This window comes from Dethiothermospora halolimnae, from assembly GCF_037577855.1.
GTDB lineage: Bacteria > Bacillota > Clostridia > Tissierellales > VENL01 > Dethiothermospora > Dethiothermospora halolimnae.
The window spans coordinates 1-57017 of sequence record NZ_JBAKFX010000021.1 but is presented as its reverse complement, the minus strand read 5'-3'; the positions used below and the strand labels follow the sequence as shown (position 1 = coordinate 57017).

The window sequence follows — 57017 nt, the reverse complement described above, 5'->3', positions numbered from 1 at the left end:
AACGGTCTGAGGGATGTCAAGCCCTGGTAAGGTTCTTCGCGTTGCGTCGAATTAAACCACATGCTCCGCTGCTTGTGCGGGCCCCCGTCAATTCCTTTGAGTTTCAGTCTTGCGACCGTACTCCCCAGGCGGAGTGCTTAATGTGTTAACTCCGGCACCGAAGCCTGTCGACCCCGACACCTAGCACTCATCGTTTACGGTGTGGACTACCAGGGTATCTAATCCTGTTCGCTCCCCACACTTTCGTGCCTCAGCGTCAGTAGCAGTCCAGAGAGCCGCCTTCGCCACTGGTGTTCTTCCTAATATCTACGCATTTCACCGCTACACTAGGAATTCCGCTCTCCTCTCCTGCACTCAAGTCTTGTAGTTTCAAAAGCTTACCTCGGTTGAGCCGAGGGCTTTAACTTCTGACTTACAAGACCGCCTACGCACCCTTTACGCCCAGTAAATCCGGACAACGCTCGCCCCCTACGTATTACCGCGGCTGCTGGCACGTAGTTAGCCGGGGCTTCCTCCTAAGGTACCGTCAAATTTCTTCCCTTAGGACAGAGCTTTACGACCCGAAGGCCTTCATCGCTCACGCGGCGTCGCTGCATCAGGGTTTCCCCCATTGTGCAATATTCCCCACTGCTGCCTCCCGTAGGAGTCTGGACCGTGTCTCAGTTCCAGTGTGGCCGATCGCCCTCTCAGGCCGGCTACCCATCGTCGCCTTGGTAGGCTTTTACCCTACCAACTAGCTAATGGGACGCGGGACCATCCTATACCACTAACGTTTTGACCCATGTATCATGGGATACTAGGGTTTTATGGGGTATTAATCCCGGTTTCCCGAGGCTATCCCCCTGTATAGGGCAGGTTTCCCACGCGTTACTCACCCGTCCGCCGCTTTCCACTATTTAAATCACCCGAAGGTTCAATAAATAGCTTCACGCTCGACTTGCATGTGTTAGGCACGCCGCCAGCGTTCGTCCTGAGCCAGGATCAAACTCTCAAATTAAAAGTTTTGTTACCTGTCACTCAATGTGACGCTGGTGTTAAATGTTTTTCATCTCAAATTAATATCTGGGATGTGCTTGACTTGCACTGTTTAATTTTCAAAGACCAAACTTGTTTGTTACGACTCTTAATACTATAACAGATTTTTTATAATCTGTCAAGAATCTTTTTGAATCTTTTTTCAAGATAACCTCCAAATCAATTTGGAGCTACCCCTGTATCGACTTGTCGTTTTTGTTGACGACTCTTAACACTATATCAAATCTTTAATCTTATGTCAAGGAATTTTAGAAATTACTTTTATTTCCTAAATCATATCTTTTCCCAAGACAACGAATATTATTCTAACACCTTTATTTAAAGAATAGATAATAGAGAATAAAGAATAGATATGGTTATTTTACTCCCCATGGTCGTAAAATTTCATCATAATAAAAAAAAAACACAAAGTGGCCTTTGGCCACTTTGCACCTTATCTATTCTTTATTCTCTATTATTTATTTTCCAACGGTTTCATAGTAGGGAATAGTATAACGTCTCTAATTGATGACTGATTTGTAAATAACATAACCATTCTATCTATACCTATACCAAGGCCACCTGTAGGAGGCATTCCTACTTCCAGTGCATTTACAAAGTCATAGTCCATCATATGGGCCTCATCATCTCCAGCTTCCCTCTTCTTAGTTTGAGCTAAAAATCTTTCTTTTTGATCTATTGGGTCATTTAACTCAGAGAATGCATTACCTGCTTCACTTCCACAAATAAAAGGTTCAAACCTGTGGGTATACTTAGGATCTTCCGGTGATTTTTTAGCTAATGGTGATATATCAACTGGATGATGGGTAATGAATACTGGTTGAATTAATTTATCCTCAACATATTCATCGAATACTTCACTTATAATCTCACCAATAGTTTCATTGCCTTTTAACTCTACCCTAAGTTTTTTAGCCTCTTCCCTTGCTTTTTCCACATCATCTATACTATCAAAGTCGACTCCAGTATGCTCTTTAACTGCATCAACCATTCTTACCCTTGGCCATGGGGGAGTTAAATCTATTTCTTGTTCTTGATAAGTAATCTTAGTTGCCCCTGTGACTTCTTCTGCCACATGGGCATATAAACTTTCAACTAACTCCATCATGCCTTCATAATCTGTATATGATTGATATAACTCAAGTAATGTAAATTCAGGGTTATGACTTGCATCCATCCCCTCATTTCTAAATACTCTACTCATCTCGTATACCCTATCAAATCCACCTACTATAAGCCTTTTAAGGGGAAGTTCAAGGGATATTCTTAAGTACATTTCTATATCTAACGCATTATGGTGTGTTATAAATGGTCTTGCCGATGCCCCTCCAGCTAATGTTGATAAAACAGGAGTTTCAACTTCTAAGAAATCCTTGTTATCAAGATATTCCCTTATAGCCTTCATTATCTTTGATCTTTTTATGAATGTTTCCTTTACTTCTGGATTAACTATCAAATCAACATACCTTTGTCTATATCTTAAATCTGGATCCTTAAGTCCATGCCATTTTTCAGGTAATATTTGAAGGGACTTAGATAATAGTACTACTTCTTTTCCCCTTACTGATATTTCACCTTTTTTAGTTTTAAATATTTCTCCCTTTACTCCTATAATATCTCCTATATCGTAGGTTTTTAATAACTCATAGTCTTCTTCTCCTATAAGATTCACTTTAGCAAATAGTTGTATCCTACCTTCACTATCTTGTATATCATAGAAACCTACCTTACCTTGACCTCTTCTTGACATGATTCTTCCAGCTATACTTACTTCTTTTCCTTCCATTTCATCAAAATTATCTTTTATATATTGACTTTTATGACTTACATCATACTTCTCTATCTTAAAAGGGTCTCTTCCCATTTCAATTAATTTATTTAACTTTTCCCTTCTTAAAAGAAGCATTTCATTTAAGTTACTTTCATCATTCATCATAACGTTTACCTCCTAATTACCTATTAATCTCAATTACCTCATATTTAATTACACCGTCTGGTATTTGTACCTCAACTACTTCTCCAACTTTACTACCTATAAGAGCTTCTCCTACCGGAGACTCGTTGGATATTTTACCTTCATAAGGATCTGATTCAGCTGAACCAACTATGGTATACTCTATCTCTTCATCGTATTCTAGGTCCTTAACTTTAACTTTATTCCCTACATTAACTTTATCTAAAGATATCTCATCTTCTTTTATTACCCTAGCATTTCTTATCATATTCTCTAACTTAGCTATTCTTTCCTCTAGTTGCGCCTGCTCATTTTTTGCTTCATCATATTCCGAATTCTCACTTATATCCCCAAATGCCAAAGCTGTTTTTATTCTTTCAGCCACTTCTTTCCTCTTAACTGTTTTAGCTTCCTCTAGTTCGTTTTCTAACTTTTCTAACCCTTGAGCAGTTATAAAAATTTCTTTCCCAGCCACTTTAACTCTCTCCTTTTTCTGTATTATTATTTTTTGAATTAAAGGTATCTATAAATAAACTGTTTATATTTGTATATTGATCCTTATAGTTAAACTATTTATATCTTCATATATGTTGAATATTATAATTTAGTAACTTTACATTGTCAAGACTTTATCTATGGTTTATTTCTAACATTTTACATGGAATTTTGACATATTATTTTTATTATTTAAAAATAACTTAGACATTTCTTCAATAGTATACATCTTTTTATTTACCATTATCTTAGCAAAATGTTTCAAATCTACTTTGTCATTAAGGTTATCATATATATTTGATGTAACCTCTTTATCCATTTCAAACTCTTCTGTATCTGAATTCACGTTGCTTTTATTAACTAAGATAAAGTCTTCAATGCTTCCCACATCTTTTCTCTTATCATTTAAATTCCTAGATACTTTTCTACTATTAGATAAATCAAATATCATCGTATTTTTATTTATTCTATAGGGATTAATATCTATGTTATTATTTAAATTTATTATAACTTTATATTTTTTTAAATCTTTAACGGTTTTCACAGTTTCTATGGATAAGCCATAATTAAAAAGTATCTTTCCTTTCATTTTCATACCGAAGTTACAATCTTCACATACTAAAGATAAATAATTAACCTTATCGGCTAAACTATCAATTACTTCACTTGTATCTTCACTATCATCCCCTATTATTAATATATTTCTCTCATATAAATCAATATCATTATACTCACATATTCTCATTAGTACATTAGGTAATAATTTCACTTTAATCCATCTTCCATATGGCACCTTTAAATTAGTTTTCTTCTCAATATCAACAACTTCACTATATTTAAATTCATATATATTATCTAATAAAATAGTTTTAGTATTTTCCTTTTTCAATAGGTTGACACTATCTATTAATTTATCTATATAATTTTTTCTATCATCGACTTCATTAGTTATATTAATCCCCACTCCAACTCCTAGTATACTATCTCTGTTTTCTCTGGAGTATTTACATACTACTCTAGGCTTTATCTTGTTTTTGAATTTAATCAATAAAGATGTGGGAACCAATTTGTATTTATTATTACTTAAAAACTTTTTATATAAATTAGGTCTTACTATATATATAAATTCACCCTGACAAAATATATCCCCCCCACTACTAGACTTTTGTATATTTTATAGTCTATTATATGACTTAGTAGCTATAGGTATGCAAGCTCTATTTCACTATACTTTCAATGTAGCTATAAAGAGCTTCTTTCATTTCTTCTTTTTCTGATAATCTATTAATCTCATTTCTCATTTCTGCGGAATACTTCATACCCTTTATATACCAAGCTATATGTTTCCTCATCTCTTTCACAGCAATTACTTCTTTTTTATAATTACACATTAACTCTAAATGCTTTATTGCCATTTCAATTTTTTCTTTATCAGTAGGTTCTGGTGAGGTTTTTCCTGTTTTTAATAGCTTTTCTGTTCTTTTAAATATCCAAGGGTTCCCTCTACAGCCTCTACCTATCATTATACCGTCACAACCTGTATAGGTCATCATTTTTTTCCCATCTTCCGGTGTAAAAACATCTCCATTACCTATTACAGGTATTGATAAATTGTCCTTTACATCCTTTATAATATTCCAGTCTGCAACCCCAGAATAAAACTGCTCCCTTGTTCTACCATGGATAGTTAATATTTGGGCTCCAGATTCCTCGGCTATTTTAGCTATCTCTATGGCATTAATATTATCTTCATCCCAACCTTTTCTTATCTTAACTGTTATAGGCTTTTTTGATACCTTAACCACACTACTTACAATATCTCCAACTAATTTAGGAGTCTTCATAAGGGCACTTCCATCGCCATTTTTCACTATTTTAGGAGCTGGACAACCCATATTTATATCTATAATATCTATATCTTCTCTGTTATTTAGATTATCCTTTACTATCTTAGCCATAATATCTGGATCAGAACCAAATATTTGAACTGCCGTAGGTCTTTCTTTCTCGTTAATAAGCATTAACTTTTCCGTCTTTTTATCTTTATAATAAAGAGCCTTAGCACTAACCATCTCTGTAAATATAAGCCCTGCACCCATCTCCTTACATATACCTCTAAATACCACATCAGTAACACCGGCCATAGGAGCTAAAAATATATTGTTATCTGTTATCACATTCCCTATCTTCACCTTATCACTCCATTCTACCTCTATATCCTAGTAACTTTAAAAGAAACAAGCAGCTTTACCTAGCTACTTGTTCCTTTCATAGATTATTCTTAACCCTTCTAGTGTCAAATATTTATCTATATTATTTATGGTTTCAGATTCACTTGCTATTAATTTTGATAATCCTCCAGTGGCCACTACTGTTTTAACCTCACCCTTTAATTCTTTCTTCATTTTTCCAACAATAGCATCCACTAATCCCGCATATCCATATACAATACCAGCTTGCATACTACTTTTAGTGTTCTTACATATAACACTATTTGGCTTTGATAATTCAACCTTAGGTAGTTTAGCTGCCCTACTAAATAATGCTTCACTGGATATTCTTATGCCTGGAGTTATGGCACCTCCTAAATATTCTCCCTCTTTAGATATTGCACAAAAAGTTGTAGCGGTGCCAAAGTCAACTACTATTAGAGGTCCTCCATACTTCTCATAGGCAGATACTGCGTTAACTATTCTATCTGCTCCCACTTCCTTTGGGTTATCATACTTTATATTCATCCCAGTCTTTATACCTGGTCCAACTATTATGGGTTTTTTATCACAATACTTAATACTCATAGCCTCTAGAGAGTACATTAACGTAGGCACAACCGAGGATATAATAACAGCTTCCATGCTTTTTAAGTCTAGATTGTTATATTTAAATAATTCATTAATAAGAACCCCATACTCATCTGATGTTTTATTTTTGTCTGTTGATATTCTCCAGTCCTTTATGAGTTTACTTCCGTCATAAACTCCCAAAACAATATTTGTATTTCCTACATCAAAAACTAAAATCAAAACTTCACCTTCTTTTCTTTATTATAGCCTTAAATATATTCAATATCCATAAAGATAAACCTATCTAATACAATTTCATATTAATTCTAACAATTTTCTAAAACTTATTCAACATAAATATTTATTATATATATCCCTCTAATCCCCTAACGGATATTTCACCAGATATTATTTTTTTTATATTGCCATTAACATCTTTAACAAGTAACTCTCCATCCTCAGTAACATCTATAACTTTAACCTTTTCTTCAGTTCCCCTAGATATTAACCTAACTTCCTTATCTATAATTTTTGAACCCTTCCTACATATCTCTATGGACTTGCTGATGCTTCCACTACTTAGAAAATCATTATAAAGAACTTCAAACTTATTTAATATATCTGCCACAAGATGTTTTCTCGAAACTTTTTTGCCTAATACCGCTTTAATAGAAGTAGCTATGGGCTTAACTTCCTCTGAAAAATCTTCAGCTTCTGCATTTACGTTTATACCTATGCCTATAACAACATAATTTATTTGATTAAGTTCCCCACTCATCTCTGTTAATGTTCCACTTACTTTCTTACTATTCAATATTATATCATTGGGCCACTTTATATAAGGCTTAAGACCAATTTTACTAATCGCTTCCCAAACCGATGCAGCTCCAATTTGGGTTATTTTACTAGCATCCACAGGATTTATATCTGGTTTTAATATTATTGACATCCATATACCCTTCCCCTTAGGAGACTGCCATTGTCTTCCTAATCTTCCTTTTCCTAAGGTCTGTTCCTCTGAGATTACTATAGTTCCTTCCCCTTCTCCCTTTGATACTAACTCTTTTGCTCTTGTATTAGTAGAGTCTATTGTATCATAGTGAAATATCTTTTTCCCTATATAGTCTGTTTTTAGGAGATCTTTTATTTCCTCATATGTAAGAACATCGGGACTAGAAATAAGTTTGTACCCCTTTCTTGAAACAGATTCTATTTTATATCCTTCTTCCTTTAATCCATTTATATATTTCCATATGGAAGTACGACTAACATTTAATTTATCGCTTATTTTTTGTCCTGATATAAAATCATCAGTATTTTTAAGTAAATTAAGTATATCTTCTCTCAATTTCTCACACCCCTTTTACTGTTATCATCATCTAGAAATTATTATATCACTTGTTTTAAAATAACGCAGAGTTTAAAGATAATTAGTTGGGGGATTACGAATCCCCCAACAACTAAATAGTGCAAAGTACAAGGTACAGGGTATAAAATAAAAAACTTAGTGGCAAAGCCACTAAGTTTTTTTATTTCTACTTTCTTCTTTAATATACTATCCCACATAAAACATCTTAAGCAATAATCCTGCTGCCACTGCCGAACCAATAACTCCCGCTACGTTTGGTCCCATTGCATGCATTAATAAGAAATTGGATGGATTAGCTTTTTGTCCCTCTTGCTGGGCAACTCTAGCTGCCATAGGTACAGCAGATACCCCTGCTGCCCCTATAAGAGGGTTTATCTTACCTCCACTTAATTTATACATTATTTTACCAAATAATACTCCTGTGGCAGTCCCTATTGCAAAGGCTACAAGCCCCAAACCTAATATTCCTAATGTCTGTAATGTTAAGAACTCTGTTGCATTCGCCTTAGCTCCAACAGTAATCCCTAAGAGAATTGTTACTATATACATTAATGAATCTTGAGCAACCTCTGCTAATTTCGGTACCACACCCGATTCTTTTATTAAGTTACCAAACATAAGCATACCTAGTAAAGGAGCTGCATCAGGTAGTATTAATATAGTAATAAAAGCAACTACTACAGGGAAAATAATTTTTTCCTTTTTTGAGACCGGCCTTAATTGCTCCATCTTTACTTTTCTTTCCTCTTCTGTAGTAAATAACTTCATTATAGGCGGCTGAATAATCGGTACTAAAGCCATATAAGAATAGGCTGCAACTGCTATAGGTCCGAATAAGTGGGGAGCTAATCTACCTGTTAAGAATAGGGCTGTAGGTCCATCTGCCCCTCCTATTATAGATATAGCTGCTGCTTCTGCACCTTTAAAACCAAGTAATATTGCCCCTATAAAGGTAAAGAATATACCAAATTGGGCAGCTGCACCTAGTAATAAACTTCTAGGGTTTGCTATAAGGGGTCCAAAGTCTGTACCTGCTCCAACACATAGAAATATAAGGGCAGGGTAGACACCTTTATCAGTTCCCCAATATATATAATGTAATAATCCTTCATCTCCCATTAGATTGGCACCGGGCATATTTACAAGTAGCATTCCAAATGCAATAGGTATTAATAGATAGGGCTCCTTCTTCTTAGCAATTCCCACATATAAAAGGATAATTGCCGCAATAAACATAACAAGGCTTTTCCATTCCCCATCAAATATCCTATATATACCGGTACTTGTCCAAAATTCCTGAAGTATCTCTAACATTTAGGTTACCTCTCTTTCTAAGTTTAGTTTTATTATTCAAGAGAAATTATAGGGTCCCCTGCGTTTACAGATGCTCCCTTTTCTGCGTTTATCGCCGATACTGTACCAGCCCTTGGTGCAACTATTTCATTTTCCATTTTCATAGCTTCTAGTATAGCTAAAACCTGACCTTCGCTAACACTATCCCCTTCATTTACCTTTACATCTAAAATAGTTCCCGGCATAGGCGCTTCCACTGTTTCAGCTCCTTGTGGTACAGCCTTAGCCTTTGGAGCCTCTTTCTTCGGTGCTGGTTTAGATGGTTTTTTTGGTGCTGATTTTGGTCTACTTTCAGTTTTTGTTGATACAGTTGGTGCACTTATTGTACTATCTCCACCTACTTCTTCCACTTCAACCTCATAAGTTTTCCCATTAACAGTTATATTATATTTTTTCATTATTTTGCCTCCCTCATAACAATGTTTTTATTAGAAATTACGAGTTTGTTCCTGTATACCTGCCTTCGCCCAAGCTGATGTACTTTGGGGAACCCTTGTTATATTTTTTATCCTTATGTCTGAAACTGGTCTTGATAAACTTTGAGCTATTGCAGCTGCTATAACTGCAACTAATTCTTCATCGTCATTATCTTCTTTGACCAATTCTTCTTTAGGTTTAGTATTTTTATCTATAGCTTTTATAGGTTTCTTTTTATCTTCCTTATAAAATAAAGTTTTAAATCCTTTAAGAATTAAAGAAAGCAATACTAAAGTAGCAAAAACCACTACCATACTAACTATAGCAATTAGTACAGCCCCTAAAATTCCGTTTTGTTCTAACAATTTTTCGCCTATTTTCAACTTATCCAAAATATCACCTCTTTTTATCAGATAGCCTATACTGGCATGTTTCCATGCTTTTTAGAAGGTCTACTTTCACGCTTAGTTGAAAGCATATCAAAGGCACTTATTATCCTTTGTCTTGTTGTCATAGGTTCGATTACATCATCAATATATCCTCTAGATGCCCCGACATATGGATTAGCAACAGCTTCTCTATATTCTTCTATTTTCTCAGCTCTAGTCTCAACTGGATCATCGGCATTTTGTATATCTTTTCTAAATATAATGTTCGCTGCACCCTCAGGTCCCATTACAGCTATCTCTGCTGTTGGCCATGCCAGTACCATATCTGACTTTAAGTGTCTACTACACATAGCTATATAGGCACCGCCATATGCCTTTCTAAGAATTACCGTAACCTTAGGCACTGTTGCTTCAGAGTATGCATAAAGCATTTTAGCTCCGTGTCTTATAACTCCCCCAAACTCTTGGCCTGTTCCCGGTAAAAATCCTGGTACGTCAACAAGGTTTAATAGGGGTATATTAAATGCATTACATGTTCTAATAAATCTTGAAGATTTATCCGATGCATTTATGTCTAAACATCCTGCCAATACCTTAGGCTGATTTGCAATAACTCCCACTGAACGTCCATTAAGTCTAATAAATCCGGTTAAAATATTTTGGGCATAATATGGTTGTACTTCGAAAAATTCACCACCGTCAGCAAGCTCCGATATTATTTCTTTCATATCATAGGGTTTATTTGGACTATCGGGTATTATTTCATTTAATTTTTCACTAATTTTATTCATATCATCTTCAGTATCAAATACCGGTGCTTCCTCCATATTATTTGATGGTAAAAAGCTAAGTAATCTCTTTATATTTTCTATACATTCTTCTTCATTATTTTCAACAAAGTGAGCCACACCGCTGGTTTTATTATGGGTCATAGCTCCACCTAATTCTTCAGCCGATACCTTTTCTCCCGTTACAGTTTCAATAACTGCAGGTCCTGTTATAAACATTTTACTAGTTTTATCAACCATAAATATAAAGTCCATTAGTGCTGGAGAATAGGCTGCTCCACCGGCACAGGGCCCCATTATGGCAGAAATCTGGGGAATAACACCCGATGCAGCCGTATTGTTATAGAATATATTCCCATATCCAAATAGTGCATCTATTCCCTCCTGAATCCTTGCTCCACCGGAGTCATTGATACCTACGATAGGTGCCCCCATCTTCATTGCCATCTCTTGAATTTTACATATTTTCTTAGCATGCATCTCCCCAAGGGTTCCACCTATTACAGTAAAATCTTGAGCAAACACATATATAAGTCTTCCATCTACAGTACCATAACCGGTAACTACCCCTTCTCCAGGAGTCTTTTTCTTTTCTAGACCAAAGTTTGTAGACCTATGTTCAACAAAGGTATCAACTTCAATAAAGCTCCCTTCATCAAGCAAAAGATCAATTCTTTCTCTAGCTGTTAATTTACCCTTACTATGTTGCTTTTCGATTCTCTTTTCTCCACCGCCAAGTTTAACTTTTTCTTTGGCAGCCCTTAGTTGTTCTATTTTCTCCTTAGCCATTTTAAACCTCCTCACCAAGCTTGGTAAAATAATGAAACCTTCGAATAAATTCGAAGCTACTTATACTTAGGTTATTTGTACTAGTCTCTTTGGCAAAGCTCAATCAGTACACCATGGGTACTTTTGGGGTGTAAGAAAGCTATCTTAGCTCCTCCAGCTCCATATCTTGGCTTTTCATCTATCATTCTTATCCCTTTTTCCTTCATTTCTTCTATGGCTTTTTCTATGTCATCTACTCTATATGCTATATGTTGTATTCCTTCACCTTTTTTATCAATATATCTTGCTATAGGTCCTTCTTTATCAGTTGATTCAAGCAATTCTATTTCTGTATCTCCTATAGGAAGAAAAGCTACTTTAACTTTTTGCTCCTCCACAACTTCTGTGCCTTGTAAGTCCATACCAAGAACATCTTGATAAAATTTTAATGATTCTTCTAAATTTTTTACTGCCACACCTACATGGTCAACTTTCTTTACCATAATATAAACCTCCTAATTACAATAACATATTATAATAATTTTGCAACAAAACTGAATAATATAACTATTTTTTAATATTTTCCAATATAGTATCCCTACCAGTATAGGGATCTATATCTCTTAGTGAAACCTTTTTTGATATCTCATCTAATAAGCCATCTGTTTTATTTTTATTTCTAATCATAGATATTATCTCATCTTCTACTAATTTTATTAATTCCGTTTTAATATTATCTTGCCTTCTGTTTATTAGCATATCCGATGACTTTAAATATTCCATATGATCATCTATTTCATTTAATAATTTATCTATACCTTCTTTTTTTGTTGCTGAAACCTTGACTATTGGTGGTCTTCTATCCTTTTTATCACTTAAATCTAGCATAGCTTTAAGCTCAGTTGCAGTTCTATCTGCACCAAATAAATCACTTTTATTTACTGCAAATATATCTCCTATTTCCATGGTTCCAGCTTTAAAGGTTTGAATATCATCACCTAATCCGGGAACTGTTATCATTACAACCGTATCTGCCGTTTTCACTATATCTACTTCTGACTGTCCCACTCCAACGGTTTCAACAAAAATATAATCACATCCATAGATGTCAAGAACCTTTATGGCACCATAAGTAGCCTTAGATAAACCACCTAAGTGACCTCTAGTCCCCATACTTCTTATAAAAACCCCTTTATCAAGGGCTAAATCGTTCATTCTTATTCTATCCCCAAGTATAGAACCTCCTGTAAAGGGACTTGTGGGATCCACTGCAATTATTCCCACCTTTTTATCTTTCTCCCTTAACTTTTTAACTAGTTTGTCGGTTAAAGTACTTTTACCTCCCCCTGGAGGTCCCGTTATCCCTATTATATGGGCTTTCCCTGTGTGCTTATACAATTTTTTAATAATATCTATTGCATCTTGTTCATTGTTTTCAATCATAGAGATAAGTCGGGCACAGGCCCTCTTATCTCCATTTAATAATTTATTAGCAATATCCAAAATTAGCACCACCTAAAGATAGCTTATTTTCTCTTAATATTTTCCTTTATAAAATCTATAGTTACAGATGTTGGTGTTCCCGGTGTAAATATTTCAGAAATACCAGCTTTCTTTAAGACTGGTATATCATCATCTGGAATAACACCTCCACCTATTATTAATACATCGTCGGCTCCTTCTTCTTCCATTAGTTCTACAACCTTAGGAAATAGATGATTATGAGCTCCTGACAATATACTCATAGCAATAACATCAACATCCTCTTGAATAGCCGCAGCAGTTATTTGCTGTGGAGTTTGTCTAAGACCTGTATATATAACTTCCATACCAGCATCCCTAAGGGCTCTCGCTATTACTTTAGCTCCTCTATCATGTCCATCTAATCCTGGTTTAGCAACTAAAACTCTAATAGGTCTATCCACTTTAATTTTCCTCCTTTATATCTAAAAAATTTATAAACTGATTGACTGCTCATATTCTCCAAATACGTCCCTCATAACACCACATATTTCTCCTAATGTAGCATATTCTTTAACAGCATCTAATATATATGGCATTACATTTTCCGTTCCTTCACAAGCACCTTTAAGATTTTCTAGAGCTTTATTTACTTTATCATTATCCCTATTTTCTTTTAACTTAGCAATTCTTTCTTTTTGTCTTTCTCCCACTGCAGGATCAACCTTTAATAATTCCTTTGGTGGCTCCTCTTCAGTTTGATATTTATTCATTCCTACAACAATTCTCTCTCCATTTTCAACTTCTATTTGATGTTGGTAGGCAGCATCCATTATTTCTTTTTGGATATATCCCATATCTATAGCCCTAGGAGCCCCTCCTATATCATCAATTTTATCTATATATTTCATAGCTTCTTGTTCTATCTCATCGGTTTTGGATTCTATATAGTATGAGCCTGCTAATGGATCAACCGTATTTGTTACTCCACTCTCGTGGGCAACTATCTGTTGAGTTCTTAAAGCAACCCTTACTGAATCTTCGCTAGGTAATGCTAAGGCCTCATCCTTTGAATTAGTGTGAAGGGATTGGGTTCCGCCTAATACTGCCGCCAAGGTTTGAATAGCAACACGAACAATATTATTATCTGGTTGTTGGGCAGTTAATGTTGAACCTCCTGTTTGGGTGTGAAATTTAAGTCTCATTGATTTTGGACTTTTGGCTTTAAATCTCTCTTTCATTATTTTAGCCCACAATCTTCTTGCAGCTCTAAATTTAGCAACTTCTTCAAGTAAATCATTATGGGCATTAAAGAAAAATGATAGTCTTGGTGCAAATTTATCTACATCTAGTCCAGCTTTAATGGCAGCTTCAACATAAGCTATACCATCTGCTAGGGTAAATCCTACCTCTTGGGCAGCAGTAGATCCAGCTTCCCTTATATGATATCCTGAAATACTTATGGTATTCCATCTTGGAACATTATCTGAACAATACTCAAAAATATCAGTTATAAGTCTCATAGATGGTTCAGTGGGGAATATATATGTACCTCTAGCAATATATTCCTTCAATATGTCATTCTGTATCGTACCTCTTAATTTATCCTTAGAAACCCCTTGCTTTTCTCCAACTGCAATATACATTGCAAGTAACACAGCAGCTGGGGCATTTATAGTCATTGATGTACTAACTTTATCTAAAGGGATACCATCAAATAGTATCTCCATATCTGCTAATGAATCTATGGCAACTCCTACCTTTCCAACTTCCCCCTCTGATAATGGATGATCAGAATCATAACCTATCTGGGTTGGTAAGTCAAAGGCAACTGAAAGCCCCTTAGATCCCTGTTCTATTAAATATTTATATCTTTGGTTTGATTCTTCCGCTGTGGCAAATCCAGCATACATTCTCATTGTCCAAAGCCTTCCCCTATACATAGTGGGCTGCGCACCCCTTGTATATGGATACTCCCCTGGAAAACCTAGCTTCTCATCATATTGAAAATCTTCAATATCATTTGGTGTATATAGTCTGTTCACCTTATTTCCTGAAACTGTTTTAAATTCTTCTTTTCTTTCAGGAAATTTAGAAATGGTTTTTTCTACTGTATTCTCTTCCCATTTCTTCTTAGACTCATTAATCTGGTCTAATTTCTCTTTCTTAAACATTTTTTAGCCTCCTTATACTATTATAAAAAGCTTCCTAGATGATTTTAAGAAAATGTTTTCCTAGCTTAAATCCTAACATTTTATAATTAATTACATTTCAAATAACCATCAAGTATAGCCTATTACATTATAGGTGTTTTTGCAATAATAATTTCAATATTTTTAATTCTATGAAGTCAATATTTCAATAGTTCCACACACTCCTCTATATATGGTATAGTACTATTTAAAGGACTCATAAATCTTGACATAGAGGGTTATTAATTTTTTTTAATAATTTTGTCTAACTTTTAATAACATTAACATACATTTCCCGGGAAATTTTTTATGAACTCGACTGTATTTGTTGTAGATAATTATGGACTTAAGTAAATTATACCCTAAAATTGATGTGTTAATTTGTATATTGGAACAAAGATGCCTTTGGTCCTTCTTTGTTCTGTGCAGGGAGTTGCAATGAAGAAAGCGCTGCCTAAGCAGCGCTTTTTTTAGAATAATCCTTCTATTTTTCCGTCTTTATCAATATCCATTTTATTTGCAGCAGGTACTTTAGGAAGTCCTGGCATAGTCATAATATCTCCTGTTAATGCTACTATAAATCCAGCTCCCGCGGATATCCTTAAGTCCCTAATAGTTACTGTAAATCCTGATGGTCTACCTAAAAGACTTGGATCATCCGAGAATGAATATTGGGTTTTAGCCATACATATAGGCATCTTATCAAGGCCTAGTTCTGCTAATTTATTCATCTCTCTTCTTGCCTTTTTACTAAACTCTACCCCATCGGCACCATATATTTCTTTAGCTATGGTTTCTATTTTCTTTTCTATTGATTGATCCACATCATAGATTGGGGCATAATTTGAATCTTTATTTTCTGCAGCATCAACTACTTTTTTAGCTAATTCTATACCACCTTCGCCACCTTTTGCCCATACCTCAGATAATACAGCTTCCGCTCCCATATTGGTACATTTCTCTTCTATAAGCTTAAGCTCAGCATCGGTATCCGTTGGGAATTGGTTTATTGCAACTACAACTGGCACTCCGAATTTCTGTACATTTTCAATATGCTTTTCAAGGTTTTCAAAACCTTTTTTTAATGCGTCTATATTTTCTTCATTTAAATCATTTTTAGGTACTCCACCATGGAGTTTTAGAGCTCTTACTGTAGCTACTATTACTGTAACTGCAGGTTTAAACCCTGCAAATCTACTTACTATATTAAAGAATTTTTCTGCTCCTAGGTCTGCACCAAATCCAGCTTCGGTTACAACATAATCGGCTAATTTTAAACCGAACTTTGTTGCAACTATACTATTGGTACCATGGGCTATATTAGCAAATGGACCTCCATGTATTATAGCTGGGGTATTTTCAAGGGTTTGAACTAAGTTAGGCTTTATGGCATCTTTTAATAGTATAGTTAAGGCTCCTGTTGCATCTAAATCATCTGCCGTAACAGGCTTTTTATCATGGTCATATGCAACAATCATTCTACCTAAACGTTCTTTAAGATCTGATATATCACTTGCTAAGCATAAGATAGCCATTATCTCCGAAGCCACGGTTATATCAAATCCATCTTGTCTTGGTACTCCATCTGCCCTTCTTCCAAGACCTACTATTATATTCCTAAGGGCTCTATCATTCATATCTAAAACTCTTTTCCATACTATCCTTCTAGGATCAATATTAAGTTTATTTCCTTGATGTAAATGATTGTCTAAAAGGGCCGATAGAAGGTTGTGGGCAGTGGTTATTGCATGGATATCACCGGTGAAGTGTAGGTTTATATCCTCCATTGGTACAACCTGTGCATATCCCCCACCTGCTGCGCCACCTTTTATTCCAAAACTCGGTCCAAGGGATGGCTCCCTTAAAGTAGTCATTGTTTTTTTCCCTATTTTATTAAGCCCCATACTTAAGCCCACATTAGTTGTTGTTTTACCTTCTCCTGCTGGAGTTGGATTGATTGCAGTTACAAGTACAAGCTTACCATCTTTATTGTCCTTTATTCTATCCCATATGTCCATTGAAATTTTAGCTTTATACTCTCCGAATAATTCAAGTTCATCTTCATTAATACCTATTTCCTTAGCCACATCCTTTATATGCTTCATTGTGGACTCTTGAGCTATTTGGATATCTGTTTTCATATAACTCCTCCTTGTTATAAAATTATTTTTTACTTTAATATATGTTTTGTAGATTATCAACCGATTGATTAGTTTTTACTATATATTACTTTCTTTAGTATATCTAAAAATCCTATAAATTATAGATAGTTATTTAAAAGAAGTGTCTGCTAGAATATATATTTTTTATTATTTTACTTCATTGTATTTTTTATGTATTTTTTACACATCTCTTATTATAACACAAATAATTCTTAAGTCTAAATTTATGTTTATTTTTTAACAATTATGTTTTAACTTATTGTATATTTTTATTTTTTATAGATGATAGGTTGGGGGATTACGAATCCCCCAACAACAAAACGATTACGAATCCCCCAGCAACAAAACGATTACGAGTCCTCCAGCAACAAAACGATTACGAGTCCTCCAGCAACAAAACGATTACGAGTCCTCCAGCAACAAAATGATTACGAATATCCCAACAAAAATGAGAAAAAGACTGGGAACCCTTCAACAATAAAAGAATAATAAAACAACAAAATAATAATAAAACAACAAAATAATAAAGGAGCTGGAAAATTCCAGCTCCTTTATTATTTATTCTTCGTCATTATTATCAGTTTCATCTATATGGTTTTCTTCATCGGTTTCTTCAAGGATTTCTTCACCATTAAATGCTGCCTCAAATCCTTTAGCATCTATTGTTTCTTTTTCAATTAGAGCTTTAGCTACCTTGTGAAGTTTATCCATGTTCTCTGTTAATAACCTTTCTGCTTCGTTATATGCTTCACCTATTATTTGTCTCATCTCATTATCTATCTCTGCTGCTATTTTTTCACTATAGTTTTTACTTCTACCTAAATCTCTACCTATAAATACTTCATTTTCATCTTCTCCATAGGTCATAGGTCCAAGTTTATCACTCATACCATAATGGGTTACCATGGCCCTTGCAATTTTTGTAGCCCTTTCAATATCATTAGATGCTCCTGTACTAATATCATCTAGTACAAGTTTTTCTGCTACTCTTCCACCTAGTAACACCACTATCTGTTCTTCCATTTGAGCTTTTGACATATAGCTTCTATCTTCTTTAGGTAGATTTAACGTAAATCCACCTGCTCCATTACTTCTTGGCATAATAGTAACCATATGCACTGGATCAATGTTTGGAAGAAGTCTAGATACTACTGCATGACCAGCTTCATGATAAGCGGTAAGCTTATTTTCTTTTTCACTTCTAACTCTACTTTTCTTTTCTGAACCAGCCATTACCTTAGTTATTGCCTCTTCAATAATACCCATAGGTATCTTTTTAAGATTTTTTCTTGCTGATAAAAGGGCTGCTTCATTTAATAAGTTTTCTATATCTGCCGGTGTAAAACCTATAGTCCTTCTAGCGATAACCTTTAAATCCACTTCTTTTTCCAATGGCTTGCCCTTTGAGTGAATTTTTAAGATTTCTTCTCTTCCTTTAATATCAGGTACCCCAACTTGTACCCTTCTATCAAATCTTCCAGGTCTCAATAAAGCTGGGTCTAATATATCTGGCCTATTGGTTGCGGCAATCATTATTATACCTTCATTTTCGCCGAAACCATCCATTTCAACAAGTAACTGATTTAGTGTTTGCTCCCTTTCATCGTGGCCTCCACCTAGGCCGGCACCCCTTCTTCTACCTACAGCATCAATCTCATCTATAAAGACTATACATGGTGAATTCTTTTTAGCCTGTTCAAATAGGTCTCTAACACGGGATGCACCAACACCTACAAACATTTCAACAAAGTCGGAACCACTTATACTAAAGAAAGGTACCCCGGCTTCTCCTGCTACAGCTTTAGATAAATAAGTTTTACCTGTTCCAGGAGGGCCTACCATTAATACTCCCTTTGGTATTCTAGCTCCAAGTTCTATAAACTTTCTAGGACTCTTAAGAAAATCTACTATTTCCTTAAGTTCTTCCTTCTCTTCTTCCAATCCTGCAACATCATCAAAGGTTATCTTCTTCGAATCATCCTTATGCATTTTGGCCTTACTTTTACCAAATGACATAACTCGACTTCCTCCACCTTGAGATTGTTGCATAAAAACAAACCAAAATACTATAAATATGAGGATTACAAACACTGTTGGAAGTATTTGCAAGAACCATGGTTGCCCCGGCTCCTTTTCTCCATTAAGCTCTATATTTTTTTCCTCAACATTGTTTTTTAAATAATTCTCATAAAAAGTTCCTCGTAAATCAAAGGTTAAGTGGGAAGTGAACTCTTGACCGTTCTTTAACTGTCCCCTTACATCTCCATTATCCACAATGGTTATGTTATCAACATTTTGATTATTTAACTGGCTTATAAGCTCAGTAACGGAAATATCTATAGATTGTTTTCCATTATTACCAAAAAAGTATACTACTGCAATTATAATAATGAATATAAGCAAATAAAAACTTATACCCCTAAAAAATTTCCTCAACTACAGTCCTCCTCTCATGTCCTTTTTAGATATCAATATATTCTATCATATTACACTTAAAAAAACAACATCAGTAAAATTCATTATATATTATATCATTAACTATATGCCTCTTCTTTTAATATTGCAATATAAGGGAGATTTCTATATTTTTGTGCATAATCAATCCCATATCCAACTACAAACTCATCGGGAACTTGAAAACCTATGTAATCTATATTAACATTAACTCTTCTTCTTTCTGGTTTATCAAGTAATGAACATATTTTTATACTATTTGCTCCCCTAGACTTTAAGTTATCAACTAGATAATTTAAAGTGAGTCCAGTATCCACTATATCTTCTACTATCAATACATCTTTACCCTCAATACTAGAGTCTAAATCTTTATTTATTCTAACAACTCCAGATGATTCTGTTGAGTCACCATAACTAGATACTGCCATAAAGTCCATGGTTAAAGGAATATCTATGTTTTTTGCTAAATCCGACATAAACATAATAGAACCCTTTAAAACTCCTATAAGCATTAAATCCTTTCCCTTATAATCTTTAGATATCTTCTTACCAAGACTACTAATTTTATCTTCTAAATCCTCAGAACTAACAATTATCTCTCTTATATCCTCTTTCATATGTAATCCTCCTTAAGCTAGTTGCTATAATTTTATATACTTTAATACTAAAACCTTTTTAGTATTATTAGTTAACTTAAATTCTTCACTTATTCTATAGCCCACTATCCATATTATTTTCCCACCACTAACCACAATGGGGATTTGCCCTCTTTGTTCTTTTGATATTTTCTTATCAATGAAAAAATCTTTAACTTTTTTAGTTCCATTCATTCCCAGTGGTATAAACCTATCTCCCGGTTCTCTAGTTCTAATAATAATACCGTCTTTTATTTTATCATAATCAAAGTATTTTATAAACCTATCATTAGTATTTAAGGAAATATTATTTATATCCTTAATTTCCCCCTTTATAATGGCATCTAACTCTTCAATATAATTATTATTGTCTATATCTACCCTATAGTTAAAACTTATATCCTCTTTAATGGACTTTTTTTGTATTATTAAAAAATCATAACTTAATTTCACAATTAAATCCCCAGATATATCCAAGCTCTTTCCCGTTGTATTATTACTACTTAATGTTAAAATTGCCTCCATATGTTTTTGTTCAATGTTTTTAGTGTTTCCTTTTATTTTTGAAATAGCATATCTTATGATTCTGGACTTTATTGATTTGTGTAGTTTTAATATCTTTCTATTATATAATAATATTTTATTATGACTTTCATTATATAAAACTTCATTATAACTATTTTTAGAGTATTCATTTAAAAATTCCCCATCATCCCTCATTATATGGGACATTCTCCACAATGTATCTATAATTCCATTATTAAAATTCTCTCTGATATAAGGTATCAACTCTAGTCTAACTTTATTTCTCCCATATATAGTTTCTAGGTTAGTTTTATCTAGCCTTGTTGGTATATTATTATCTTCACAATAACTTTCAATCTCAGCCCTAGTTATATTTAGCATGGGCCTTATAATATCATCATTAATATAATCCATCCCCATTAAACCATCTACTCCACTTCCCCTTATAAAACGCATTATAACTGTTTCTGCTTGATCATTTCTATTATGGGCAACGGATATTTTCCCACCACCAATTTGTCTTAATATTTTTCTAAAAAATTTATATCTTATTATTCTACCGGCTTCTTCCGATGAAAGGCCATGTTTCTTTCCATATTCGTCCATATTAACCTTCTTTGAAAAAATGGGTATATTATATTTACTGCATATGTTTTCAACATGCCTTTGATCTTTGTCTGCAGCCCCTCCCCTAACCCCATGGTTTATGTGGGCAACATACAGATTAAAACCTATTTGTTTTTTAATATCTTTTAAAACATAAAAAAGGGCCATTGAATCAGGCCCCCCCGATACTCCCAATAATATATTGTCATTTTTCTTTATTAACCTATACTTTTTTATCGTGTTTAATATTTTACTTTTCATATATATCACCTTTCACTACTTTATATACAATATACTTTCTACACATCCATTGCTTTTCCTTCAAACAATATTATTTATGCCAATTATTATAACTAAAACAAAGATACATATACTGGATATAAAAAAAATCTCTATTCCATCTATATTTTTTTTATTATATTTATGATTAATACTTAAGATTACATCCTTAAGCCTATAATCATAGTCTTTTAGTCCACTATAGTTTAATTTTAGTCCATCTATTAATAGTTTTTTCATCCTGTAATCTAAATTAGAATATCTAATCATTTTAACTACTTCTGTAATTGACCTATTTGAGGGGCTTAACTCTTTTTTAAATATAATAGCTACCATTATCATGGTAATACTAAAAATTATATTTTCTTGGGGATTATAATTAAATCCCCAACATGTCATATTGTATGTTGGGGTATACTCCTTTATTGTATCACCTTTTTTAATAATACTACCATAATCCACAAGAATGATTTCATTACTAGTTTTATTTATAAATATATTTTCCAGCTTTATATCTGTATATATATATCCTATTTTATTTAATTCATTTAAAATATTTAATAAGATTCTAGCTAAGCCTAAAATGTTTTTTAGGCTGATATGTCCATTTTTCATAACATATTTAAGATTCTTTCCTTCGATATAATCCATTGTAAAGAAATAGTATCGAGTATTTTTATCTAAATAGTCATCTACATCATATACATTAGGAACAAACTGAATTTTTTTAAACTTTTTCATTATATTATATTCCCTAGTAATAGAAGCTATCTCCTTAGATATCTTTAAAGCCATTATATTTCCATTATCATCCCTTACTTTATAGACTGTACCTATTTCCCCTTGTCCTATTTTTTCTAATATGTAATATTTATTCCCACTCCACTTCCCAATAATCATTTTTCCTCTATTCATTAAACTACCCCTTTTATAATAGATCTTTTTATACTATATTACTTCCCAATAGATCTTGTTCTAAGTTATTTCCCTCTAATTTAGTTTTTTCTTCTCCCAGTAGCATATTTATCCCATATTCTATAGCAGGTCCAGTTGGAGTAATTCCCCCACATTTTACTTTTTGTAGCCCTTTTTCTAAATCTATTATATTATTTGTAAAGTTACATAGTACTCTATAAAACTGTTCATCGATACCAGGGTAGCCCACCACTGAAATTTCAGTTTTCCCCTTTCTTTTCTGTAGTACCCTTAAAAGATTTAATATGCTATTTTTAGCTATATTAATTTTGCTTGCCATGCTTCCACTACAGTCTATTAAAATACAGCATCTTATATGCATTTCTTCTCCAAATTTATCTATTATATCAATTATTTTTTTTCTATTATCTGGATGGGTGCCTTCTATATCTGTTCCTAGTATTTCTTTTAGTTCTTTATTTACTGCCTGCTCTATAGTTTTATATACCGATTTTTGTGTTACCATCTCCATAGTTTTAGAAAAATTTTGTATATTAGTTATTTCACATATACCTCCCCCTGCTGTGGCTATATTTTCCACCTCTTTCAGGGATTTACCTTTACTATCTATTATACCTATAGTACTTATGGTTATTCCTTTTCTACGTCCTTTTTTTGCAACCTCTATAGGATTAATTCCCGTATTAGACCTTCCATCAGTAGCTAATATTATTTGATTAAACTTAATATCCCTTTCCATAATAACACCTCTTTTATTTTAAAACTTCTTTTTATACTATATAATTATTAACATATACACACTTTCTATACATTAATAAATATGCTAGTCCACCTTATTTTAGAAGTAAAAAAGACACTGAATAAAATCAGTATCTTTTATCAATAAAGTATATTTAGACAAAGTGATAAAAAATGGGAGTTATCCCGCAGGATTTGTGAAAATATAGAATAAGGGAGAAAATTGTTTAGAATTCCACTGTCTGACCGTAGGGAGTTTGGAATTCTATTTTCGACCGTTTCTCTATATTTTCCAAATCCGAGGACAAAGGACCATTTTTTATCACTTTGTCAGCATATTAATATTAATTTTAATCAGTGCCCCTTCTCCTCTTCCATACCTTTGTAACAAGTACAGTCATATCATCTCTATTTTCTAGGTTACAATATTTCCCAGATTCATTGATTATTTTATTTGCCACACTTTGGGGATTTACACTATTTATATTATCTATAACGTCCTTCATCCATCCCTCTTTGTCTTCCACAGTATCATTTGCATCTAATACTCCATCTGACATCATTACTATTATATCTCCATCTTCTAATTGTTCCTCATAAATCTGAAAATCTACATCCTTTAATATACCTACTGGTAATGAATGGGTGTCTATTACCTTTACACCTTTTTTTGTTTTTATAAAGGTTGGAGCAGAACCAATCTTTATAAACTGTGTTTTCCCCCTATATAGATCAATCATTGACATATCTATAGTAGCAAATATTTCTTCTGTGGATTTAAGTACTAATATAGAGTTTATGGTCTTTAAAGCCAACTCCTTATCAAATCCCGCCTCTAAGAACTTTTCTAAAAGTGTTATTGTAATATCACTTTCTTGATTTGCCTTTTCTCCCATTCCCATTCCATCACTTAATACAGCATAATAGTTATTAGATTTTTCTCCAAAGGTATAACTATCCCCTGAAACATAGTTAAATGAATCGTTTATTGTGGCTACCTTTGTTATAGCTCCAAATCTATTGGCCCTAATAAGTTTAAATCTAAACCTATTATCGCTATTTGGATTATTACATGTAAAGTTATCAGTAGTTAAATCAAATCCCACCACTTTTGACGATATGGAAACTATATCTTCTATATAATCATTATCATTATAAGTAGGTTTTGTTTCTATTATTATTTCAAAATTATCCTTTTTTGATTCTATTACATTTAAATCTTTAATATCTATAGAATTATTCTTAAGCTCATTTAAAATTTCTTTTTCCACTTCCTCTTTAAATGATATGTCACCATCTATTTCACATGCTAAGTCATTGATTATTTTTGATACCCCTTCCAATTGTTCCGATACCAAACGTCTACTTTCTACTATCTTATTTTCCCATCTGTAATTAAGCTTATATATATCAAATAAATAGTTAGATTTTTCAATTATTAAATCCTTTTTAATACAATTCTTCTTTAAAGCCTTAGGTAGATTACCTTCTGTTATACTTCCCTTAGTTTCTATTCGACTCATAACATCAAACATGGATTGATATGTTTGGTAAAAATCTTCCTCCCAACAGAATCTATACATAGAACAATTTTTACAAACATCATTTGCTACACTATCTATAAAGTCAGATATATCCTTTTGTTCTGCTATTTTTTCTTTATCAGCCACCCTCTCAAAGGTAGTAGCCAACTCTTCAAACACATTAGATATTTCAGATAATCTTTTATATGTTTTTTCTTTCAATCTCTCACTATATGAATCTTTAGTTATAGAAACATCAGATACCCCTTCTAATATTCCAATGTTTATATTTTTTATAAATTTATTCAATAGAACAAATAATAATATTGCCACTAAAGATTCCCTTATGGTTACGACCCCGTCAATGTGATTATTTATATAAAAGGTCATTATACCGTTACCAACGATGAAACCTACACTTGTTCCAAGCTTCCCTAGCTCTTTAAAGAGACCTGAAAGTAGACCAGAAAAGCCATATACCGATATAATAACGGGCATATTGGGGGTGGACATGCCACATACTATACCCATGGTAACCCCAACTGCAGTACCAGCTGCAGGCCCTTTAGTGTAGGAAAATGATATTACTAAAAATCCACAAATAATATTTTTTAGTGCCAAGTTGAAAAATTTAATATCACCAATACCAGAAACCACTAAAGCAAGCATTATAGTTGCACATATTAACTCTTCATTTGTAAATGCTTTTTTATCTCCATTTATAATACTAACACTTTGGTTAAATATATAGGTAAGAGTAAACACTATAATACCTTCAAAACCTATCATAACTAAATCATATATAAAGTACTCTCCTATAATAGTGAATCCACCCCTTATTAAAATAAAGGATATAGATGAGAATATTGAAGCTTTTATTACAGATTTCTTAAATCTAGACAAAAGTAAGTTTTGAGTTAAATAAATAAACCAACCAACTGCTAAGTAACTATATGCACCATAACCTCTTGCAGTAAGAATTCCTATGGATGTCATAATAGGTATAGTAATACTACTTCCATTTCTAAATAACACAGCCGCTAAAAAAGCTATCCCAAATGGATTTAAATTATCCATAATAGATGCTCTAGATATGAAAAGTGCCACAATGTTAATTATGATAAAACTTCCCTTTATGTCGTGTAAAGATTCTGTTATTTTATTGTATGTTCTCTTTTTTCCACTCCTTGCTGGGAGTATTTCTGTTTTGTTTATCATTTGATACACCACCTATCCTTTCTCATGGTGTTATTCTAGCAAAGGATAAATAAATTTTTTGTCAAGAAGGGTTGTCCACATCAAAAAACTTTTAGACAATAAAGTATGATGTTTTAGCAAATAAATATAAAATCTATTAATAAAGACAACTGAAGTTTTTCCTTGAATCTTTAGCTTTAATGACTTTATCTATTCTAGTTCCCTTTTATATCTACATGCGACATTATATATATTTATTCTTTCATTAATAGATAAAGCACTAACTTCTTATGTAGTATTTTGTGGTTATTATTCTTAGGATAGTCTTTAACTAGTATCTAGCCCAAAGGAAAGATATAAACATGAGATTTATTATAAGTTAGAAGTCATAATAAATTTAAAAGACAGAGGGGCCTCCTCTGTCTTTTAAATAATTTTTAACTCTGAATTATAAAAAAGACTGGGAAAGATCCCAGTCTTTTATAATTTATACTTAAACATTAGATTTTGTTCGTCTAAAACCATTAGACTTCTTACTATCTCTACTTTTTAATTGTTCTTGTTTCTCGCTACTATCTTTTAAGAAGTTTGATAACTTATCTTCAAAAGACATATGTCTTTGTTTATAGTCATCTTTACTTGACCAATCAACCTCTGGGGGCTGGTTTTTAGATTTCTTAGGTTTGGCTTGTCTTATGGAAAGACTTATCTTACCATCGTCACTTATAGATATAACCTTCACCTTTACCTTTTGGCCCTTCTTTACATAATCTCCAACATTATTAACATAGTCATGAGATATTTCTGAAATGTGAACTAATCCTGTTTTTCCTTCTGGTAGTTGTACGAATGCACCAAATTTTGTTATTCCTGTAACAGTACCTTCAACTACCTTACCTACACTAACGATCATAAAACAAATGATCCTCCTTTTATTATTAATCTATATCAATTGATTTTAGTATATATTATAATTGTTAATATGTCAATCATTAAAATTTAGTTATTTATCCTTCTTAAAAAGTCATTTTTCTTTTTATTTTTATCTATATATATTATCTCGTTAGATTTAATCATACCCTTTTCCCTTGCTATCTTTTCAATATATTCTTCCGTTTTACTCTCTTTAGTTTTAGCTTCTATATTCTTAACTTCTTTTTCTAACTTTTCAACCTTAGCCTCCTTTTTCATTTTCTCATTATTTAATCTTTCTATCATTTTATGTTGGTTTATAATAATTGTTAATCCATATATAAATATTATAGCAGCAATCACATGCTTTACTTTTAATTTTCTTTTTCCTTTGCTTCTTTTCATAATATTCCCATCCTTTTATTAATTATTCATGTCACCGGCTAATTTCAACGTAAACTCACATCTCTATTAAGTATAATACTTCTATTTTTATTTTGAAAATCCTTCTAAATTCTATTTTCTAAATAAAAGCATTTTGGAATATTTTTTTATATCCGATAATACTCTAATAGGTAATTTAGATTTTCTTTTAATATTTCTATACCTTTTCTTAGCACCATTAGATAATTTCTTATAAGGATTATATAGTATATTCTTTAAAGCTTTAAAAGGAAAAAGAACAATGGACATTATAACTTTTAGCCCTTTCCATATAAACCTTAATATATTTACTATAAAAGTTATTATAGGTTTACTTAATAATTTTTGATATAAAATGGCTCCAGAAATAAAGCCTATAAATTCATAACCCCTTAATTCCCCATAATTACTAAATACAAGTATGGAAAGTGCTATTATGGCAACTATAATCCAAAATATTAAATCTTCTAAAAAAGTTGCTACTTTTTTAGGCTTTAAAAAATATCTAAATATCCTATATATATCATAGATGAATCCTATTATTACTCCTCCATATACGGTGGAAAAGAAAATATATGCCTGACTATAAATAGTAGTATCCATATGACTCCCCCCAAAAAGTAAATTAAAGTTAAGGTTTAAGATTTTTTAATATTCTTAATCCTTAGCCTTAATCTACTTTTTATTTAAACATTTTAGATAAAAAGCCAGAACCTTTAGAACCTGATGTATCTTTATCACTATATATTAAACCATCTATTCTTCCTTCTATCATAACATTACCATCATCTAAATTTAACTTGCTAATGTTTAAAGATTGCCCTTTTATAGTCATAGTACCTTTTACAGTAGCTACTACTATAGTATTTTCATTAAAGTTATCTACATGTTCCACCCCTGATACACTTAGCTTTTCCCTATCTTCAAGTATAATATTTTGTCCCCTCATCGATTGTCTATTATCAGCCATATTACACCCCTCCCTGTATTTTGTTATAATATATAATATGTGGAGAAAGGAGAGTTTATTACTTATTTAATTAGAGAATAAATAATAAAGAATAGAGAATAGATAAGGTTGTTTTACTCCTTATAGTCGTAAAACTTAATAAACTAAAAACAAAGTGGCCTCCGGCCACTTTGCACCTTATCTATTCTTTATTCTCTATTCTTTATTATTTTTATAAAACCTTATAAAGTTCTGCTGCTTTATTTTTTGGAACGTGTTCTAATAGGTCAAGTACTTCAACCTTCATATTATTTGTTCCAAAGCTTATTTCTATCTTATCTCCTATGGAGACCTCTGTGCCAGGCTTAGCTTCCTTGTCATTTACCAAAACTCTTCCCTGTTCACAGGCTTCCTTTGCAACGGTTCTTCTTTTTATTATCCTTGAGTTTTTTAAAAACTTGTCAACTCTCATATATTCACACCTACCTTCTAATTTCAAAGTATAAACCATTATATGGGAGAATAGGTTCTCCCCCTACTGAATCTATTGGCAGGTTCCATCAACATTAATATAAAAAATCAGGTCTAAGACCTGATCTTTATTTATTAACAGTTTCCTTTAATGTTTTACCTGCTTTAAATACTGGAGCTTTTGAAGCTGGTATCTTTATAACTTGCTCTGGATTTCTTGGGTTTCTACCTTCTCTTGCTTTTCTATGTCTTACTTCAAAGGTTCCAAATCCTACCAATTGAACCTTTTCTTCCTTTACTAGTGCCTCTTCAACACTTTTCATAAATCCATTTAATGCTCCTTCAGCATCCTTCTTAGTTAAACCACTTTTTTCTGCTATGCTAGCAACTAATTCTGCTTTATTCACAATAAAACCTCCTCAAAATGATATTATTTTAAAAAAACAATCTGTATATGCATATTCTATGTTTGTTGATAAAATCCTTCTTTTAAGTCATATTTTTTTATTTTTTTTGTTTTTTTGCCTGTTCCCATAGTTCATCCATCTGTTTCAAAGTCATTTCCTTTAAATCGATACCTTTTTTATTACTTTCTTCTTCGATAAATTTAAATCTACTTATAAATTTATTAATTGTTTTGTTTAATGCAACTTCAGGACTGATATCTAAAAACCTTGATACATTAACTATGGCAAAGAGCAGATCACCCAGTTCCTCTTCCTTTGTCCCCATATCATCTCCTTTATATACTTCTAGTAACTCCTGCAGTTCTTCCTTTACTTTAAGTAAAGCATCATCAACATTGTCCCAGTCAAAGCCTACATCAGCAGCCCTTTTTTGTACTTTAAAACTTTTAGTAAGGGATGGTAAGCTTTTAGCCACACTTTCTAGTCTCTCAGTATAACTTTTGATATTTTTCTCTTTATCCTTCATATCATTCCAGCTACCAATTGCTTCCTTATCGTCATTAACAATTTTATCATTAAATACGTGGGGATGTCTATATATTAATTTATTTGAAATACCAGTGGTAACGTCCATTATATTAAAATAGCCTTCTTCCTTAGCAATCTGACTATGGAACACTACCTGTAGTAATAAATCCCCCAGTTCTTCTATCAGACTGCCTATATCATCCCTGTCTATGGCATCTACAACTTCATAGGCTTCTTCTATAACATATTCCCTTAAAGACTCATGGGTCTGCTTTATATCCCATAGACAACCATCTTCACTTCTTAATATTCCCATTATATTTAATAAATTATTTATATCATACACTTTATTAGTAGTTTTATCAACTTTGGGAATATATATACTTGTTAAATGATCAATAAATTCTAATCTATCTAACTCATATACATTAACTTCTTTAACTATCTCCTCTGTTTCTATACCAGCTGATCTTATAACCGTTACTTTATAATCATCTCCATATACCTCTGATAATTTAATTTTAGTATCAGAAGCAATTTGTCTATTATAAACTTGCACTAAAAGGGTATCGCAGTTTATATCTAAGGTTTGTTCATTAAAATCCAATCCATCTATTATTTTAAATCCTGAAGTTGGGTCATGTCCTAAAGCTAGAACTATTGGATCTATAAAACTCATACCCGGTATTATTTCAAGATCTATCTCCCCCTTATTGCTAAGTTCTACAAGTATACTTACACTTTTTTCTGCCATAAGAGGATTCCCTGGAACAAAATAATTAATTATATTATACTCTTTAACCTTTTTTAATAGATCTTCAGTTATATTATCATAAACCGACTCCATGGTTTCGGCACTTTCATATATGTAATCATATGATTCATAGTCTATATTATTATCTTTAAGATATTCAACAGTTGGGTGCATCTCTGTTCTTAAATAGTTCCTATTTTCGTCCTCTATCTTTCTAATAGCACCTAATGTTAAGGACTCAATATCACCTGGACCAAGTCCTACAACTACAATCTTACCCATTTTATCACCTCTTTATCTCTATAATTAGTTGAAAAAGCTAGAATTATACTTCTAGCTTTAACTTCTTAATAATTTTATTGATTTTAATAGTCTAGCTATTTTATCCCCTTTAGGTAGTAAAGAAAAATCCCTTTCCGTTATAGTCCCTGTCAATAGAAGAGCTAATCCATAAATAATAGCTCCAATAGTTATTGATATAACAGTTGAAAGTTTACTGCCTAACATTGGGTTTATAAAGTTAAATGTAATCCAAACAACTAATGTCATAATGACTGTAGATATAAGTGGCTTTATGAAAACACTTTTTATATTAAAATAAGTTTTAGTATATTTCTTAACGGAAATAAAATTAAGAATTGTTGCTATTAAATAAGCTATTACCGTACTAAAGGCAGCACCCCTTATGCCAATACCTTCTATTCCAGTTAAAGTATAAGTTAATATTACTTTAAATAAAGCTCCTATGGCTAAATTCCTAACAGGTATAATAGGTTTTCCCATACCTTGCATTATTGCTGTTAATGATTGAACTAAGGTCAAAAATATCACACTAAATGCCAGAACTTCAAGAGTTTGACCTAAACTATCAATTGTTGCCTTACCTTGACTAGAGTATAAAAGATTCATTATGGGTCTTGCCAATATAAACATTCCAAAGGCTGCCGGAAGACCTATAAGCAATGTTACCCTTACACCAGACCTGGTCATTTTTTCAATTTTTTTATAATTTTTTAAACTAAAGGCATCAGATATAGCTGGAACTAAACTCATTACAAGAGCCATCGAAAAAACTTGAGGAAAATTAATTAATGTTTGAGCCATTCCACTCAATTGACCATATAATTTAACAGCGGCCTTCTCGTCAAATCCTATTAGCTGAAGCCTCCCTGGTATAAGCCAAGCATCTATACTATTCATAACCGGTACTATCGCACTTCCTATCATTATAGGAACTGTTATATTAATTATTCTCTTTATTATAACAGATGTACTTTCTTCTTTATAATTACCACTATTTTTTAGTTCTTTTTTAAACTCTTTTCTTTTAGACAAATACATAATAAATATGACTAAGGTCCCAGCTATAGCCCCGGCTGAGGCTCCAAAAGATGCCCCTCCGGCTGCCATTGGAAGCCCTCTATCTAGTAATGTATAGGCTAAGTAAAAACCTACTATAACTCTAAATAATTGTTCAACCAATTGGGATATCGCTGTTGGAGTCATAGTTTGAGTCCCTTGAAGGTACCCCCTAAAGGCAGACATTATTGGAACAAAAAACAATGCTGGAACTAAGGCTATTAAAGCATAATATGCATTTGTATTTTCTATAGTTTCCGATATATATTTAGCTCCAAAAAACATAAATGTAGATGTTATTATTCCACCTATCAAAAAACCTATAAAAGCTACCTTAAATATTTTATTTGCATTTCTATAATCGCCTATGGACCTCTTTTCTGAAACTAATTTAGCCAAGGATGTTGTCAATCCCGTTGTTGATATCATTATAAGTAAAGCATAAAAAGAATATCCTGCTTGGAAATACCCCATCCCTGTATCATTTATTAAATTACTAAGGGGTATTCTATATACTGCACCTATTATTTTAATAATCAAACCTGCCATTCCTAAAATAGCAGCTCCTTGAAGAAAATTTTTCTTAGTCATCTATTATCCTCCCAAATCTATTCATAAAGACTAATAATAATTATATCAGAAAGGAATTAAGTTATAAACTATTTTATATAAAAAATTAGTTGGGGGATTACGAATCCCCCAACAACTGAACAAATAAAATTACGAACCTCTAACAACTAAATAAAATTACGGATTACTAATAAATAATATTTATTGACTAATAAATATTATAACCTACCTCACGGTAGGTTATATTTAGTGCTCCATTTGCTTTGCTAAAAAGCCTGCTGCTGTTTCAGCTAGTTTGATTTCAAGTTCTCCCATTTTAGTGTTATCAGTTTTAGAAATTAGTACAACGGCTCCTATTGGATCCCCCTGACTTACTATTGGTGCTATTACTTGACTACTATATGTATCTGGTGTGAATTCCTCAGAGGCGATTCTCACAGGTTTACTCCCCCCATCAGCTACATAGGTTTCTTTACTCTCTATAAACTTCTCAAGTTCAGGGCTGATCCTTTTTTCTAAAAAGTCTTTTTTATTTCCACCTGCAATTGAAACTACAGTATCTCTATCTGCAATAACAGTCATATGTTTTACAGTTTCATATAAAGCTTCGGCATATTCATCAGCAAACTCACCTAATTCTCCTATAGGAGAGTATTTCTTTAGTATAACTTCACCTTCTCTATCTGTAAATATCTCAAGTGGATCTCCCTCCCTAATTCTGAGGGTTCGTCTAATCTCCTTTGGAATTACTACTCTACCTAAATCGTCTATCCTTCTAACAATTCCTGTTGCTTTCACATTATTCCCTCCTAAGGTATAAGTTATTATATATTTCACTGTGTCATTATTATTTTACTAACAATAATATTTTATACATGGGAGGAAATTTATTATTCTTTTGATATTACATAGAAATAAGTGAAATAAAAAAATATCACCTTAGAGGTGATATTTTTTTAGTCTAAAAACTTCTCTATTTCAGCATCTTTTGTTATTTTTTCAAGATTCTCATCATATTTTTTATTTTGATAGTCATAGGTAACTTGGTCTTTTATTTCTTCAAACTTATCTATCTTTTTATCTTGTACCTCTATTATATGGTATCCATAATCACTTTTAACCGGTTCACTTATTTCACCAATTTCTAGTGAGAAGGCTACTTGAGAAAATTGAGGAACCATATCTCCTTTATAGAAATATCCTAATTCACCACCATTTTTGCCAGATCCGGGGTCAATAGATTTTTCCTCAGCTAACTTAGCAAAATCAGCTCCATCTTTCAGTTGCTTTAATATATCCTTAGCTTCTTCTTCCTTTTCAACCAATATATGTCTTGCCCTTACTGACTTATATAACTCTTCTTTATTTTCTTCATAAAAGCTTTTTATTTCTTCATCGGAAGTACTTAAATCATTAATAAATTTTTCCCTATATTTTTGGACAAGTTTATCTTCTTTTATTACTTCCCTTATATATTCTTCAGTGATTTGGCTTTCTTCAAGGGACTTTTTAAAGTTTTCTTCTGCTTCTTTTTTTATTTCACTTTCCTTTGCTTTAATCTCTTCTTCAGTTTTTCCTTCAGTCTTAAGCTTCTGTTTTATTTTTTCCTGTTCTAGCTTCTTCATGCTATCTATTTCTTTATTTATTTCTTCTTCTTTAACTTCAACTCCAGCATTTTTAGCCGCTTGTAATACAATTTCTTGTTTTATTAAGCTATCTAATATACCTTCTTTAAGAACCTCTTCCATTGTTTTCCCTTCACCAGTATCTTGTGATAGGAAATCTTCTCCAAATTGGGCTTTATAGCTTTTTTTAACCATTTCAAATCTTTCCTCAAATTTATCCACTGGTATACCTTCACCATTTACCTTTGCTATGATATCATTACTCCCACTACATCCTATTAAAGTTATAAAAGATAGTAATAATACCCCTATTAATACAAACTTATTCTTTGTCATCAATTATATCCTCTCCCTCTGTTTTATACCTTTACATTTATATTATATATTAGTTTGTCCTCCGTGAAAACTGCTAATTTTTTCAACAACTTCTTCTGTTTCCAATAAAATTCCTTCTTGGCTAGTTTCCCTAAGTCTGTACATTATTTTAGGTTTACCTGCAACATCAAAGCTAACCCTCCTATTATAGTTGGTAGCAAGAAAGTTTATAAGTTCAGGTTTTATATCTTTATCACTTGAGAACTCAAAGGTCACAAACCTATCCTTTTGAGAGATAGAAACAATATTAGCCCTTTGGGATAAAGATTTTATATAAGATATTCTAAGAAGATTATTAACCGCCTTATTCACATCTCCAAATCTATCTATAATTTCTTCTAATACATCTCTATATTCTTCCTTTGTTTCTATTGCCGATATCTTTTTATATATTTCAACCTTTTGCTCTTCATTTGGTATATATTTATTCGGTATATATCCATCCACATTTATTTCTATTGTGGTTTCAACTGTTTCTTCTTTTTCCTGCCCTTTTAATTTTTTAATAGCAGATTCTAAGAACTTAACATATAAATCATACCCTATCGATGCCATATGTCCATGTTGCTGTTGGCCAAGTAAATTTCCTGCACCTCTAATTTCCAAATCCCTCATGGCTATTTTGAATCCAGAGCCAAATTCAGTAAATTCTTTTATAGCCTTCAACCTCTTTTCTGCCACCTCAGATAATACCTTATCCTTTTCATACATAAAGTAGGAATATGCTAATCTATTAGATCTTCCTACCCTGCCCCTTAACTGGTACAATTGGGATAGCCCCATTTTATCAGCATCAAGAATTATCATAGTATTTACATTAGGTATATCAAGTCCCGTTTCAATAATCGTAGTACAAACTAACACATCATATTCCCCATCTAAAAAATCCATCATTGTATTTTCAAGTTGTCTCTCCCCCATTTGTCCATGGCCAACTGCTACTTTTATTTCTGGAACTAGTTTTTTGATTTTAGATGCAATGGTTTGAATACCCTTTACTCTGTTATAAACTATATAAACCTGCCCATTTCTATTATATTCTTTCACGATAGCATCCCTTATAAGTTGCTCATTATACTCTACCACATAGGTTTGTACAGGGTATCTCTCCTCTGGTGGTTCTTCTATTACACTCATATCCCTTATTCCAACCATGGACATATGAAGAGTTCTGGGTATAGGGGTTGCTGTAAGGGTCAATACATCCACCGATTCTTTGATCTTTTTTAAAGATTCTTTATGCTTAACTCCAAATCTTTGTTCTTCATCTACAACTAAAAGGCCTAAATCATAAAACTTAATATCTTTAGATAGTATTCTGTGGGTTCCCACTACTATATCAAGATTTCCACCTTTTACATCATTAATTATCTTCTTTTGCCTTCCAGGGGTTCTAAATCTACTTAGCATTTCTATTTTTATAGGAAAATCAGAAAACCTTTCCACAAGGGTATTATAATGTTGTTGGGCTAGTATGGTTGTTGGAACTAGAAAAGCAACTTGTTTCCCATCCATGACGGCTTTAAAAGCAGCTCTTAGGGCAACCTCTGTTTTTCCATAGCCAACATCTCCACATAATAGTCTATCCATAGGCCTTCCTTTTTCCATATCCTCTTTTATCTCTTCTATGCACCTTAACTGATCATCAGTTTCTTCATAGGGAAAGCTATCCTCAAATTGTTTTTGCCATGGTTGATCCTTTGAAAAGGCATAACCTTTTACAGTTTCCCTCTTAGCATATAACTTTAATAATTCATCGGCCATATCCTCTATTGATTTTTTTACCTTGGTTTTAGTCTTTCTCCATTCACTACTACCTAATTTATTTACTTTAGGTTTAACAGTATCTGCCCCTATATATTTCTGTATAAGGTTCATCTGATCCACCGGCACATATAGTTTGTCTTCACCGGAATATTGTATCTTCATATAATCCTTTTTCTTATCCTGAACCTTTAACTGTTCTATCCCAACATATTTTCCTATACCGTGGCCTTCATGCACTACATAGTCCCCTACCTTTAAATCTGTAAAGGATTCTATTTTCTTTGCATCTTTTCTCTTCTTTAATGTCCTTCTCTTCTTAGATGTTCCAAATACTTCTTTATCACTTATAATAGCAAGTTTTACTTTAGGATATTCAAATCCCTTACTTATTGAGCCCTCAGTAATATATATTTCACTAGATTTTATTTCTGTATCAACATCAGATATATATTTACAGCCTATCCCCTTTTCATTAAGGTTTTCTTCAAGTCTTTTACCTTTGTCCTCAGTTCCTGATAATATAATAACCTTATATCCTCTATATCTATAATTATTTAACTCCTCTACAAGAAGTTCTAGCTTATTGTGAAAAGATTGCATGGACTTTGTCATAAAATTAATAATAGACTTTGGTTTAAATCTTGGGTTATTTTTCAAAAGTGTGGTAGCCGTTATAGAAATTTTATTATTAATTTTATTAATAATCTCATCATATGAATGATATACATCTTCATGTTTAGGTAAGACCTCTCCCATATTATATAAATCAGTATATCTTCCTACAAAATCATCTTTTAGATTATCTACTCTATCTTCTATTCTTCTAGGTTCGTCAATTACAATTAGTGACTGATCATTAAAGTAATCCAATATTGTGGATACCCCACTAACCATATAGGGTATATATAAATCAATATTATCTATGCTTAATCCACTTTTAAGCTTCTCTATTTGATATGAAAATTTATCTTCTAGCTTATCTATGATTGTATTTTCGTTACTTTTTCTCAACTTAGATATAGTTTTATTAAGATCATCTTCCATATCTTTTATTAAATTTTTCTTTATATCATCGGTTAATATTATTTCCTTCACAGGATTTACACTAATATGGTCCTTATTTTCTATGGATCTTTGGTTTTTTAAATTGAAACTCCTTATAGAATCTATCTCATCATCAAATAACTCTATTCTATATGGATCATGGGAATTTATTGGAAACAAATCTATAATTCCTCCCCTTATGGAATATTGACCTTTTCCTTCTACCATATCAACCCTGTCATACCCCATAATATTAAGGTCGCCAGCTATTTTTTTAAAATCTATTGTCTCTCCAAAGGATATATTAAAGGAGTACTCTTTAAATAATTTTTTATCTAAGGTTTTATTTAACAAAGATTCAACCGATGCCACCACAGTAATGTTTTCATTATTATTTAATCTATTTAAAACCCTAAGCCTTTGATTAGATATATCATGACTATAGGCATCAATATCATAAAAGACTATCTCCCTAGTTGGAAATAACTCCACATTATCTTGTCCCCAAAATTTTAAATCTTCAAATAATTTTTTTGCCCGTAGATCATCCTCGGTTAAAATCAAGACAGGTCTATTTATATGTTGGTTTAATCCATAGGATATGTGTCCTATGTTTTCATCCGATAGACCATGTAACGAAATAGGAGATTTTCTCTTTTCTATTTCACTTAAAACTTGATTATATGAAGGAAGATTTTTAAGTTGATCAATAAATACATTTTTAGCCACAACATCATCTCCTTAAATCAAACACCTTTAGCCCAGGTTTAAGGTCCCTGGGCTTCTAGAAGTTATTATATGCTTTTAAACTTTAAAATATTTCATTTGAATTTTATCCATTATATTTGTTCATCGATTTATTTACATCATCGGTAACTATCATTTCTGCTGCCTTTGCTGCCTTTAATATTGCATCATCTACTATTTGTCTTTCCTCTTTATTAAATCTACTTAAAACAAAACTAGCTAAATCTTGATTAGGCTCTTTTTTTCCTATACCTATCCTTATTCTAGGAAACTGATCACTTTTCAGTTGGTATATTATTGACTTCATTCCATTTTGTCCTCCGGCACTACCTTTGGGTCTAATTCTTATTGAGCCAAAGGCTATATCTGTATCATCATATATTATTATAATGTTTTCTACCGGTAATTTGTAATAATTGTAGATGTCTAATACAGAATCTCCACTATTATTCATATATGTTTGGGGTTTTACTAATAAAACCTTCTCCCCATTTATATTTGCTTCCCCATATACAGCTTTATGTTTTATTTTAGTTAACTTTACATTAAGCCTCTGGGCTAAACAATCTATGGCATTAAATCCCACATTATGCCTTGTGTGTTCATATTTTCTTCCTGGATTCCCTAATCCTATTATAGCATACAAAGTATCAACTCCTACTTAGTTCAGGTTTAGAAATATTAAAACACAGTGCAAAATATTATGCACTGTATTTTGTTTACCAATATTAATCAAATAACTTGCTTACAGATTGATTACCATGTATTCTCTTAATAGCCTCTGCAAATAGACTTGCCACTGACACCACTTCTATTTGATCTATTTTCTTCTCCTCTGGTAATGGTATTGTATCACTTACAACAAATTTTTCTATAACAGAATTTTCTATTCTTTCAATAGCTGGTCCCGATAATAATGGATGGGTACAAGCTGCATATACACTCTTGGCACCAAAGTCCTTTAATACCTTAGCCGCCTTAGTCATTGTTCCCGCTGTATCTATTATATCATCAACTATTATAACATTCTTACCTTCTATATCACCAATTACATTCATAACCTCTGATACATTAGCTTTAGGTCTTCTTTTTTCTATTATTGCTATAGGTAAATCTAATAAGCTAGCAAAATTTCTGGCCCTAGTAACTCCACCTAGGTCTGGGGAAACTACAACAGTATCTCTACTAACTTCTCCCTTAAAGTAATCTGCAAGAATAGGTACCCCTAATAAATGATCCACTGGTATATCAAAGTATCCTTGAATTTGACCTGCATGTAGATCCATACTTACCACTCTATCAGCCCCTGCCCTTGTTAGAAGGTCTGCAACTAATTTAGCTGTAATAGGATCTCTAGCTTTTGCTTTTCTGTCTTGTCTAGCATATCCATAATAAGGAATAACAGCATTTATTCTTCCTGCTGAAGCCCTTTTCATTGCATCAATAAGAATAAGAGTTTCCATCAGATTTTCATTAACATCTGGACAAGTAGGTTGGATTATGTATACATCTACTCCCCTTACTGTTTCATTAATGTTTACAGCTATTTCTCCATCACTAAACCTAGTTACACTACAATCTCCAAGGTGCACTCCAAGTTCCTTACATATTTTTTCAGCCAATTTTTTATTGGCATTACCTGAAAATACTTTTATTTTTCTTCCCTGTTCGTTCATTATATTTCCTCCTAATCCTTTGACTTTATTTTTTATTCCAGCCTTCTTTATTAACTTGTCTAGCCCTTGCAATAGAGAGACTGTTTTTTGGCACTTCATCTGTTATAGTGGACCCTGCAGCTACGAATCCATTTTTATTTACTTTTACAGGCGCAACTAAATTGGAATTGCTACCTATAAATGAATCGTCTTCTACTATGGTTTTATGTTTGTTTTCCCCATCATAATTCACAAAAACCACTCCACATCCAATATTAACATTTTTACCCACTATGGCATCACCAATATAGGCAAGATGGGAAGCCTTTGAGTTATCTCCTATTTTGGATTTTTTAACTTCAACAAAGTCCCCTATTTTTACATTTTTTCCTATTTCACTGTTGGGTCTAATATATGCATAGGGTCCTATTTTAGTATTATCATCCACTTTACTATCAATTATTGTAGATGATTGAATTTCTACATTATTTCCCAATATACTATTTTCTATCCTACTATTATGTCCTATAATACAGTCCTCTCCTATTATTACATTACCCTTTATTATTACACCCGGATATATTATAGTATCTTTTCCTATTTTAGCATCAGTAGATATATAGCTATTATTGGGATTTATTATAGAAACTCCTTCTCTCATAAGCTTTTCATTTATTCTATTTCTCATTATTTTTTCAGCTTCCGAAAGATTAACCCTAGAGTTAACTCCAAGTATTTCTTTATTATCTTTTAAGCCATATCCCCCAACTCTATTGCCTTCTTTACTAAGTATTTCAATGGCATCTGTTATATAATACTCATTTTGGGAGTTATCATTACTAAGCTTATGTAATACTCCTTTAAGAACCTCTCCGTTAAAAACAACTATGCCTGAATTGATTTCATTAATCTGTCTTTCTTTGTGATTTGCATCTTTATGTTCTACAATTTTTATTACATCGTTATTATCATCCCTAACTATTCTACCATAACCAGTGGCATCTTCAACCATAGATGTTAATACAGTGGCAAAATATTTTTTTTCTTTATGATAAGTGAACAAATCATTTATTGTATCTCCAGTTATAAGGGGTGTATCTCCACAAAGAATTATTACATCATCATCATCATCTATATAATCCATAGCTTGCATAACGGCAAATCCTGTTCCATAGGGCTGATCTTCTCCCATAGGTTGAACAGCATACTTAATATCCCCTCTATTTACAGTATCCATGATCTTTTCTTTTCCATGACCTATGATTACTATATTTTCCTCTACACCTGCTGTTTTTGCAGCATCAATGATATGGGTAAGCATAGGTTTATCACATACTTTATGTAAAGCCTTAGGTAGTTTTGATTTCATTCTGCTACCTTCACCAGCTGCTAAAATTATCGATTTTAACATACCATACACCCTCTCAGATTTTAATGTCTTTTCTATATAATTATTATGTGATTTATATACAATTTTAATTTCAATCCGTTGCTATTTTATCACATAAAAATATTATAAACAATTTTAATTCTTTCATTAACTATAATATTAAACTTTAATAAAAAACACAACTACAAAAAGTAAAAAAAGGGTCTAAATGACCCTTTTATTACTCATTCTCTACTAAAGCATTTTCATACTCAGCAAAAACTGCCTGTTGAATTTTTTCTCTAGTTTCTGAATTAATAGGATGAGCTATGTCTCTAAATTCTCCATCTGGAGTCTTTCTACTGGGCATAGCTATAAAAGCTCCGCTTTGACCTTCGATTATTTTAATATCATGAACAACAAACTCATTATCGAAGGTTACAGATACAATCGCCTTCATCTTCCCTTCAGTATTGATCTTTCTAACCCTCACATCTGTTACGTTCATATTGTTCACCACCTTCCCCCCGAAGTCTATCTAATTAAGATATATTTTAAATATTCTCTATTTTTCGAAAAAATCCTTCCTATAATTAAACTTTTTTATTTTTTTGCCCTTTTTTGTAATATTAACCATTAATACCTTTACTGGGCTCTATATATACCTTTTCTTTTTCCTCATCAACCCCTTTTAGTGTTAATAGTGAAATATAATCCTTTACTAATTTATCATTGGGGTGTTCTGTGGATATAAATACCCCTATCCCAGATACATTTACGTTAAATTCTTTCATCATATCCTTAATTCCTTTAGCAGTTCCCCCAGCTTTCATAAAATCATCAATAATTAATACATTGGAACCTTCTTTTATTGCTTTTCTTGATAAAGACATTGTATGAATTTGTTTTGTAGACCCTGTAACATAATTTATACTAACAGTGGGGCCCTCTGTCACCTTGGCATTTCTTCTTACTATAACCAGTGGAACATTTAAAACATTTGCTGTTGTTAATGCTATGGGAATTCCTTTAGTTTCAACGGTAACCACATAGTCTATATCTTTATTTACAAAGTAAGATGCGAATATCCTCCCTATGTTATTAACTATGTCTGGATAATAAAGTATATCTGTCATATATATAAAGCCCCCGGGGATTATTCTATCGGTTGATGACAAATATTCACAGGTTTCCATTAAAAACTCTTTAATCTGATTTTGAGACATTTGGGGTACAAATTTAACTCCTCCTGCTGCTCCAGATATGGTTTCTATATGTCCTAAATTTAATTTATTAACTAGCCTTTTCAGTATAACTATATCTTCACTTATTGTGGATTTTGCAGCATTAAATTTATCTGTAAAGTAGTTATATGTGAATATATGGTTAGGTCTATTGGTTAAAACATTCATTAAGGCTCCGATTCTCTCATTTCTTCTTAATTTTTCCATAACATCCTCCTAATACGAATATTATATATGTTATGTTTTATTTTATTCGTTTTTTATGTCCATTTCAATAGTTTTTTTATATGCATAATATTTTCCAACTGTATTAAAATAATAATTCCCTATATTTCTCTATTATTCTATTTACTATAATTACATAAGCATATATGATATAATTTACAGTGTCATAATTAGATTATTAAGAATAAAATAATAATATCATAAAATTTGGTAATAATATCAATAAGGATTTTCATAGGAGGTTTTCCAAATGCTTTTATCGAGTATATATAACAATAAATTCAAACACATTCATTTCATAGGAATCGGCGGAATTAGTATGAGTGGTCTTGCTGAAATTTTAATAAGTGAGGGTTATGAAGTTTCAGGTTCCGATGAAAAATATTCCCCCATAATAGAAAGACTTGAAAGTAAAGGAGCTAGGGTATATATCGGTCATAATAAAGAAAATATAACTAATGCCGACTTAATTATATATACCGATGCCATTAGTAATGATAATGAAGAGCTTTTAGAGGCTAATAAAAGGAAGATAGAAACTATAAACCGAGGAAACTTTTTAGGTCAATTAATGAAGGTTTATGATAAATCCGTTGGTATTTCAGGTACCCACGGTAAGAGTACAACCACAGGTATGTTATCTGTTATACTAAATAACTCATCTATAAACCCCACCATATTGCTTGGAGGAGTCTTAGATGACTTAGAGGGAACTGTTAAAATAGGAGACAATAGTTGTCTAGTAACAGAAGCCTGTGAATATAAAGCCAACATCTTAAAGTTTCACCCATCTATAGGTATTATATTAAATATAGAAGAGGACCATTTAGATTATTATAGAGATTTAAATCATATTATCGATACCTTTACCGACTTTACTAAGAATATACCTAAAGATGGTTTTTTAGTAATCAATAATGATGATGATAATTGTAAAAGTGTTATCAATAATTCAAATTGTGACGTTGTAACCTTTGGTATTAAAAATAATAGTGATTATTTAGCTAAGGATATAACCTTCACTAAGGAAGGATTCCCTAAATATAAACTATTGGTAAATGACCATGAGTATAGTGTTGAGCTAAAGGTTATGGGAGTTCATAATGTTTATAACTCTTTAGCTGCAATAGTTACTGCCCATAAATGTGGAGTTCCTTTAAAAGAAGCAATAGATAATTTAAAATATTATAATGGTACCCATAGAAGACTAGAATATAAGGGCTCTATAAACAATATAAAAATAATAGATGATTATGCCCACCACCCAACAGCGATAAAGTCAACATTGGAATCGATAAAAAAAATAAGTCCTAAAAAAGTATGGTGTGTTTTTCAGCCCCATACATATACTAGAACAAAATCTCTATTAGAAGAATTTAGTAATTCCTTTAGTAAAGCAGATAAAGTAATAATACCAGATATCTACCCCGCTAGAGAAAAGGATACTGGTTTAATACATTCAGTGGATTTAGTGGATAAATTAAAGAAAAAAAATGTAGATACTATTTATATAAAAGATTTTGATGAGATATCCTCTTATCTTTTAAATAACTGTAGCGATGGGGATGTTGTTATTACAATGGGTGCAGGAGATGTTTATAAAATAGGAGATCAATTAATTAAAATAAATAAGGTTAGTGCATAAATATTTTTATATTTTATGTTTAAAAAAAATATAATTGGTTATAATTATAATAGATTGTCCCCCAATCCCCCAAGAAATAAAAAAAGTGCTACCAAATATTTGGTAGCACTTTTTTTATTCTTCTTTATTTTCTTGTTCCTCTTCTTCTACACCATAGAGGTTCATAATTACCTTTTTTACTTCTTTAGGATCATGGAAAAAGTATGATGATTTCCCCGCTCCTTTATCTGTATACTTATCATAACCTGGTATAGTAATCATAGATACATCACTAGAAACATCTAAATTAGAAACATCTGAAGCATAAAGTATAGCATCTTTTAAGTTTACATCGGTTTTAACATGTTTTATTGATTTCTGAATAACTGATGGTAGTTTAAAACTCAAGGCTTTATTTATAGCCGATTTTATGAACTGCTGTTGGGCCTTTATTCTTCCTAAATCTCCATCGGGATAACCCGTACCATCATTATTTTTTCTAAATCTTAAAAACTCTATAGCTTCTTGTCCATTTAATATTTTAGGACCCTTAGAGAAATGTATATGAAGTTCTGGTTTATCCCATTCATCGTCATAATTCATATTAATAGGTATATCAACCTTTACCCCTCCAATTGCATCAACTATTTTTTCAACCCCTCTATAGTCAACTTTAACATAATAATCTATAGGTATATCCATCAAAATATCCGACACTATTTTCTTTGTAGCTTCTATGCCATGATCTGGGTATGCTGCGTTTACTTTCCTTTCCTCCGCTGGTCTATCATATCCTTTTCTCCAATAATAAGTATCCCTAGGTATAGATATCATATCTACCTTCTTGGTATCTCTATCTAAACTAGTTAAAATAATAGTATCTGTCATTCCATTTTGAATGCCAACTAATAAAAAGTTAACCCTATTACTATTTTCATAAGCTTCTTTAAGTGGATCCTTCTCTTTCTCGTCTTCCTTTTCTTCTTTTTCTACATCCTTATTGCCATCTTGATCTTCGTCTACATTTACTATATCCTCTTCTAGTTCTTTAGTTTCTTCATAGAACAACTTATCATATGCAATCCATCCTGCTGCTCCTGCTAATAGAATACAAGCCAATGCTATCGCAAATATTTTTAAAAATAATTTCATAGTGTTTCCCCTTCCTTGGTTTTATAATAATAAAATTATAATACCAGTTATTAATAAACCATACGATAAAATTATATCATATTAATTTTTGGTAGCAAGTTACAAAATTATTACAATCTTTGAAAGTAAGGTGGTTTTGCCACGACTTTACTTTTGTGCAGAGGGCAGAGTACAGGGTACAGGGATGTTGGTCTTTATACATTTAGACGAAGATAACTTTAAAAAGTTGCAAAAAAAGTTGGGGGATTACGAATCCCCCAACAACCAAAGTATGAAAATCTATTTAAAACCTTTCTCTATATTATTATACCGGGGAATGAATTCCCCTCTACAGCATCATCGTTTATTACTTATCTTTGTCATTCCCTTGACTTTTACACTCTATTTTTTTCTCTCTACAATAACCGCTGTTCCTTGGCCTCCTCCTATACATAATGTTGCAAGGCCTGTTTTTGAATCCCTTTTCAACATCTCATGGATAAGGGTAACAAATATCCTAGCTCCCGATGCTCCTATTGGATGGCCTAATGCTATGGCTCCACCATTAACATTTACCTTACCTTTATCAAGCCCTAAGTCCTTCATAACCGCTATAGACTGGGATGCAAATGCCTCATTAGCTTCAATAAGATCTATATCTTCTACCTTCATATTTGCCTTTTCTAAGGCTTTTTTAGTGGCTGGAACTGGTCCATAGCCCATTATCTCTGGGTTTAAAGCAGCTGAACCATAGGACTTTATAGTTGCAAGGGGCTTTATACCCATTTCATTAGCTTTTTTCTTAGACATTAATATAACCATTGAAGCTCCGTCATTAATTCCCGATGCATTTCCTGCTGTTACCGTACCGTCTTTTTTAAATGCGGGTCTAAGCTTAGCTAATTTTTCTGATGTAGTTCCATGCCTTGGATGTTCATCTATATCGACTTTAATAGGGTCTCCCTTTCTTTGAGGGATCTCCACTGGTACTATTTCTTCTTTAAATCTATTTTCTTTTTGGGCCTTTTCTGCCTTTTGCTGACTTAATGCTGCAAACTGATCTTGTTCTTCCCTTGTTATATTCCATCTCTCTGCTATATTTTCTGCCGTTATACCCATATGATAGTTATTAAATATATCTGTTAGTCCATCATGTACCATTGTATCTATGAGCTTTCCATCTCCCATTTTATGTCCCCATCTAGCCTTTGGAACAGTATATGGTGCATTACTCATACTTTCAGTACCTCCAGCTAGTATAACATCTGCATCTCCAAGCATTATAAATTGAGCAGCCATACTTATAGCCCTAAGTCCAGAACCACAAACTTTGTTAATGGTCATTGCAGGGATAGTTTCTGGTAATCCTGAACCTATTGCCACTTGTCTTGCAGGATTCTGTCCAAGTCCTGCCGATAATACATTTCCTATTATTACTTCATTTATTTCTTCTCCAGTAATTCCTGCATCCTTTATAACAGCCTTTGTAGCTTCTACTCCTAAATCTATTGCTGATAATTTTGATAAACTTCCCCCGAAAGTCCCTATTGGTGTCCTTTTTGCACTTACAATTACAACTTCTCTCATTCTTTATTCCTCCCATTTATTTTTTATAACAGGTTAAAATTGAGACTAAGGTTGATTTACTCAACCTTAATCTTAACCTTAACCTAAATTTTTATTTCGATTTATTATTTTATATCCCTAGACAGAGCATGCCTGTTTCTACATAATTAAATTTTACGACCCTAGGGAGTAAAATCTCCTTCTCTATTCTTTATTCTCTATTCTTTATTCTTTAATTCTTTATTCTTTATCTTCTCATGGTTAATACTTTAACAAACTCTAAACATTCAGAAAACCTACTTTAAAAGTAGGTTTTCTGAAATATTTCTATTCTATTTATTATAATCATAAAATCCTTTTTTAGTCTTTCTACCTAATAGATTACCCCTAACCATTTTTCTTAATAATGGATGAGGTCTATACTTAGTATCACCGAACTCTTCATATAATACCTCCATAATAGCTAAGCATACATCATTTCCTATAAGGTCTGCTAAGGCTAAAGGTCCTATAGGATGGTTTGCGCCTAGTTTCATTCCAGTGTCTATATCCTCTTTACTTGCAACCCCATCTGCTAATATACCTATGGCTTCATTTATCATAGGAATAAGTATTCTGTTCACCACAAAACCAGGTGCCTCTTCAACTTCAACTGGAGTTTTACCTAGTTTTTCAGATAACTCAACAACCTTCTGCTTAGTCTCTTCTGATGTGGCTATTCCCTTTATTACCTCAACAAGTTTCATAATAGGCACAGGATTAAAGAAATGCATACCTATAACCTTATCTGGTCTGTTGGTTGAAGCTGCTATTTCAGTTATTGATAGTGATGATGTATTAGTAGCAAGTATTGTTTCCTCTTTACATATATCATCTAGTTCTTTAAATATTTTCTTCTTAATTTCCATATTTTCAACTGCAGCCTCTATTACCATATCCACATCTTTAGCTAAATTTATATCAGTTGTAGTAGTTATCTTACTAAGTATTTCATCCTTCTTATCTTCTGTTATTCTTTCCTTTTTCACACTTCTATTTAAGTTTTTAGTTATACCTGAGATTCCCCTATCAACATATTCCTCTTTTATATCCCTTAAAACAACTTCATACCCTGAAGTAGCCAATACTTGAGCTATACCAGAACCCATTGTTCCTGCACCTAATATAAAAAATTTCATAAGATCTCCTCCCATTTATTTATTCTTAAAATTTGGTTTTCTTTTTTCCACAAAGGCTTCCATTCCTTCCCTCTGATCCTCGGTGGCAAAACAAAGTCCAAATACATTGTTCTCTATTTCCATAGCCGTTTCCATATCCGTCTCTATCCCTTTGTTTATGGCTATTTTCGAATATTTAACAGCTAATTGTCCATTACTAGCTATTTTCTTCGCCATATTCATGGCCGAATCCATTAGTTCATCTTTTGATACCACTTTATTAACAAGACCTATATCTATGGCTTCATTGGCATCTATCATATTGCCTGTATATATTAATTCCTTAGCTTTAGATATACCAACTATTCTAGCCATTCTTTGGGTTCCTGAAAAACCTGGAGTTATTCCAAGACCAACTTCTGGTTGACCAAATTTAGCTTTTTCAGAAGCTATTCTTATGTCACAGGATAAAGCTAATTCACACCCACCACCTAATGCAAAACCATTAACCGCTGCAATAACTGGCTTCTCTAAACTCTCGATTTTTCTAAAAACCTTTGCCCCAAACTTTCCAAATTCTCTACCCTTTTCTGAATCCATATCCTTCATTTCTGTTATATCAGCACCTGCAACAAATGCCTTTTCTGCACCTGTTATAATTACCACATATGTATTGTCATCTTCAGCTAAAAAGTCTACTACATTGTCTAAGTCCTTTAAAGTATCATAATTAAGTGCATTTAAAGCTTTAGGTCTGTTTAAGGTTATAATAGAAATATTCCCTTCCCTTTTTAATAAAAGGTTCTGAAACTCCATATAAAAGCCCCCTTAATTTGTATATAATATGTTATTCATAACTTGTTTATAATATTATAAAATTTCTAATTACTTATGTTTTACACATTCTATATTTAATATGAAAATCCTTTAATTTAACCTATTTTTTTGAATTATGTCTTTTTTTTAATATTTGAAGAACAAGAATCCTTATCATCTTCTTTATTCTCTTCAGAGTAGAAAATGCAATGTGGAGGGTTTTAATAATACAAAGTTAACTAGGGCTTCAATATATCGAAGCCCTAGTTAAGTAATTTTTTCAATTCTTCAAATGCTACCGGTTTACTAAAATAATATCCTTGGGCATAGTTACATTTTTCATCACTTAAAAACTTAAGTTCCTTTTCAGTTTCTACTCCCTCGGCTATCACTTCTAATTCTAAGTTTTTAGCTATACTTATTATAGTTGAAATTATTGCTTCATTCTTTTTATCCTTCATTAGCCCCATAACAAAGGATTTGTCTATTTTTAATGTATTTATTGCAAATTCCCTTAGATAACCTAAAGAAGAATATCCTGTTCCAAAATCATCTATTGATATCGATACTCCCATAGCTCTCAGTTCGTTTAAGATATTAATTGTATGACTAATGTCTTTTACAACAATACTTTCTGTAATTTCAAGTTTTAAAAACCTAGGTTCTAAATCCTCTTCCCTTAATATATCCTTAACCATTTTAACAAAGCCTTCTTTTTCAAACTGTATTGTAGATATATTAACTGATACTGATAGTTTTGGATATCCTTCATTATGAAGTTTTTTTACATGGGAACATGCATTTCTTAAAATGGTTTCCCCTAAGGGTAATATTAGACCATTTTCTTCAGCCAAGGGTATAAACTTTGCAGGGGATATCAAACCAATGTTTGGGTGTATCCATCTAACTAATGCCTCAACCGCAACTATCTCTCCAGTCGTAATATCTATTATAGGTTGATAATAATTATAGAACTCATTATTTTGAAGGCCATATCTCATATTTGCATCTAACGAGAGTTGTTCTACTAAATCATTCTTCATTTCCACTCTATAAAGCTGATAAGCATTTCCACCTATTTCCTTAGCCCTTCCCATGGCTATATTGGCATTTTTAATTAATGTACCATACTCTTTCCCATCCCTTGGATATATTGCCACACCTATACTGGATGTTATATATAGTTCGTGGTCTTCAATTCTATATGGTCGCTTTATATCATCTAAAATATCTTCAATGACAGATATCATTTTATTATAATTTTTAATACTATACATAACTATCCCGAAATCTTCCCTACCCAGCCGTCCTACTATTCCTTGATCATTTATCTGTTCTTTTAGTCTTTGAGACACTCTTTTTATTAACTCATCCCCTGTATTATGTCCTAGGGTATCGTTTATATTTCTAAACCTATCTAACCCCAATATAAAGACAGGTAATTTGTCATTATTGGTTTTGCAATAATTTATAGATAGCTCCAGTTGTTCTTGGAAAACCTTTCTATTGGGTAAATCGGTTAAAGTATCTGTATATGTAAGACGATTTATATTATCCATCATCTTATTGAAACTATCACTAACTTGTCCAACCTCATCATTATAAGGGTGTTCAGACCTTACTGCTAAGTCCCCCGATGATGCCTTTTTTAATAGGTTATTTAATTTTAAAATTGGTTTTGAAATAGTATTTACAAATATATATCCAAATATAAATATTATTATAAGTCCTAATCCAAGGGATACGATTATTGATTTATATATATTATTTATTGGTGTATACAAATATGATTGCGGCACCTTAGTTACTAGTTGCCAACCATCTGTATTGGGTATCTCGTTATAATAAAATAAGTTAGGTTTACCCTTATAATTAAATTTCACATAGCCATATTCATTATTTAATACTTTTGTGGCTTTTTCTATTATATCCTTACCCATATCTTCAGAGTAATTAATTAGGTCTCTACTCATTATTAATTCTTTATCTGGATAAGTAACTATTTGTCCATTTTTATCCAATATAAAGGAGTAGGAATCAGGATGTTCAAACCTAATATTTTCAATATGGTTATATAACTTTTCTAGATCTATAGCCCTTCCTATTACACCCTTTATCCTTCCAGTATCATTTTTTATGGGAGCTGCTATAACAGCTATAGGTTTATTAGTACTTTTAGAGATAACAGGGTTTGATAATACTGTTTCTCCCTTAGTCACAACTTTCTTAAAATAGGTTCTATATCTTATATTTCCTGCATGGTCTATATCTGTTGTACTATAATTTCCATATAGATCAGAAATAAATGACACAGCATATAGATCATCTTCTCTTTTTTCCTCTGATTTAAGATACTTCTTTATAACTTCCCAGTTCATGGTTTTCACTAATGGGTTTTGGGCATATATTTCCACTTCATTTATCCTCTCTTGTAGCCAGTTTCCAATCATAACAGAAGATATCTTTGTGTCTTTAGCCCCTTCTTTATTAAGGGTATCTTCCAGATTATTTTTATTTAAAGTATAGGTTATAGATATGGGTATCACAGTTATTAATATACTTATTCCTATAAATGCCATAAGAAATTTTTTCTTTATACTTACAAATTTATTTTTTCTCACCAGCTCACCCCAGTATATATATATATATCAATTTATACTTCATATTTACCCTAAATATGGACTAATAACAATAATATATAATAAATTTACACTTAATGTTATTTTGATTAATAGTTTTTTGCCATTATTTATATATTCGACATGAAACAACTTATTCCTTCATTTTCTTACTTGTATAATCAGATTTTGGAGCGAATTTTAGTATACTTTAAATAAACCCTATCTAATCAAAGATAGGGTCGAAGTATTTCATAACAATATTATTATTAATTTCTTCTCCTGTTGAATATGAAAGATTAGGAAAAGCCTCTTTTAACTCCTTTTTTGTTAACTTGTTGTTTAAAAATTTAATCCCATTATCTATCATATTTTCACTTTCATCTTTAGCTCTATTATATAGTTGATGAAAACTTGCATTATAGGATTTAGTTTCGTCACAAGGGTGTAACCATATTTTATTACTTTCATTTAAATAATCTTTATCGTTTATAAATTTTCGAGGATAGGTCAGATTACTGTATTTTATTCTTCCCCTTTTTATAAAGTCTATACTATTAAGTAATATTTTCTTAAAACCCAATGGGTCATACATTACTTTTAATACCCTTTTCATATCTTTATAGGCATCATTTGAAAAATCACCTTTAATGTCTAAATTATACACAGACTTTATTATATGTTTATAAAACTTTCTAATCGATTTAGGCAATTCTTTGCCAAGATCTATTTCTTTGTATACGGGATACTTATGACTTAATAGATCTTTTTTCTCTTTCAATAGTAATGCATCTATGATAAGCTCTAGCTTTTTATGATATTCCCTGTATTTATGGGTTTTTACATCATTTTTATTATATTTACCTGAATAATAAAATATATAGGGATGGACTACTCTATCTAGGCCAAAGTGACACATTGCTCCAGTTATATATGAGAATAACTCACCAAAACATCCTTCTCCTGATTTTTGTTTAATGTACTCTAAGCTTTTTATGAAATATTCACCTGTCTTTTCTCTATGCATTAATTTACCTAGACTAGGTCCCCTTTTCCCCTTAATCCAAGGCCAAAAATCATTATAAAAAAATATATCAGGCCCTTGGCATCCTAGTATAAAAAGCTTTTTGTTTTTATTTATAAAATCCCTATACTTAGATTTATCTAAATAATCAATCATATCGTAACCAAATAATACATGGGTCAATACATCTGGCATAAAAATCCTCCTACATTATACCTTCTACAGCTATTTCTTTATTGGGTAAATCAGAAACAACTTCTGACATTCTAACCTTTATTGTATCTTCCATTTCTATTTTATTATTTATATAAACTGTTATACCTTCAACATCAAATTTATTATATTCTTCTAAAGCACCCGGCTTCAAAGTTTTTACAAAAACTTCATCTATAGGCTGTCAACAACTACCTATTCTTTCGGTATATATGGTAAGAACACTACTTCCTCTCATTTCTAAGTATTCTTTTACTTTATCATCTATTATTATATCCATAAATTTTAACCCTCCTGTTTTATTATATATTTTATTTTTACCCAAAGTGATTAAATATATTAGCTTAGCTTAAGTGCAGGGTACAGAGAGCAGAGTACAAGGTAAAAAAACAAAGTGGAGCTCCACTTTGTTTTTTTATTAATCTTCAATTATAGTCAAAACTTCTCCTAAATCTTTTCTTTTTGGACTGCTAAGCTCTGATTCTTCCGGTACTCCAAGTGGAGTCATTGCTGCTAGATGGTATCCATCTTTTTTAAACCCTATAAAATCTTCTATTTCTTTGCTAGCATAATTAGGTCCTGTCATCCAACAACCGCCATAACCCATATTAGTAGCAGCCAATAATAGATTCTCCATAGCTGCTCCGATATTTTGGATACCTGGAGATGGTCTTAAAAAGTCGTGTATTTCCTTTGTAGTAGCTCCCGCTTCCTTTATAAGGTCATAGCCAGTACTGGGATATGGTCCAGCGAATACTAATACCACCACCGGAGCATTCTGAAATACAGTATGGTATTTAACAAATTTAGTGAAATTCTTAGCTAATTCTTTATCTTTGCTACATTTAGCTAACTCTTCATTTTTCTTTTCTACTATTTTTGCCATTTCATTAATCTTGTTTTTATTTTTTACAACAACAAAATGCCAGTTTTGAAGATTTTTCCCTGATGGTGCATATGTAGCAGCTTTAATTATTTCCTTAATATCTTCTATAGATACATCTTCATTTTTAAACTTTCTTATACTGTGCCTATTATAAATGAAATCTAAATTAGCCAAAGTTTAACCCTCCTTAGAAAGGATAAAATTTTTGTTCAAACCAATTATCCTCCATTAAATCTTTAAATTCTTTATAGAATAGTTCCCTATGCTTATGTTCCCACTTTGATAGATATTTTAATAGTTTCTTTTCATATTCACCCTCTGCCGTCTCTACAGCTTTATCATAAAAATTGGCAAAATCATTTTCTATTAAGTATGCCATCCTCATTATTGCTAAGTCCGATAAATTGGATTTATAATCTTTTGATAGTAATTCTTCTTCTTTCATCACATTTTCAAATATTTCTTCCCCTCCAGATAAGTCACTGTCCATTACTGACCAATCGCCACCTTCAGATAATATATCAAAGTGCTTCTTTAAAATATTATAATGCTCATTTTCTATTTTAGCAAGATTTTCAAATAGCTTCTTTGTCTGTTTATCTTCCACATCATCTTTATACTTAAGATAAAATTTCTCTCCCTGTTTCTCCATTTCCATTGCATATTCAAGTATTCTTAATTCCCTTGACATAAAAAGCCCCCTTTTATTTTATACATTAATTTTTTTCCTATTCTTTGTTATACCCAATTATATTCAAATTAAAATGTTTTATCATATGTAATGAATATTAGTGTGTTATATTATACAAACTATGTATTAGTAAAAGGAGGTTATCATATGGATAAAATAAGGGCACAGGAGATAGTAAACTCAAATATAGAAATAGAGGTATTCTATAATGGGGATTCCGTTTGGATCAAAAGCCTAGATAGTAATACTGCAGATGTGGAAAATATAAAAACCCACAAAAGCATGAAAGTTCCCCTAACAGACCTTAAAGAAGATATGACTATATCATAAAATGGGAGTATATACTCCCATTTTATGATTTACTATTAATCTTATTTCTTAACTTTTCAAATCCCGGTTTCCCTAATAAAGCAAACATATTCTTTTTATAACTTTCAACCCCCGGTTGATTAAAGGGATTTACCCCTAATATATATCCGCTTATTCCACAAGCCTTTTCAAAGAAGTAAATAAGTTTCCCAAAATAGTATGGATCCATATTCGGTACATTTATAATAAGGTTAGGTACATTACCATCTATATGGGCCAGTACTGTTCCTTCAAAAGCTTTATTGTTTACAAAATCCATTGTTTCCCCAGCTAAATAATTAAGTCCGTCTAGATTTTCATCATCCTTAGTTATCCCTATGTCACTGTTAGCCTCTTCAATGTTAATCGTTGTTTCAAATAATATCCTTCTTCCCTGCTGTATATATTGTCCTAATGAATGTAAATCCGTTGAGAAGTTAACACTTGAAGGGAAGATACCTCTATTATCTTTACCTTCACTTTCTCCATATAGTTGTATCCACCATTTCGATAAATACTCTAGGGAAGGCTCATAGTTTACCAATATTTCTATATCCTTTCCCCTTCTATTTAAAATATTTCTAGTGGCAGCATACTGATAGCAATAGTTTTTGTTTATATCCCTTACTTTATATTCATTCATTCCATCATATGCTCCCTTTAAAATTCCATCTATATCTATTCCAGAAACAGCCATAGGTAATAATCCCACAGCAGTAAATATAGAATACCTTCCTCCAACATCATCGGGAATAGTGAATGTTTCATACCCCTCTTTTTTAGATAATTTTTTAAGGGCTCCTTTTTCTTTATCTGTAGTGGCATATATTCTTTTACTAGCTTCTTCTTTTCCATATTTTTTTTCCATATACTCCTTTAGTACTCTAAAGGCAATTGCAGTCTCTGTTGTTGTTCCTGACTTTGATATAACATTTAAGCTTATATCCTTATCCTTTATTATATCTAATAAATCTTCCATATATTTGCCACTTATACTATTTCCCACAAAGTATATGCTAGGATACTTTCTTTTTTCTTTAGATAGTTGATTATAAAAAGAATGATTTAACGCAGATATGGCTGCTCTGGCTCCTAAATAGGAACCACCTATACCTACAACTAAAAATATATCTGACTTATCCTTTATATTTTCAGCTGCCTCTTTTATTCTATTATATTCATCCTTATTATATTTACTGGGATAATTAAGCCATCCCAAATAATCATTTCCAAGACCACTCTTATTATGTAATTTATCATGGGCAGATAAAACCTGATCCCTTATTCCTTCCATTTCACCTTCTGTTATGCCAGCCCTTGAATAATCAAAATATATATTTCCCATACCTATTCACCCCTAGTTTGTAAAATACATAAAAGCATAAATCAATTTGTTAGAAACGTATGCTTAGACAAAGTCGATACTATGATAAATCATATGATCTATGCTCTTAATATTTTTATTATACAATATTTAAGCTTATATCTAAAGCCTTTACTGAATGGGTTAGTGCTCCTACAGATATAACATCTACCCCTGTTTTGGCTACAGACTTTATTCTATCTATAGTTATATTTCCTGAAGCTTCAAGAATTGTCCTTTTGCTATTTATATTAACTGCTTTCTTCATATCTTCTATGGTCATATTATCTAACATTATTATATCTGCACCTGCTCTTATAGCTTCTTCCAACTGCCCTAAGCTTTCAACTTCTACTTCTATTTTTATAGTGTGGCCCAATTTGTCTTTTATTTTTTCAATCGCCTTTGTTATACCTCCAGATGCCTTTATATGATTATCTTTAATCATAACTGCGTCGGATAGGTTAAATCTATGGTTATGTCCTCCACCTATCTTTACTGCATATTTCTCCATTTCCCTAAGTAAAGGTGTGGTTTTTCTAGTATCCACAATCTTTACATCGTATTCATTCACTGACTCTTTGTATATTGAAGCTTTTGTAGCTATGGCCGACATTCTCTGTAAAATATTAAGGGCCGTTCTTTCCCCAGATAATATTGCTTTAGTTTTTCCTGCTACCTTTGCAATAATATCCCCTTTCTTAACTTTATCTCCATCATTAATTAATTTAATAAACTCTAAGCCATCATCTAAGAGCTTAAATGTAGTTTCTGTAAAATTAAGTCCTGCTATTACCCCTTCTTCTTTTGCTAATATTTCACCTTTTGATATATGATCATCATCTATTAAATTATCAGTTGTTATATCTCCATTATTCATATCTTCTATTAAAGCATTTTTTATTAGTTCTTGTATTTTAAAATCTATCATTTTATCACTCCTATGCCGAAGCAGACTTCGGAATTTTAAATTATAGAGTAGGAGGTAGATAATTAATTTATCTACCGGCCTCTCACACCACCGTACGTACCGTTCGGTATACGGCGGTTCACTAAGACAATCTGAATTTTTCATACTGTGAAGATAAACTTGTAAA

The 57017-nt window shown here is 32.1% G+C and carries 50 protein-coding genes and 1 rRNA gene; 2 read left to right on the top strand and 49 right to left on the bottom strand.

The genetic code is table 11. The annotated features are described in order from the left end of the window. The 38 genes from V6137_RS10335 to purR all read right to left on the bottom strand — a co-directional run. Window positions 1-997 (bottom strand): 16S ribosomal RNA (locus tag V6137_RS10335); the annotation flags it as partial. Between the two features lie 492 nt (window positions 998-1489). Continuing rightward, the gene (gene lysS, locus V6137_RS10330) at window positions 1490-2971 is read right to left on the bottom strand and encodes a lysine--tRNA ligase (RefSeq protein ID WP_425447849.1); all 1482 of its coding nucleotides are present in this window, start codon (window positions 2969-2971) and stop codon (window positions 1490-1492) included. Between the two features lie 16 nt (window positions 2972-2987). Further along, window positions 2988-3464, bottom strand: coding sequence for a transcription elongation factor GreA (gene greA / locus V6137_RS10325; RefSeq protein ID WP_425447848.1), 477 nt, complete (start codon window positions 3462-3464; stop codon window positions 2988-2990). Window positions 3465-3635: 171 nt separating this feature from the next. After that, the gene (locus V6137_RS10320) at window positions 3636-4532 is read right to left on the bottom strand and encodes a hypothetical protein (protein ID WP_425447847.1); all 897 of its coding nucleotides are present in this window, start codon (window positions 4530-4532) and stop codon (window positions 3636-3638) included. Between the two features lie 169 nt (window positions 4533-4701). Beyond that, window positions 4702-5676 (bottom strand): tRNA dihydrouridine synthase DusB, encoded by a 975-nt coding sequence (dusB, locus tag V6137_RS10315; RefSeq protein ID WP_425447846.1) that lies wholly within the window; start codon window positions 5674-5676, stop codon window positions 4702-4704. Between the two features lie 63 nt (window positions 5677-5739). After that, the gene (locus V6137_RS10310; RefSeq protein WP_425447845.1) at window positions 5740-6507 is read right to left on the bottom strand and encodes a type III pantothenate kinase; all 768 of its coding nucleotides are present in this window, start codon (window positions 6505-6507) and stop codon (window positions 5740-5742) included. Between the two features lie 124 nt (window positions 6508-6631). Then, entirely contained in the window at window positions 6632-7615 is a 984-nt protein-coding gene (locus tag V6137_RS10305; protein WP_425447844.1) for a biotin--[acetyl-CoA-carboxylase] ligase, read from the bottom strand. A gap of 207 nt (window positions 7616-7822) precedes the next feature. Then, on the bottom strand, window positions 7823-8950 hold the full coding sequence (locus V6137_RS10300; protein ID WP_425447843.1) for a sodium ion-translocating decarboxylase subunit beta: 1128 nt from the start codon (window positions 8948-8950) through the stop codon (window positions 7823-7825). A 32-nt stretch (window positions 8951-8982) separates the two neighbouring features. Then, window positions 8983-9387 carry a biotin/lipoyl-containing protein gene (locus V6137_RS10295; protein ID WP_425447842.1) on the bottom strand — a complete coding sequence of 135 codons (405 nt, stop codon included), beginning with the start codon at window positions 9385-9387 and terminating at the stop codon, window positions 8983-8985. Window positions 9388-9417: 30 nt separating this feature from the next. Further along, window positions 9418-9798, bottom strand: coding sequence for an OadG family protein (locus V6137_RS10290; protein WP_425447841.1), 381 nt, complete (start codon window positions 9796-9798; stop codon window positions 9418-9420). Window positions 9799-9824: 26 nt separating this feature from the next. Further along, complete coding sequence (locus V6137_RS10285; RefSeq protein WP_425447840.1) at window positions 9825-11372, bottom strand: acyl-CoA carboxylase subunit beta; 1548 nt, start codon at window positions 11370-11372, stop codon at window positions 9825-9827. Between the two features lie 80 nt (window positions 11373-11452). After that, window positions 11453-11854 carry a methylmalonyl-CoA epimerase gene (gene mce / locus V6137_RS10280; RefSeq protein ID WP_425447839.1) on the bottom strand — a complete coding sequence of 134 codons (402 nt, stop codon included), beginning with the start codon at window positions 11852-11854 and terminating at the stop codon, window positions 11453-11455. Between the two features lie 64 nt (window positions 11855-11918). Next, window positions 11919-12854, bottom strand: a complete 936-nt coding sequence (gene meaB, locus V6137_RS10275; RefSeq protein WP_425447838.1) for a methylmalonyl Co-A mutase-associated GTPase MeaB — start codon at window positions 12852-12854, stop codon at window positions 11919-11921. A 23-nt stretch (window positions 12855-12877) separates the two neighbouring features. After that, window positions 12878-13276, bottom strand: a complete 399-nt coding sequence (locus V6137_RS10270) for a cobalamin B12-binding domain-containing protein (protein ID WP_425447837.1) — start codon at window positions 13274-13276, stop codon at window positions 12878-12880. 30 nt (window positions 13277-13306) lie between these two features. After that, window positions 13307-14986: an acyl-CoA mutase large subunit family protein gene (locus V6137_RS10265; RefSeq protein WP_425447836.1), complete on the bottom strand. Its 1680-nt coding sequence runs from the start codon at window positions 14984-14986 to the stop codon at window positions 13307-13309. 488 nt (window positions 14987-15474) lie between these two features. Beyond that, complete coding sequence (locus V6137_RS10260; protein WP_425447835.1) at window positions 15475-17145, bottom strand: formate--tetrahydrofolate ligase; 1671 nt, start codon at window positions 17143-17145, stop codon at window positions 15475-15477. Between the two features lie 579 nt (window positions 17146-17724). Further along, the gene (gene ftsH, locus V6137_RS10255; RefSeq protein WP_425447834.1) at window positions 17725-19602 is read right to left on the bottom strand and encodes an ATP-dependent zinc metalloprotease FtsH; all 1878 of its coding nucleotides are present in this window, start codon (window positions 19600-19602) and stop codon (window positions 17725-17727) included. Window positions 19603-19700: 98 nt separating this feature from the next. Further along, window positions 19701-20237 (bottom strand): hypoxanthine phosphoribosyltransferase, encoded by a 537-nt coding sequence (gene hpt, locus V6137_RS10250; RefSeq protein ID WP_425447833.1) that lies wholly within the window; start codon window positions 20235-20237, stop codon window positions 19701-19703. A gap of 24 nt (window positions 20238-20261) precedes the next feature. After that, window positions 20262-21647 carry a tRNA lysidine(34) synthetase TilS gene (gene tilS / locus V6137_RS10245; protein WP_425447832.1) on the bottom strand — a complete coding sequence of 462 codons (1386 nt, stop codon included), beginning with the start codon at window positions 21645-21647 and terminating at the stop codon, window positions 20262-20264. 60 nt (window positions 21648-21707) lie between these two features. Next, window positions 21708-22580, bottom strand: coding sequence for a protein kinase domain-containing protein (locus V6137_RS10240; RefSeq protein ID WP_425447831.1), 873 nt, complete (start codon window positions 22578-22580; stop codon window positions 21708-21710). A 28-nt stretch (window positions 22581-22608) separates the two neighbouring features. Next, the gene (locus tag V6137_RS10235; protein WP_425447830.1) at window positions 22609-23340 is read right to left on the bottom strand and encodes a vWA domain-containing protein; all 732 of its coding nucleotides are present in this window, start codon (window positions 23338-23340) and stop codon (window positions 22609-22611) included. A 349-nt stretch (window positions 23341-23689) separates the two neighbouring features. Then, window positions 23690-26080 carry a stage II sporulation protein E gene (spoIIE, locus tag V6137_RS10230; protein ID WP_425447829.1) on the bottom strand — a complete coding sequence of 797 codons (2391 nt, stop codon included), beginning with the start codon at window positions 26078-26080 and terminating at the stop codon, window positions 23690-23692. A gap of 472 nt (window positions 26081-26552) precedes the next feature. After that, window positions 26553-26972 carry a S1 RNA-binding domain-containing protein gene (locus V6137_RS10225; protein WP_425447828.1) on the bottom strand — a complete coding sequence of 140 codons (420 nt, stop codon included), beginning with the start codon at window positions 26970-26972 and terminating at the stop codon, window positions 26553-26555. 86 nt (window positions 26973-27058) lie between these two features. Beyond that, window positions 27059-27376 carry an FtsB family cell division protein gene (locus tag V6137_RS10220; protein ID WP_425447827.1) on the bottom strand — a complete coding sequence of 106 codons (318 nt, stop codon included), beginning with the start codon at window positions 27374-27376 and terminating at the stop codon, window positions 27059-27061. Window positions 27377-27487: 111 nt separating this feature from the next. Then, window positions 27488-27997 (bottom strand): spore cortex biosynthesis protein YabQ, encoded by a 510-nt coding sequence (gene yabQ / locus V6137_RS10215; protein WP_425447826.1) that lies wholly within the window; start codon window positions 27995-27997, stop codon window positions 27488-27490. A gap of 79 nt (window positions 27998-28076) precedes the next feature. Continuing rightward, a complete protein-coding gene (gene yabP, locus V6137_RS10210) occupies window positions 28077-28364 on the bottom strand; it encodes a sporulation protein YabP (RefSeq protein ID WP_425447825.1) in 288 nt (95 codons plus the stop codon). 211 nt (window positions 28365-28575) lie between these two features. Beyond that, window positions 28576-28815, bottom strand: coding sequence for an RNA-binding S4 domain-containing protein (locus V6137_RS10205; protein ID WP_425447850.1), 240 nt, complete (start codon window positions 28813-28815; stop codon window positions 28576-28578). Between the two features lie 127 nt (window positions 28816-28942). Then, window positions 28943-29221, bottom strand: coding sequence for an HU family DNA-binding protein (locus V6137_RS10200; protein ID WP_425447824.1), 279 nt, complete (start codon window positions 29219-29221; stop codon window positions 28943-28945). A gap of 97 nt (window positions 29222-29318) precedes the next feature. Further along, the gene (gene yabN / locus V6137_RS10195; protein ID WP_425447823.1) at window positions 29319-30785 is read right to left on the bottom strand and encodes a bifunctional methyltransferase/pyrophosphohydrolase YabN; all 1467 of its coding nucleotides are present in this window, start codon (window positions 30783-30785) and stop codon (window positions 29319-29321) included. 57 nt (window positions 30786-30842) lie between these two features. Next, window positions 30843-32453: a putative polysaccharide biosynthesis protein gene (locus tag V6137_RS10190; RefSeq protein WP_425447822.1), complete on the bottom strand. Its 1611-nt coding sequence runs from the start codon at window positions 32451-32453 to the stop codon at window positions 30843-30845. Between the two features lie 225 nt (window positions 32454-32678). Next, entirely contained in the window at window positions 32679-33230 is a 552-nt protein-coding gene (spoVT, locus tag V6137_RS10185; RefSeq protein ID WP_425447821.1) for a stage V sporulation protein T, read from the bottom strand. Between the two features lie 158 nt (window positions 33231-33388). After that, window positions 33389-34393, bottom strand: coding sequence for a peptidylprolyl isomerase (locus V6137_RS10180; protein ID WP_425447820.1), 1005 nt, complete (start codon window positions 34391-34393; stop codon window positions 33389-33391). 42 nt (window positions 34394-34435) lie between these two features. Next, window positions 34436-37972 carry a transcription-repair coupling factor gene (gene mfd / locus V6137_RS10175; RefSeq protein WP_425447819.1) on the bottom strand — a complete coding sequence of 1179 codons (3537 nt, stop codon included), beginning with the start codon at window positions 37970-37972 and terminating at the stop codon, window positions 34436-34438. A gap of 103 nt (window positions 37973-38075) precedes the next feature. Beyond that, window positions 38076-38636, bottom strand: a complete 561-nt coding sequence (gene pth, locus V6137_RS10170; protein ID WP_425447818.1) for an aminoacyl-tRNA hydrolase — start codon at window positions 38634-38636, stop codon at window positions 38076-38078. An 82-nt stretch (window positions 38637-38718) separates the two neighbouring features. Continuing rightward, the gene (locus V6137_RS10165) at window positions 38719-39666 is read right to left on the bottom strand and encodes a ribose-phosphate diphosphokinase (RefSeq protein WP_425447817.1); all 948 of its coding nucleotides are present in this window, start codon (window positions 39664-39666) and stop codon (window positions 38719-38721) included. 25 nt (window positions 39667-39691) lie between these two features. Continuing rightward, window positions 39692-41056, bottom strand: a complete 1365-nt coding sequence (gene glmU / locus V6137_RS10160; RefSeq protein ID WP_425447816.1) for a bifunctional UDP-N-acetylglucosamine diphosphorylase/glucosamine-1-phosphate N-acetyltransferase GlmU — start codon at window positions 41054-41056, stop codon at window positions 39692-39694. Window positions 41057-41255: 199 nt separating this feature from the next. After that, window positions 41256-41522, bottom strand: a complete 267-nt coding sequence (gene spoVG, locus V6137_RS10155; protein WP_425447815.1) for a septation regulator SpoVG — start codon at window positions 41520-41522, stop codon at window positions 41256-41258. A 121-nt stretch (window positions 41523-41643) separates the two neighbouring features. Beyond that, window positions 41644-42465, bottom strand: a complete 822-nt coding sequence (purR, locus tag V6137_RS10150; protein WP_425447814.1) for a pur operon repressor — start codon at window positions 42463-42465, stop codon at window positions 41644-41646. Between the two features lie 268 nt (window positions 42466-42733). On the opposite strand from purR, the gene murC reads away from it, so the two are divergent. Next, window positions 42734-44128 carry a UDP-N-acetylmuramate--L-alanine ligase gene (murC, locus tag V6137_RS10145; RefSeq protein WP_425447813.1) on the top strand — a complete coding sequence of 465 codons (1395 nt, stop codon included), beginning with the start codon at window positions 42734-42736 and terminating at the stop codon, window positions 44126-44128. 114 nt (window positions 44129-44242) lie between these two features. On the opposite strand, the gene V6137_RS10140 is transcribed toward murC, so the two are convergent. From V6137_RS10140 to V6137_RS10100, 9 genes are all read right to left on the bottom strand, one after another. Beyond that, window positions 44243-45259 carry an LCP family protein gene (locus tag V6137_RS10140; RefSeq protein WP_425447812.1) on the bottom strand — a complete coding sequence of 339 codons (1017 nt, stop codon included), beginning with the start codon at window positions 45257-45259 and terminating at the stop codon, window positions 44243-44245. A gap of 381 nt (window positions 45260-45640) precedes the next feature. Then, window positions 45641-46825, bottom strand: coding sequence for an acetyl-CoA C-acetyltransferase (locus tag V6137_RS10135; RefSeq protein WP_425447811.1), 1185 nt, complete (start codon window positions 46823-46825; stop codon window positions 45641-45643). Between the two features lie 311 nt (window positions 46826-47136). Continuing rightward, a complete protein-coding gene (locus tag V6137_RS10130; RefSeq protein ID WP_425447810.1) occupies window positions 47137-47982 on the bottom strand; it encodes a 3-hydroxybutyryl-CoA dehydrogenase in 846 nt (281 codons plus the stop codon). Between the two features lie 15 nt (window positions 47983-47997). Next, window positions 47998-48777 carry a short-chain-enoyl-CoA hydratase gene (locus V6137_RS10125; protein WP_425447809.1) on the bottom strand — a complete coding sequence of 260 codons (780 nt, stop codon included), beginning with the start codon at window positions 48775-48777 and terminating at the stop codon, window positions 47998-48000. Window positions 48778-49040: 263 nt separating this feature from the next. Continuing rightward, window positions 49041-51398 carry a bifunctional diguanylate cyclase/phosphodiesterase gene (locus V6137_RS10120; RefSeq protein WP_425447808.1) on the bottom strand — a complete coding sequence of 786 codons (2358 nt, stop codon included), beginning with the start codon at window positions 51396-51398 and terminating at the stop codon, window positions 49041-49043. 223 nt (window positions 51399-51621) lie between these two features. Continuing rightward, window positions 51622-52614 carry a zinc dependent phospholipase C family protein gene (locus tag V6137_RS10115; protein WP_425447807.1) on the bottom strand — a complete coding sequence of 331 codons (993 nt, stop codon included), beginning with the start codon at window positions 52612-52614 and terminating at the stop codon, window positions 51622-51624. A gap of 10 nt (window positions 52615-52624) precedes the next feature. Then, window positions 52625-52786: a hypothetical protein gene (locus tag V6137_RS10110; protein WP_425447806.1), complete on the bottom strand. Its 162-nt coding sequence runs from the start codon at window positions 52784-52786 to the stop codon at window positions 52625-52627. A gap of 264 nt (window positions 52787-53050) precedes the next feature. Further along, complete coding sequence (locus tag V6137_RS10105; protein WP_425447805.1) at window positions 53051-53692, bottom strand: nitroreductase family protein; 642 nt, start codon at window positions 53690-53692, stop codon at window positions 53051-53053. Window positions 53693-53705: 13 nt separating this feature from the next. Further along, complete coding sequence (locus tag V6137_RS10100; RefSeq protein ID WP_425447804.1) at window positions 53706-54209, bottom strand: ferritin-like domain-containing protein; 504 nt, start codon at window positions 54207-54209, stop codon at window positions 53706-53708. Between the two features lie 147 nt (window positions 54210-54356). Between V6137_RS10100 and V6137_RS10095 the strand changes: the two genes are divergently transcribed. Next, window positions 54357-54539 carry an H-type small acid-soluble spore protein gene (locus tag V6137_RS10095; RefSeq protein WP_425447803.1) on the top strand — a complete coding sequence of 61 codons (183 nt, stop codon included), beginning with the start codon at window positions 54357-54359 and terminating at the stop codon, window positions 54537-54539. 22 nt (window positions 54540-54561) lie between these two features. Here V6137_RS10095 and V6137_RS10090 read toward each other — a convergent pair whose 3' ends face one another. Together V6137_RS10090 and nadC are read right to left on the bottom strand one after the other, a co-directional pair. After that, window positions 54562-55902, bottom strand: a complete 1341-nt coding sequence (locus tag V6137_RS10090; RefSeq protein ID WP_425447802.1) for a glucose-6-phosphate isomerase — start codon at window positions 55900-55902, stop codon at window positions 54562-54564. Between the two features lie 118 nt (window positions 55903-56020). Further along, a complete protein-coding gene (nadC, locus tag V6137_RS10085) occupies window positions 56021-56851 on the bottom strand; it encodes a carboxylating nicotinate-nucleotide diphosphorylase (RefSeq protein WP_425447801.1) in 831 nt (276 codons plus the stop codon). Window positions 56852-57017 lie beyond the last annotated feature (166 nt).

Bases quoted from the DNA above. Each gene is read 5' to 3' on its own strand.
- V6137_RS10220 (WP_425447827.1), bottom strand. From the start codon at position 27,376: ATGAAAAGAAGCAAAGGAAAAAGAAAATTAAAAGTAAAGCATGTGATT.
- V6137_RS10140 (WP_425447812.1), bottom strand. From the start codon at position 45,259: ATGAAATTATTTTTAAAAATATTTGCGATAGCATTGGCTTGTATTCTA.
- V6137_RS10125 (WP_425447809.1), bottom strand. From the start codon at position 48,777: ATGGAGTTTCAGAACCTTTTATTAAAAAGGGAAGGGAATATTTCTATT.
- murC (WP_425447813.1), top strand. From the start codon at position 42,734: ATGCTTTTATCGAGTATATATAACAATAAATTCAAACACATTCATTTC.
- V6137_RS10240 (WP_425447831.1), bottom strand. From the start codon at position 22,580: ATGAATAGAGGAAAAATGATTATTGGGAAGTGGAGTGGGAATAAATAT.
- V6137_RS10135 (WP_425447811.1), bottom strand. From the start codon at position 46,825: ATGAGAGAAGTTGTAATTGTAAGTGCAAAAAGGACACCAATAGGGACT.
- spoVG (WP_425447815.1), bottom strand. From the start codon at position 41,522: ATGAACGTAACAGATGTGAGGGTTAGAAAGATCAATACTGAAGGGAAG.
- V6137_RS10260 (WP_425447835.1), bottom strand. From the start codon at position 17,145: ATGAAAACAGATATCCAAATAGCTCAAGAGTCCACAATGAAGCATATA.
- mce (WP_425447839.1), bottom strand. From the start codon at position 11,854: ATGGTAAAGAAAGTTGACCATGTAGGTGTGGCAGTAAAAAATTTAGAA.
- V6137_RS10095 (WP_425447803.1), top strand. From the start codon at position 54,357: ATGGATAAAATAAGGGCACAGGAGATAGTAAACTCAAATATAGAAATA.
- V6137_RS10205 (WP_425447850.1), bottom strand. From the start codon at position 28,815: ATGAGAGTTGACAAGTTTTTAAAAAACTCAAGGATAATAAAAAGAAGA.
- V6137_RS10190 (WP_425447822.1), bottom strand. From the start codon at position 32,453: ATGACTAAGAAAAATTTTCTTCAAGGAGCTGCTATTTTAGGAATGGCA.
- yabQ (WP_425447826.1), bottom strand. From the start codon at position 27,997: ATGGATACTACTATTTATAGTCAGGCATATATTTTCTTTTCCACCGTA.
- V6137_RS10180 (WP_425447820.1), bottom strand. From the start codon at position 34,393: ATGACAAAGAATAAGTTTGTATTAATAGGGGTATTATTACTATCTTTT.
- lysS (WP_425447849.1), bottom strand. From the start codon at position 2,971: ATGATGAATGATGAAAGTAACTTAAATGAAATGCTTCTTTTAAGAAGG.
- yabN (WP_425447823.1), bottom strand. From the start codon at position 30,785: ATGGGTAAGATTGTAGTTGTAGGACTTGGTCCAGGTGATATTGAGTCC.
- V6137_RS10265 (WP_425447836.1), bottom strand. From the start codon at position 14,986: ATGTTTAAGAAAGAGAAATTAGACCAGATTAATGAGTCTAAGAAGAAA.
- yabP (WP_425447825.1), bottom strand. From the start codon at position 28,364: ATGGCTGATAATAGACAATCGATGAGGGGACAAAATATTATACTTGAA.
- V6137_RS10300 (WP_425447843.1), bottom strand. From the start codon at position 8,950: ATGTTAGAGATACTTCAGGAATTTTGGACAAGTACCGGTATATATAGG.
- V6137_RS10285 (WP_425447840.1), bottom strand. From the start codon at position 11,372: ATGGCTAAGGAGAAAATAGAACAACTAAGGGCTGCCAAAGAAAAAGTT.
- hpt (WP_425447833.1), bottom strand. From the start codon at position 20,237: ATGAAAGAGGATATAAGAGAGATAATTGTTAGTTCTGAGGATTTAGAA.
- glmU (WP_425447816.1), bottom strand. From the start codon at position 41,056: ATGTTAAAATCGATAATTTTAGCAGCTGGTGAAGGTAGCAGAATGAAA.
- V6137_RS10165 (WP_425447817.1), bottom strand. From the start codon at position 39,666: ATGAACGAACAGGGAAGAAAAATAAAAGTATTTTCAGGTAATGCCAAT.
- V6137_RS10115 (WP_425447807.1), bottom strand. From the start codon at position 52,614: ATGCCAGATGTATTGACCCATGTATTATTTGGTTACGATATGATTGAT.
- tilS (WP_425447832.1), bottom strand. From the start codon at position 21,647: ATGAAAAGTAAAATATTAAACACGATAAAAAAGTATAGGTTAATAAAG.
- V6137_RS10225 (WP_425447828.1), bottom strand. From the start codon at position 26,972: ATGATCGTTAGTGTAGGTAAGGTAGTTGAAGGTACTGTTACAGGAATA.
- spoIIE (WP_425447829.1), bottom strand. From the start codon at position 26,080: ATGATAAACAAAACAGAAATACTCCCAGCAAGGAGTGGAAAAAAGAGA.
- V6137_RS10295 (WP_425447842.1), bottom strand. From the start codon at position 9,387: ATGAAAAAATATAATATAACTGTTAATGGGAAAACTTATGAGGTTGAA.
- V6137_RS10100 (WP_425447804.1), bottom strand. From the start codon at position 54,209: ATGTCAAGGGAATTAAGAATACTTGAATATGCAATGGAAATGGAGAAA.
- V6137_RS10235 (WP_425447830.1), bottom strand. From the start codon at position 23,340: ATGGAAAGGGATATTAAGTTTAATCAAATAATATTAGCTACTGATGGA.
- V6137_RS10130 (WP_425447810.1), bottom strand. From the start codon at position 47,982: ATGAAATTTTTTATATTAGGTGCAGGAACAATGGGTTCTGGTATAGCT.
- purR (WP_425447814.1), bottom strand. From the start codon at position 42,465: ATGGAAAAATTAAGAAGAAATGAGAGAATCGGAGCCTTAATGAATGTT.
- nadC (WP_425447801.1), bottom strand. From the start codon at position 56,851: ATGATAGATTTTAAAATACAAGAACTAATAAAAAATGCTTTAATAGAA.
- V6137_RS10090 (WP_425447802.1), bottom strand. From the start codon at position 55,902: ATGGGAAATATATATTTTGATTATTCAAGGGCTGGCATAACAGAAGGT.